49 protein-coding genes, 2 tRNA genes and 9 pseudogenes (1 of these 60 running past the window's edge) are annotated in these 55,759 nt (G+C 68.8%); 29 read left to right on the top strand and 31 right to left on the bottom strand.

All coding sequences use genetic code 11. From position 1 onward, the window contains the following. Both ACFVWD_RS18440 and ACFVWD_RS18435 read left to right on the top strand, forming a co-directional pair. Window positions 1-778 carry the 3' portion of a M6 family metalloprotease domain-containing protein gene (locus ACFVWD_RS18440; RefSeq protein WP_389597274.1) on the top strand. It extends 506 nt beyond the left edge of the window, so 778 of the gene's 1,284 nt are visible here — the last part of the coding sequence; its start codon lies off the left edge, out of view; its stop codon occupies window positions 776-778. Between the two features lie 194 nt (window positions 779-972). Beyond that, window positions 973-2,874 carry an IclR family transcriptional regulator C-terminal domain-containing protein gene (locus tag ACFVWD_RS18435; protein ID WP_389597272.1) on the top strand — a complete coding sequence of 634 codons (1,902 nt, stop codon included), beginning with the start codon at window positions 973-975 and terminating at the stop codon, window positions 2,872-2,874. 116 nt (window positions 2,875-2,990) lie between these two features. Here the strand turns inward: ACFVWD_RS18435 and ACFVWD_RS18430 are convergent, their stop codons facing one another. Beyond that, a complete protein-coding gene (locus ACFVWD_RS18430) occupies window positions 2,991-4,541 on the bottom strand; it encodes an MFS transporter (RefSeq protein WP_389597270.1) in 1,551 nt (516 codons plus the stop codon). Window positions 4,542-4,723: 182 nt separating this feature from the next. Between ACFVWD_RS18430 and ACFVWD_RS18425 the strand changes: the two genes are divergently transcribed. The 6 genes from ACFVWD_RS18425 to ACFVWD_RS18400 all read left to right on the top strand — a co-directional run bounded on the left by ACFVWD_RS18425 (window position 4,724) and on the right by ACFVWD_RS18400 (window position 10,528). Continuing rightward, entirely contained in the window at window positions 4,724-5,473 is a 750-nt protein-coding gene (locus ACFVWD_RS18425) for a TetR/AcrR family transcriptional regulator (protein WP_389597268.1), read from the top strand. A 68-nt stretch (window positions 5,474-5,541) separates the two neighbouring features. Continuing rightward, a tRNA-Arg gene (locus tag ACFVWD_RS18420) sits at window positions 5,542-5,617 on the top strand. 477 nt (window positions 5,618-6,094) lie between these two features. Then, a complete protein-coding gene (locus ACFVWD_RS18415; RefSeq protein WP_389597266.1) occupies window positions 6,095-6,862 on the top strand; it encodes a transposase in 768 nt (255 codons plus the stop codon). Between the two features lie 395 nt (window positions 6,863-7,257). Then, the gene (locus ACFVWD_RS18410) at window positions 7,258-7,614 is read left to right on the top strand and encodes a carboxymuconolactone decarboxylase (RefSeq protein ID WP_389597264.1); all 357 of its coding nucleotides are present in this window, start codon (window positions 7,258-7,260) and stop codon (window positions 7,612-7,614) included. Between the two features lie 127 nt (window positions 7,615-7,741). After that, window positions 7,742-9,520: a SulP family inorganic anion transporter gene (locus ACFVWD_RS18405; RefSeq protein WP_389597263.1), complete on the top strand. Its 1,779-nt coding sequence runs from the start codon at window positions 7,742-7,744 to the stop codon at window positions 9,518-9,520. Window positions 9,521-9,964: 444 nt separating this feature from the next. After that, complete coding sequence (locus tag ACFVWD_RS18400; protein WP_389597261.1) at window positions 9,965-10,528, top strand: fasciclin domain-containing protein; 564 nt, start codon at window positions 9,965-9,967, stop codon at window positions 10,526-10,528. A 112-nt stretch (window positions 10,529-10,640) separates the two neighbouring features. On the opposite strand, the gene ACFVWD_RS18395 is transcribed toward ACFVWD_RS18400, so the two are convergent. The 3 genes from ACFVWD_RS18395 to ACFVWD_RS18385 all read right to left on the bottom strand — a co-directional run bounded on the left by ACFVWD_RS18395 (window position 10,641) and on the right by ACFVWD_RS18385 (window position 12,745). Next, on the bottom strand, window positions 10,641-10,991 hold the full coding sequence (locus ACFVWD_RS18395; RefSeq protein ID WP_389597260.1) for a hypothetical protein: 351 nt from the start codon (window positions 10,989-10,991) through the stop codon (window positions 10,641-10,643). 696 nt (window positions 10,992-11,687) lie between these two features. Then, window positions 11,688-12,146, bottom strand: a complete 459-nt coding sequence (locus ACFVWD_RS18390) for a hypothetical protein (RefSeq protein WP_389597258.1) — start codon at window positions 12,144-12,146, stop codon at window positions 11,688-11,690. Between the two features lie 425 nt (window positions 12,147-12,571). Continuing rightward, entirely contained in the window at window positions 12,572-12,745 is a 174-nt protein-coding gene (locus ACFVWD_RS18385; protein WP_389597256.1) for a hypothetical protein, read from the bottom strand. 218 nt (window positions 12,746-12,963) lie between these two features. Between ACFVWD_RS18385 and ACFVWD_RS18380 the strand changes: the two genes are divergently transcribed. Continuing rightward, complete coding sequence (locus tag ACFVWD_RS18380; RefSeq protein ID WP_389597254.1) at window positions 12,964-14,430, top strand: helix-turn-helix domain-containing protein; 1,467 nt, start codon at window positions 12,964-12,966, stop codon at window positions 14,428-14,430. Between the two features lie 285 nt (window positions 14,431-14,715). Here the strand turns inward: ACFVWD_RS18380 and ACFVWD_RS18375 are convergent, their stop codons facing one another. The 5 genes and pseudogenes from ACFVWD_RS18375 to ACFVWD_RS18355 form a co-directional block, all read right to left on the bottom strand. Then, window positions 14,716-14,865, bottom strand: coding sequence for an integrase (locus ACFVWD_RS18375; protein ID WP_389597252.1), 150 nt, complete (start codon window positions 14,863-14,865; stop codon window positions 14,716-14,718). Between the two features lie 2 nt (window positions 14,866-14,867). Beyond that, window positions 14,868-15,041: pseudogene (locus ACFVWD_RS18370) on the bottom strand (helix-turn-helix domain-containing protein); the annotation flags it as partial. A gap of 265 nt (window positions 15,042-15,306) precedes the next feature. Then, window positions 15,307-16,185, bottom strand: coding sequence for a serine hydrolase domain-containing protein (locus ACFVWD_RS18365; protein ID WP_389597250.1), 879 nt, complete (start codon window positions 16,183-16,185; stop codon window positions 15,307-15,309). 428 nt (window positions 16,186-16,613) lie between these two features. Further along, window positions 16,614-17,150, bottom strand: coding sequence for a hypothetical protein (locus tag ACFVWD_RS18360; protein ID WP_389597249.1), 537 nt, complete (start codon window positions 17,148-17,150; stop codon window positions 16,614-16,616). A 150-nt stretch (window positions 17,151-17,300) separates the two neighbouring features. Continuing rightward, window positions 17,301-17,483, bottom strand: a complete 183-nt coding sequence (locus tag ACFVWD_RS18355) for a hypothetical protein (protein WP_389597309.1) — start codon at window positions 17,481-17,483, stop codon at window positions 17,301-17,303. Between ACFVWD_RS18355 and ACFVWD_RS18350 the strand changes: the two genes are divergently transcribed. After that, window positions 17,482-17,706, top strand: a complete 225-nt coding sequence (locus tag ACFVWD_RS18350) for a hypothetical protein (protein WP_389597307.1) — start codon at window positions 17,482-17,484, stop codon at window positions 17,704-17,706. The genes ACFVWD_RS18355 and ACFVWD_RS18350 overlap by 2 nt on opposite strands. Window positions 17,707-17,858: 152 nt before the next feature. Here the strand turns inward: ACFVWD_RS18350 and ACFVWD_RS18345 are convergent, their stop codons facing one another. Continuing rightward, on the bottom strand, window positions 17,859-18,002 hold the full coding sequence (locus tag ACFVWD_RS18345; protein WP_389597305.1) for a hypothetical protein: 144 nt from the start codon (window positions 18,000-18,002) through the stop codon (window positions 17,859-17,861). A gap of 148 nt (window positions 18,003-18,150) precedes the next feature. After that, window positions 18,151-18,291, bottom strand: a pseudogene (locus ACFVWD_RS18340) (site-specific integrase); the annotation flags it as partial. Between the two features lie 471 nt (window positions 18,292-18,762). Here ACFVWD_RS18340 and ACFVWD_RS18335 point away from each other — a divergent pair. The 3 genes from ACFVWD_RS18335 (at window position 18,763) to ACFVWD_RS18325 (ending at window position 20,766) form a co-directional block, all read left to right on the top strand. Beyond that, window positions 18,763-19,002: a hypothetical protein gene (locus ACFVWD_RS18335; RefSeq protein WP_389597248.1), complete on the top strand. Its 240-nt coding sequence runs from the start codon at window positions 18,763-18,765 to the stop codon at window positions 19,000-19,002. Further along, entirely contained in the window at window positions 18,999-20,192 is a 1,194-nt protein-coding gene (locus ACFVWD_RS18330; protein ID WP_389597247.1) for a DMT family transporter, read from the top strand. The genes ACFVWD_RS18335 and ACFVWD_RS18330 overlap by 4 nt, the downstream gene beginning before the upstream one ends. Before the next feature lie 328 nt (window positions 20,193-20,520). Next, window positions 20,521-20,766, top strand: a complete 246-nt coding sequence (locus ACFVWD_RS18325) for a hypothetical protein (protein ID WP_389597246.1) — start codon at window positions 20,521-20,523, stop codon at window positions 20,764-20,766. A 1,229-nt stretch (window positions 20,767-21,995) separates the two neighbouring features. Here the strand turns inward: ACFVWD_RS18325 and ACFVWD_RS18320 are convergent. From ACFVWD_RS18320 to ACFVWD_RS18300, 5 genes are all read right to left on the bottom strand, one after another. Continuing rightward, window positions 21,996-22,250: a hypothetical protein gene (locus ACFVWD_RS18320; protein WP_389597244.1), complete on the bottom strand. Its 255-nt coding sequence runs from the start codon at window positions 22,248-22,250 to the stop codon at window positions 21,996-21,998. Beyond that, window positions 22,216-23,388: a trypco2 family protein gene (locus ACFVWD_RS18315; RefSeq protein ID WP_389597242.1), complete on the bottom strand. Its 1,173-nt coding sequence runs from the start codon at window positions 23,386-23,388 to the stop codon at window positions 22,216-22,218. Before ACFVWD_RS18315 ends, ACFVWD_RS18320 begins: the two co-directional genes overlap by 35 nt. Beyond that, window positions 23,340-23,474, bottom strand: a complete 135-nt coding sequence (locus ACFVWD_RS18310; protein ID WP_389597241.1) for a hypothetical protein — start codon at window positions 23,472-23,474, stop codon at window positions 23,340-23,342. The genes ACFVWD_RS18315 and ACFVWD_RS18310 overlap by 49 nt, the downstream gene beginning before the upstream one ends. 791 nt (window positions 23,475-24,265) lie before the next feature. Next, window positions 24,266-24,970 carry a response regulator gene (locus ACFVWD_RS18305; protein ID WP_389597239.1) on the bottom strand — a complete coding sequence of 235 codons (705 nt, stop codon included), beginning with the start codon at window positions 24,968-24,970 and terminating at the stop codon, window positions 24,266-24,268. Window position 24,971: 1 nt separating this feature from the next. Continuing rightward, window positions 24,972-27,032 (bottom strand): sensor histidine kinase, encoded by a 2,061-nt coding sequence (locus tag ACFVWD_RS18300; protein ID WP_389597237.1) that lies wholly within the window; start codon window positions 27,030-27,032, stop codon window positions 24,972-24,974. A 264-nt stretch (window positions 27,033-27,296) separates the two neighbouring features. On the opposite strand from ACFVWD_RS18300, the gene ACFVWD_RS18295 reads away from it, so the two are divergent. Together ACFVWD_RS18295 and ACFVWD_RS18290 are read left to right on the top strand one after the other, a co-directional pair. Next, a tRNA-Ser gene (locus ACFVWD_RS18295) sits at window positions 27,297-27,363 on the top strand. A gap of 116 nt (window positions 27,364-27,479) precedes the next feature. Then, window positions 27,480-28,037, top strand: a pseudogene (locus ACFVWD_RS18290) (MFS transporter); the annotation flags it as partial. 72 nt (window positions 28,038-28,109) lie between these two features. Here the strand turns inward: ACFVWD_RS18290 and ACFVWD_RS18285 are convergent. The 6 genes and pseudogenes from ACFVWD_RS18285 to ACFVWD_RS18260 form a co-directional block, all read right to left on the bottom strand. Next, the gene (locus ACFVWD_RS18285; RefSeq protein WP_389597236.1) at window positions 28,110-29,105 is read right to left on the bottom strand and encodes an acyl-CoA desaturase; all 996 of its coding nucleotides are present in this window, start codon (window positions 29,103-29,105) and stop codon (window positions 28,110-28,112) included. Between the two features lie 607 nt (window positions 29,106-29,712). Next, window positions 29,713-30,312 carry an SMI1/KNR4 family protein gene (locus ACFVWD_RS18280; RefSeq protein ID WP_389597235.1) on the bottom strand — a complete coding sequence of 200 codons (600 nt, stop codon included), beginning with the start codon at window positions 30,310-30,312 and terminating at the stop codon, window positions 29,713-29,715. 62 nt (window positions 30,313-30,374) lie between these two features. Continuing rightward, window positions 30,375-31,134: pseudogene (locus tag ACFVWD_RS18275) on the bottom strand (IS5 family transposase). A gap of 410 nt (window positions 31,135-31,544) precedes the next feature. Next, window positions 31,545-32,264, bottom strand: coding sequence for a hypothetical protein (locus ACFVWD_RS18270; RefSeq protein WP_389597233.1), 720 nt, complete (start codon window positions 32,262-32,264; stop codon window positions 31,545-31,547). A 346-nt stretch (window positions 32,265-32,610) separates the two neighbouring features. Further along, the gene (locus ACFVWD_RS18265; protein ID WP_389597231.1) at window positions 32,611-33,639 is read right to left on the bottom strand and encodes a peptidase; all 1,029 of its coding nucleotides are present in this window, start codon (window positions 33,637-33,639) and stop codon (window positions 32,611-32,613) included. A 4-nt stretch (window positions 33,640-33,643) separates the two neighbouring features. Further along, on the bottom strand, window positions 33,644-34,159 hold the full coding sequence (locus tag ACFVWD_RS18260; protein ID WP_389597229.1) for a hypothetical protein: 516 nt from the start codon (window positions 34,157-34,159) through the stop codon (window positions 33,644-33,646). Between the two features lie 454 nt (window positions 34,160-34,613). On the opposite strand from ACFVWD_RS18260, the pseudogene ACFVWD_RS18255 reads away from it, so the two are divergent. Further along, window positions 34,614-34,982: pseudogene (locus ACFVWD_RS18255) on the top strand (hypothetical protein); the annotation flags it as partial. A 13-nt stretch (window positions 34,983-34,995) separates the two neighbouring features. Here ACFVWD_RS18255 and ACFVWD_RS18250 read toward each other — a convergent pair. Beyond that, window positions 34,996-35,307 (bottom strand): annotated as a pseudogene (locus ACFVWD_RS18250) (hypothetical protein); the annotation flags it as partial. A 249-nt stretch (window positions 35,308-35,556) separates the two neighbouring features. On the opposite strand from ACFVWD_RS18250, the gene ACFVWD_RS18245 reads away from it, so the two are divergent. Both ACFVWD_RS18245 and ACFVWD_RS18240 read left to right on the top strand, forming a co-directional pair. After that, entirely contained in the window at window positions 35,557-37,740 is a 2,184-nt protein-coding gene (locus tag ACFVWD_RS18245; RefSeq protein ID WP_389597228.1) for an FUSC family protein, read from the top strand. A 249-nt stretch (window positions 37,741-37,989) separates the two neighbouring features. Continuing rightward, a complete protein-coding gene (locus tag ACFVWD_RS18240; RefSeq protein WP_389597226.1) occupies window positions 37,990-38,571 on the top strand; it encodes a hypothetical protein in 582 nt (193 codons plus the stop codon). A gap of 327 nt (window positions 38,572-38,898) precedes the next feature. Here the strand turns inward: ACFVWD_RS18240 and ACFVWD_RS18235 are convergent, their stop codons facing one another. From ACFVWD_RS18235 to ACFVWD_RS18225, 3 genes are all read right to left on the bottom strand, one after another. After that, on the bottom strand, window positions 38,899-39,123 hold the full coding sequence (locus tag ACFVWD_RS18235; protein ID WP_389597224.1) for a hypothetical protein: 225 nt from the start codon (window positions 39,121-39,123) through the stop codon (window positions 38,899-38,901). A 92-nt stretch (window positions 39,124-39,215) separates the two neighbouring features. Continuing rightward, complete coding sequence (locus ACFVWD_RS18230; RefSeq protein WP_101404512.1) at window positions 39,216-39,518, bottom strand: putative quinol monooxygenase; 303 nt, start codon at window positions 39,516-39,518, stop codon at window positions 39,216-39,218. A gap of 332 nt (window positions 39,519-39,850) precedes the next feature. Beyond that, a complete protein-coding gene (locus tag ACFVWD_RS18225; RefSeq protein WP_389597222.1) occupies window positions 39,851-40,813 on the bottom strand; it encodes a carbohydrate kinase in 963 nt (320 codons plus the stop codon). Window positions 40,814-41,061: 248 nt separating this feature from the next. On the opposite strand from ACFVWD_RS18225, the gene ACFVWD_RS18220 reads away from it, so the two are divergent. The 4 genes from ACFVWD_RS18220 (at window position 41,062) to ACFVWD_RS18205 (ending at window position 45,133) form a co-directional block, all read left to right on the top strand. After that, entirely contained in the window at window positions 41,062-42,078 is a 1,017-nt protein-coding gene (locus ACFVWD_RS18220; protein ID WP_389597221.1) for a sugar ABC transporter substrate-binding protein, read from the top strand. Between the two features lie 128 nt (window positions 42,079-42,206). After that, entirely contained in the window at window positions 42,207-43,202 is a 996-nt protein-coding gene (locus ACFVWD_RS18215) for an ABC transporter permease (protein ID WP_389597219.1), read from the top strand. Further along, complete coding sequence (locus tag ACFVWD_RS18210) at window positions 43,199-44,035, top strand: ATP-binding cassette domain-containing protein (protein ID WP_389597217.1); 837 nt, start codon at window positions 43,199-43,201, stop codon at window positions 44,033-44,035. Before ACFVWD_RS18215 ends, ACFVWD_RS18210 begins: the two co-directional genes overlap by 4 nt. 75 nt (window positions 44,036-44,110) lie before the next feature. Next, the gene (locus ACFVWD_RS18205) at window positions 44,111-45,133 is read left to right on the top strand and encodes a LacI family DNA-binding transcriptional regulator (RefSeq protein ID WP_389597215.1); all 1,023 of its coding nucleotides are present in this window, start codon (window positions 44,111-44,113) and stop codon (window positions 45,131-45,133) included. Window positions 45,134-45,193: 60 nt separating this feature from the next. On the opposite strand, the pseudogene ACFVWD_RS18200 reads toward ACFVWD_RS18205, so the two are convergent. Both ACFVWD_RS18200 and ACFVWD_RS18195 read right to left on the bottom strand, forming a co-directional pair. After that, window positions 45,194-45,405: pseudogene (locus ACFVWD_RS18200) on the bottom strand (tyrosine-type recombinase/integrase); the annotation flags it as partial. Between the two features lie 134 nt (window positions 45,406-45,539). Next, window positions 45,540-45,881 (bottom strand): hypothetical protein, encoded by a 342-nt coding sequence (locus ACFVWD_RS18195; protein WP_389597214.1) that lies wholly within the window; start codon window positions 45,879-45,881, stop codon window positions 45,540-45,542. A 568-nt stretch (window positions 45,882-46,449) separates the two neighbouring features. On the opposite strand from ACFVWD_RS18195, the gene ACFVWD_RS18190 reads away from it, so the two are divergent. After that, window positions 46,450-46,905, top strand: coding sequence for a DUF485 domain-containing protein (locus ACFVWD_RS18190; RefSeq protein WP_389597212.1), 456 nt, complete (start codon window positions 46,450-46,452; stop codon window positions 46,903-46,905). A gap of 26 nt (window positions 46,906-46,931) precedes the next feature. Then, window positions 46,932-48,506 carry a cation acetate symporter gene (locus tag ACFVWD_RS18185; protein ID WP_389597211.1) on the top strand — a complete coding sequence of 525 codons (1,575 nt, stop codon included), beginning with the start codon at window positions 46,932-46,934 and terminating at the stop codon, window positions 48,504-48,506. A 143-nt stretch (window positions 48,507-48,649) separates the two neighbouring features. Here ACFVWD_RS18185 and ACFVWD_RS18180 read toward each other — a convergent pair. After that, window positions 48,650-48,976, bottom strand: a pseudogene (locus ACFVWD_RS18180) (hypothetical protein); the annotation flags it as partial. Between the two features lie 228 nt (window positions 48,977-49,204). Continuing rightward, window positions 49,205-49,480, bottom strand: a pseudogene (locus tag ACFVWD_RS18175) (hypothetical protein); the annotation flags it as partial. Between the two features lie 243 nt (window positions 49,481-49,723). On the opposite strand from ACFVWD_RS18175, the gene ACFVWD_RS18170 reads away from it, so the two are divergent. Beyond that, the gene (locus ACFVWD_RS18170) at window positions 49,724-51,151 is read left to right on the top strand and encodes a VCBS repeat-containing protein (protein ID WP_389597210.1); all 1,428 of its coding nucleotides are present in this window, start codon (window positions 49,724-49,726) and stop codon (window positions 51,149-51,151) included. Window positions 51,152-51,681: 530 nt separating this feature from the next. Here the strand turns inward: ACFVWD_RS18170 and ACFVWD_RS18165 are convergent. Beyond that, a complete protein-coding gene (locus ACFVWD_RS18165; protein ID WP_389597208.1) occupies window positions 51,682-52,374 on the bottom strand; it encodes a LuxR C-terminal-related transcriptional regulator in 693 nt (230 codons plus the stop codon). Window positions 52,375-52,524: 150 nt separating this feature from the next. On the opposite strand from ACFVWD_RS18165, the gene ACFVWD_RS18160 reads away from it, so the two are divergent. From ACFVWD_RS18160 to ACFVWD_RS18145, 4 genes are all read left to right on the top strand, one after another. After that, the gene (locus tag ACFVWD_RS18160; protein WP_389597206.1) at window positions 52,525-53,658 is read left to right on the top strand and encodes a sensor histidine kinase; all 1,134 of its coding nucleotides are present in this window, start codon (window positions 52,525-52,527) and stop codon (window positions 53,656-53,658) included. A gap of 148 nt (window positions 53,659-53,806) precedes the next feature. After that, window positions 53,807-54,730, top strand: a complete 924-nt coding sequence (locus ACFVWD_RS18155; RefSeq protein WP_389597204.1) for an ABC transporter ATP-binding protein — start codon at window positions 53,807-53,809, stop codon at window positions 54,728-54,730. Then, window positions 54,723-55,475: an ABC transporter permease gene (locus tag ACFVWD_RS18150; RefSeq protein ID WP_389597202.1), complete on the top strand. Its 753-nt coding sequence runs from the start codon at window positions 54,723-54,725 to the stop codon at window positions 55,473-55,475. The genes ACFVWD_RS18155 and ACFVWD_RS18150 overlap by 8 nt, the downstream gene beginning before the upstream one ends. 116 nt (window positions 55,476-55,591) lie before the next feature. Next, window positions 55,592-55,720 carry an aborycin family tricyclic lasso peptide gene (locus ACFVWD_RS18145; protein ID WP_103079660.1) on the top strand — a complete coding sequence of 43 codons (129 nt, stop codon included), beginning with the start codon at window positions 55,592-55,594 and terminating at the stop codon, window positions 55,718-55,720. Window positions 55,721-55,759 lie beyond the last annotated feature (39 nt).

Below are 55,759 nucleotides of genomic sequence, written 5' to 3'. Positions count from 1 at the left end.
CACGGCCGACCCCGAGGTGGACTTCCGCTCGTACGACCTCCTGAACGTGCTGATGACGCCGAACGCCGGGCCCTCCGCCCTGGACACCGTCCTGTCCGTCACCTTCGCCGGCAACACCGAGGCACCCATCGCCGACGGCGTCCCCGTCTCCAACGCGTCCTTCGTCTACAGCCGCCAGGACGACGGCTCCGGCTCCTACGCCGAGACCGGCTACCGGGTACTCCCCCACGAGAACGGCCACACCTTCGGCCTGCCCGACCTCTACACCCCGGAGGGCGGAGGCGCGGTCGGCCACTGGGACATCATGAGCGAGGACTGGGGAGCCGACAACGACCTCCTCGGCTGGCACAAGTGGAAGCTGGGCTGGCTCGACGATTCGCAGGTCAGATGCGCCGCGTCGCCCGGGACGACGGAGTACACCCTCACCCCGCTGTCCCGGCCCGGTGGCGAGAAGCTGGTGTTCGTACCCACCAGTACCAAGACCGGGTACGCCTTCGAACTGCGTACCCACGACGGCAACGACGCCGCCGTCTGCCGCCCCGGCATCCTCATCTACAAGGTCGACGCGGGCGTGGACACCGGAAACGGCCCCATCACCGTCTACGACTCCAAGCGCCACAGCGGCGGCTGCACCCGCAGCCCCAACGTCCACGCGGAACTCTCCGACGCCCCCTTCGCCCCCGGCGAGTCCTTCAAGGACCCCAAGACCGGCATCACGATCTCGGTCACGGCGACGGATCCGAACGGCGACTACCGGGTGTCCGTCACACGCCACTGACCGGTCTCTCCCCCGCCCCCGACCGGCCTTTCCCCCGTCCCCGAACGGTCTCTCCCCCGCCCCCGACCGGTCTCTCCCCCGCCGCTCCCGGCCTCCGACCTGCTGACCTGGCCGTGCAAGGACTACGGTGTCTGTTCTGAGTCTCTTCGGAGATCCGCGACTGCGTCTCTTCAGAGATCCACAACGGAGAGCCCATGCCATCGAACGTCGCACCGGCCCCCGGGGCCGGCACCAGCAGCGCCGCGGGCGCCGAGGCCGCGGTGCCCGCCGAGGCCGTCACCCCCCTCATCCGCGGTATCGCCGTACTGCGGCGGCTGACCGACGCCGGCGGGGTGTCCAGCCTCAGCGGTCTGGAGCGGTCCACCGGGCTCGCGCGCTCCACCGTCGACCGGATCACCGCGACCCTGGCGCGCCGGGGGTACGTACGCCTGGACGGCCGCGACGCCGTCCTGGCCCCCCGTCTGATGGAACTCGGCAACGCCTATCTGGCCGCCCTGCGCCTGCCGCGCCTCCTCGACGCGCACGCCGACGCCCTCGCCGACGAACTCGACGAGTCCGTCTCGCTCGCGGTCGGCGACCAGGACGGCATCCGCTTCATCCACCAGGCGACCCGGCGCCGCGCCATGTCGCTGAGCTTCCGCATCGGCGACCTGCTGCCCGCCGAACGCACCGCTCCCGGCCCGCTGTTCGCCACCGAGTGGGGCGAACGGGAGTGGGCGCGGTGGCACAAGCGGCGCGCGGCCGACCCGGAGGACCGGGGGTTTCCGGCGGTCCCGGCGCGCAGTCGGCCGATCGAGTACGGCGAGGACGACCGGAACGACGAGAAGGACAGGAGCGGCGCGAACCGCACGAACGGCAAAAACGGCAGAGACCTTGTGGACGGGAAGGACCTTGCGGGCGGGAAGGAACTCAGGGTCGGCAAGGACCTCACAGTCGGCAAGGGCCGCACGGCGGGCAGACCGGAGGAGCCGGACGCCGGCCGAAGCGCACGTCGACTCCCCGCCCTCGGCGACGACTTCGAGCAGCGTACGGCCGAGGCGCGGGAGGCCGGCTGGGCGCTGGACGACCAGTTGATCGAACCGGGCCTGGTCGCCCTCTCCCTGCCCGTACGGGAGGCGGGCCGCGTCGTCTGTGTGGTGAGCGTGGTCAGCCACACCAGCCGGCACACCGCGGCCGATCTGCGCGACACCGTGCTGCCCCGGCTGCGGGAGGCCGTCGCCGCGATGGAACGGGAACTGCGCGAGGCACAGCACGCCGAATCCGACGCGCCCCGCCCCACCGCCGCCCCCTCCGGCCTCGCCGTCTGGACCGGCGCCTCCAAGCAGGAACTGGGCCGGGAGTTCATCGAGTCGCTGGCCCGGGGCCTCACCGTCATCACCGCCTTCGGCGAGGGCCGCGCCGAACTGAACCTCACCGAGGTCGCCCAGGCCACCGGGCTCGCCCGGGCTACCGCCCGCCGCGCCCTGATCACCCTGGAACACCTCGGATACGTCACCGCGCACGACCGCGTCTTCCGCCTCACCCCCCGCGTGCTGGGCCTCGGCTTCCCTCCCCTGTCGCGGACCTCGCTCGCCGAGATCGCCGCCCCGCACCTCAACGAACTCTCGCAGCGGCTGCACGACTCGGTGTCGCTGGCGATCCTGACCGGCGACGAGATCCAGTACACGGGCCGCGTCTCCACCAGCCGCGTCATGAGCGTCCACATCACCATCGGCACCCGCCTGCCCGCGTACCCCACCGCGCTGGGCCGGGTGATGCTGGCGGACCTGCCCGAGCCGCCGCTCACCGAACTGCTCCCGTTGACCCCCCGCACGATCACGGACCCCGCTCGGCTGAAGGCCGTCCTGGACCGCGTACGGGAAGAGGGGTACGCCCTGGTCGACGAGGAGTTGGAGCTGGGGCTGCGCTCGGTCGCGGTGCCGGTGCGCGAGCGCGGTGGGCGGGTCGTGGCCGCCGTCAATGTCGCGATGCACAGCAGCCGCCGTACGCCCGAGGAGTGTGTCGCCGAGGTGCTGCCGGAGTTGCGGGCCACGGTGGGGCGGATCGAGGAGGACCTGTGGGTGGCGGGACGGTTTCGCCGGGTACCGCGGACGTGACGCGTCGGCGCGTACCCCTTCTGACGACCGTTTGAGCACGTGAACGCCCGTGTCCGGGCCGCGGGGAGGCGGTCCGGACACGGCGGGAGCATGTGCAGGGCGAATGACCCTGGGCGTCAGTGGGTGACCCCCGCGAGCCCGGTCTCCGCGGCCTCGGACCCACCCTCGTCCGACACGGCCTCGCACGCACCCTCGACCGGGGCTCCGGTGGGCCTGCCGTCCCGCATCAGGAAGACGGCGAGGACGGCCGCGACCAGGACTCCCGCCCCGCCCGCCAGGAAGCTCGCCGACATCGCGCTGGTGAAGGCGTCGTGGGCGGAGGCGAGGAGGGACTTGTCGCCGGTGCGGGCGGCGACGGCGAGGGCATCGCCGATCGAGTGGCGGGCGGCGTCCGGGGCGGCGGCGGGCATGTGGCCGGTGAAGGTGCTGGAGAGGACCGCGCCGAGGACGGCGACACCGAGCGCGGCGCCGGCCTGCTGAACGGTGTCGTTGAGCGCGGAGCCCACACCGGCGTGCTCGTCCGGGATCGCGCCCATCATGGCCGCCATCGCCGCGGGCATCGTCAGCCCGCCACCGGCGCCCATGAGGCACATGGCACCGGCGAGCACTCCCCACCCGCTCTCCGGGTTCAGCGTGGACAGCAGCCCGAACCCGGAGGCGATGACGAGGAGTCCGAAGACCGCCATGGCGCGGTTGCCGGTCTTCGGCAGCAGGGCGGCGCCGACGCTGTTGAAGGCGAGGGTCGCGAGGGCCAGCGGGGTGAAGGCGAGACCGGTCTGGGTGGCGGAGTAGCCGAGGACGAACTGCAGGTACTGGGTCAGCACCAGCATCAGGCCGCCCTGGGCCAGGGTCAGCAGCACGAGGGAGAAGCTGGCGCCGGTGAAGACCCGGTTGCGGTAGAGCGAGACCGGGATCATCGGCGAGGAGCAGCGGCTCTCCCACACCCCGAACCCGACCAGCCCGAGCACCGCGACGCCGAGCGAGAACTGCGTGCCCTGCTGACCCAGCCCGCCCTTGGGAAACTCGATGATCGTCCAGATGAGCGCGGTCATGCCGACCATCGACAGCACCATGCCGATCGGGTCGGCCTTGCGCCAGGGCCCCTTGGACTCGGGCATGAGGACCAGCGCGGCGATGATCGCGAGACCGGCGATGGGAATGTTGAGGAGGAAGACGACCCCCCACCAGAAGTGGGCCAGCAGCGCGCCGCCGACGACCGGACCACCGACGAGCCCGACCATGGCGACGGCGCTCCAGGCGGCGATGGCCTTGGGCCGCTCGGCGTCGTCGAACACGGTGATCAGGATCGACAGCGTGCTGGGCATGATCAGCGCGCCCCCGACGCCCATCAGCACCCGCCCCAGGATCAGCGCCCCGGGCGTGGCGGCCTCCATGGCGACCACCGAGGCCGCCCCGAAGAGCGCGAGCCCAATGACCATCACCTTCCGCCGCCCGAACTTGTCGGAGAGGCTGCCCGCGGTCAGCAGCAGCCCGGCGAAGACCAGCATGTACGAGTCGAGGATCCACTGAAGGTCCTGGGCACTGGCCTTGAGGTCCTCGGCGATCGTCGGGATCGCCACGGTGAGAACCATGTTGTCGACGACCAGCACCAGGGTGCTGAGGCACAACACGATCAGGATGAGCCAGCGGCGCGGATGACGGTTCATCTCTCTACCTCTTTACCTCTCGAACGGCGGGCTGAGCCGCACACACCGTGCGCTCCGTGGAACACCGTACGACTATGCGCACACTGTACGCAAGAGAGAACGACGTACGAGAACATCGCCACCCGTACGCACCCCGCGCATGCTGTGCGCTACGGTGGCCGGACCGGGAGAGAGGAAGCCGAATGTCCCCCCAGAAGCAGGCCGAAGCGGAGCCGCCGCCGCCCGTCCAGTCGGTGTGGACCCGCCCCCGGGCCGGCCGCGAACAGCCGGCGCTGAGCCGGGACCAGATCGTCGCCGAGGCGCTACGCCTGCTCGACTCCGACGGCATCGACGCCCTGAGCATGCGCAAGCTCGGCACCCGCCTCGGCGCCGGAGCAACCTCGCTCTACCGGCACGTGGCCAACAAGGACGAGCTCATCGAGCTGGCCATCGACGAGATCTACGGCGAAATCGAAATCCCCCGGTCCACCGACCCCTCGACCTGGCGCACGGACGCGACCCTCTGCGCCCAGAGCCTGCGCGCGACGATGCTGCGCCACCCGTGGATCGCCTCGGTGCTCGGCGAGATGGGCATGTCGTACCTCGGCCCGAACGCGATGCGCCTGGCCGAGTTCCTGCTCGCCCTCTTCACCCGCGCGGGCCTGCCCACGACCGAGGCCGACCAGGCCGCCTCGACCCTCGTCGCCTACGTCACCGGCATGGCCACCAGCGAGGCCGCCTACCTCAACGTCCTCGCCCGCAGCGGCCACACCGAACAGCAGTACGTGGAGAGCCTCTGGCCCACCGCCGAACAGGCCGCCGAGTCCTACCCCCACCTCCGCGAGGGCTACGCCGAACAACGCGGCAAGGATCCCCGCACCGCCCGCGACGAGAATTTCCAGTACGGCCTCGACCGCGTCCTGGACGGCCTGGAAACCCGAATCGCCCACTGACCGAACGCCAGAACCCCCACCCCACCGAATCCGCTAGGCTAGTCGCCGGGTCTCACCGAGATCCCCCCGCCTTCGTAGCTCAGGGGATAGAGCACCGCTCTCCTAAAGCGGGTGTCGCAGGTTCGAATCCTGCCGGGGGCACCATGCCTGACCAGGCACGATGCATCAGAAAGGCCCCTCGGAAGTGATCTCCGAGGGGCCTTTTGGCCTTGCATGGGAACGAATGGGAACGCGCCGTCAGGCAAGCGTCCTCGTCCTCCGTGGAAACGACGCCTTCGTCTTCCGAAGGGCTGTCCCGTAATCGGGGCGCCTGTCTCGACGTAGGGTCTGGGAGACGGTGCGCTCAGTGCCGTTGGCTCGGCCACCAGGGAGTGCGTCGTTGGACCGGAACCCCACCTGTTGCTTCTGCTACCTGATCATCGATCTTGATCAGGACCTGGGGGCGACCGAGCTCAGACTTGGTGCGGTTGACCCGGCGCGGGGCGGTGATGTGCGGCAATGGGCCTACTCACACTCAAACTGTCTGCGCGAGCGCATCCACGCGAGTATCGACCTCTGGTGGGAGTTGTGAGGCCAAAGGGCGGTCCCTGGACGGGCGATCTCGGATGAAATGATCTTGCGGTGTCTGGTGTGATCACGGCGTCGGAGCCCTCTTGGATAGTCCCGTTCACCGGGCTGAGCCCGCGCTGCTTCGGGAAGTTGGTGACCGCGCTGCGCCGCGAGGGTGCGGACGCCGTGCGCAAGGGGCGGCCGTGGGGGCTGCCCCTTGAGGACCGGGTGCTGCTCGTCGCGGCGTACTGGCGGACGAACTTGACCATGCGCCAAATTGCTCCGCTGTTCGGTGTCTCGAAGTCGGCTGCCGATCGGATCATCGACCAGCTCGGCCCACTCCTCGCACTCCAGCCCAGACGCCGATTCGCGAAAGACACAGTGCTCATCGTGGACGGCACACTTGTCCCCACCCGCGACCACACGATCGCCGAACAGTCCAAGAACTACCGGTACTCCACCAACCACCAAGTCGTCATCGACGCCGACACCCGCCTGGTCGTCGTGGTCGGCAAACCGCTACCGGGCAACCGCAACGACTGCAAGGCCTGGGAGGAATCCGGTGCCAAGGCCGCCGTCGGAAAGACCATGACGATCGCCGACGGCGGCTATCCCGGCACCGGGCTCGTGATGCCGCACCGCCGCAGGGCCGGCGAGGAACTCCCCGACTGGAAGCAGGAACACAACCGCTCGCACAAGAGGGTCCGCGCCCGCGTCGAGCACACCTTCGCCCGCATGAAGGCGTGGAAGATCCTGCGCGACTGCCGTCTCAAAGGCGACGGCGTCCACCAAGCCATGCTCGGTATCGCCCGCCTCCACAATCTCGTCCTTGCCGGGTAGGACCGCGCGCCGCACGCCGACCGGCCCCGTCCACGCCGACTCAAAAATCATTTACGGGACAGCCCTGAGAGAGGAAACGCTGGAAGTCTCCTCCGGTTCCTGGATGCCGTCCCACGTCTGCTTACCTAACACCGACGGCGCCCCAGATGCACCGGATGTCACCGTGACTCTCCTGTTCACTTCCATAGACGCTTCCGCGATCGGCTAGGAAGACGTGGGGCGCAGGCCTGTCATCAGCGCGAAGTCGGCATTTCCGGTCCGGATGTTCGGCTCGGCGCGCGGCACCAGTCGGGGCTGCCTACGCTTGAGGGGCAAACTGCCCGGCGCGCAGGGGGATTCCCGCGATTAGCGGGTTTCGCGTCCGGCTTCCCACAGCACTGGAAGGCGGTCCGGATATGGCCACTGCGTCTGAGACTCCTGTCCTCGACACGATCACTGCTATGACCATTGACTCCATCGAACATTGCCACATGGACAAGCGGTCGCTGATCCAAGCCCGCATTGCCGCACTCGTGGCCATGGACGCACCGGCAATCTCCTATCTGGCCCACATCGACCCTGCGGTCAAGGCCGACTTCACTGTCGAGCAGCTGCAGGATCTTCTCGTTGCGATCGCCCCCGTCGTGGGGACGGCACGCGTCATGTCGGCGGCAGCCCACATCGCCCAGGCGTTCGGTGTCGCCATCGCACTTGCGGATGCCGAGGCCGAGGCCATAGCCGAGGCAGAAGCCCAGAGCCGCAGCAATCCCTGAATGGAGCGTCCGCCATCAACGCCAGGCAGTCCGGCCAGGTCCCGCTGCGCGCCCTGGGGCTTCTGTTCGTCCAGGAGCCGGGCAAGCTCGCGGCCCACCCGCCGAAGGGCGCGGGCAGGCCTGCGTGATGGCCCGCCGCAGCGGCCACGGGATCGGGTTCCGGCTGCGTGCCGTTCCCGGCGTCCGCACCGTTGCGTCCTACCAGCGCGCATGGCTGGCCAAGGACGTGGTCGCAGGCATCGTGCTCACCACCCTGCTGGTGCCGCAGGGTATGGCGTACGCCGAGCTGGCGGGCCTGCCGTCCATCACCGGCCTGTACACGACCATCCTCTGCCTGCTCGGCTACGCGGTGTGCGGACCGTCCCGGATCCTGGTCCTGGGCCCTGACTCCTCGCTCGGGCCGATGATCGCCGCCACCGTGCTGCCCCTGGTGGCCTCGGACGGGGACCCCGACCGGGCCGTGGCACTGGCCTCGATGCTCGCGATCATGGTGGCAGGGATCATGATCCTGGCCTCGGTGGCGAAACTCGGCTTCATCGCCGACCTGATCTCCAAGCCGACGATGATCGGCTACATGAACGGCCTTGCGCTCACGATCTTCATCGGGCAGTTGCCCAAACTGCTCGGGTTCAAGGTCGAGGCCGACAACCTGGTCGGCGAGTGCGTCGGTCTGGTGCAGAAAATCGCCGACGGGGCGATGGTACCGGCCTCGGCAGCGATCGGAGTCGGCGGCATCGCTCTGATTCTGGTGCTGCAGCGCACGGTGCCGAAGATCCCCGCAGTGCTGGTGATGGTGGTCCTGGCGATCGCCTCGGTCGCCGTGTTCGGCTTGGGCGAGCACGGCGTCAGCCTGGTCGGCGAGCTTCCCCAGGGCTTCCCACCGTTCACGGTCCCCGACGTCCGTGCGTCCGACCTGGCCCCGCTGTTCGGCGGTGCGTTGGGCATCGCCCTCGTGTCGCTGGCCGACACGATCTCCAACGCGTCCGCCTTCGCGGCCCGCACCGGGCAGGAGGTGCGCGGCAACCAGGAGATGGCGGGGGTGGGAGCCGCGAATCTGGCCGCCGGTCTCTTTCAGGGCTTCCCCGTCAGCACCAGCGGCTCCCGGACGGCCGTGGCGGAGCGGGCCGGGGCGAGGAGCCAGCTCACCGGCGTCGTCGGAGCGGCGCTGATCGTCCTCATGCTCCTGCTCGCCCCGGGGATGTTCCGCAATCTCCCCCAGCCCGCCCTCGCCGCCGTCGTCATCACCGCCTCGTTGTCCCTGGCCGACGTAGCGGGAAGCGTACGGCTGTGGCGGCAGCGCCGGACCGAGTTCCTGCTGTCGGCCGCCGCCTTCCTCGGGGTGGCCCTGCTCGGCGTCCTGCAGGGCATCGCCATCGCCGTCGCCCTGTCCGTGCTCAACGTTTTCCGGCGGGCCTGGTGGCCATACGACACCGCGCTCGGGAAAGTCGACGGGCTGGAGGGATACCACGACGTACGGTCCTACCCGCAGGCCCAGCGACTGCCCGGACTCGTGATCTACCGGTTCGACGCGCCGCTGTTCTTCGCCAACGCCAAGACCTTTCGCGACGAGGTGCGGCGGCTGGCCGCCACCGAGTCACGGCCCGAGTGGATCGTCATCGCCGCCGAGCCGATGACCGACGTGGACACCACCGCCGCCGACATGCTGGAGGAGCTGGACGAGGCCCTCAACGCCGAACAGGTCCACCTGGTCTTCGCCGAGCTCAAGGATCCCGTGCGGCGCAAGATCGAGCGTTATGAGCTGACCCGCACCATCGACCCAGGCCACTTCTTCCCCACCGTGGAGGCCGCCGTCGCCGCGTTCCGCCTGCGCACCGGAGCAGAGTGGACGCGGCCGGGGACGGAGCAGCCCGGGACGCAGCCCCCACCGACGGAGGGCAAGCAGTGAGGGGGCGGATCACGAGGCACCCGTCCCAGCCGCCCGACCCGTCCTCAGGACCAGGCGCCCTTCACGTTCCCGCGCTAGTCCGCGAATCGCACCCATGTCGCCGCCCACGATCGGGGCGTCGGAGGCTTCGCAGTAGAAATACAGCCGGAGCTGGCCGGCCACCGCGTTGCCCACCCTCACCGGGGCTGAAGCGCCTGAAGGCGTCATTGCGGCGAGCCCGGACAGGCCGAGTTCCAGCAGGGCGGGGCGTTCACCGCGTCCAGGCTTCGAGATGCGGTCACCGGCACCTGCTGGATACGCTCGCTGAGTGGCCGGGTGATGATGGCCCAAGGCCGTGGCGCAGCAGCCGCCCCACCCCGACGGCGGAAACGAAAACTTCCGCAATCCAAACCTCTGCAGTGTTCACGCCTCCACGGGAGGAAGGTTGCGATGAGGTTCACCCGCATGCGTACAGCAAAGGCCACCACGGCAGCCCTGGTCACCATCCCGCTCGTGCTCGGAGGTCTGGCGTCGCCGAGCCACGCACAGGATGCGTCTCCCAGCCCGTCGGGGACGTTCGGTCCCGGCTGTTCGGCGCTCTCCCAGAAGGTCAGCACGGTCAAAGACAAGGTCGTAGAGGCTGCGGCCGCATATCCACAGCTCAGCCAGCTGGTCTCAGCCGCGGTCAGAGCAAAGCTGACCGGCACCCTCGACGGGAAACCCGATCTCACCATCTTCGCTCCCAACGACCAAGCCTTCCAGAAGGTGACCGTGTCGCAGCTCGCCTCGCTCCTCAGCAATCAGGGGCAGCTGAAGAAGGTGCTGACCTACCACGTCGTGGACCAGCAGATCACCCCGGACGAACTCCCCAACGGCTCCTTCACGACGGTGGAAGGCAGCAAACTGACCACGTCGGGCTCGGGCACCGACTTCAAGGTCAACGGCAAGGCGAACATCGTCTGCGGCAACATCAAGGCCGCGAACGCCACCATCTACGTCATCGACGCGGTTCTCCAGCCCCCGTCCTGACTCATGGCTCTCGTTCCCGGCGCGGGGCGACCCGTGCGGACTCGGGAACGAAAGTTCCCTCGCGCAGCTTCCGGCCCGTGGCCGCACTTGTGTGCGTCGCCGTGTGCGCCCATCAGCACGTCTCGTCGAGCGTGAGGGACGCCGTACCGTCGGCCTCCGGAAGGTGCAGTCGGTGACCGCGTGTGGGCAGTTGCTCCTTGCCGGATGGCTCTCCGGCTGCGTCGGCCGGACAACCGGAGGAGGATGGCGTCGGGCGGACCATCAGGCCCGGAGTACCGGGGATCTGCCGTCTGCGCTGCTGAGCGAAGTGATGCCGACGGAAGGCTCCGGCGATGAGCGGCGAAGGATGGGCCGGCGTGGCGGTGGCGGGTGTCACGGCCGCATACGCCCTGGGCTCGCGGCGGCTGGCGTCGTCACCGGTGTCGTCGGCGATGTAGTGGGCGTCCGCGGCTACGTCGGCCAACCCGAGATCCTCCGGAACATCCTCTAATACGGACCGGCCCCGCAGACCAGCCCGAGCAGCTAGCCTGTGCCCACCGGCCATCTACAGCCCGCGCAGACGATGCGATGGCCCCCGACCTCAAGTGGCAGGGGCGGGGCCCTTGTCGCCCCCAAGGGGTCTGCGGTGCTCACCGCTTCGGCGACCCCAGCTGGCCTCAGCCGACTCCCCCGCGCCCGTTCCCAACGTTCTCCGAGGGCCCCTCATGGGAACGTCATGGGAACGTCATGGGAACGGAAGGCCGTGTAAAGGCAGGGAAAGATCGGACAGGGACGGAAGACCGCACCATGCCGACCAGCAGGAACAGCGAAGCCAGGGAAAGGTCATCACAGACAGGGAAGACAATAGGCTCTCTCCTAAAGCGGGTGTCGCAGGTTCGAATCCTGCCGGGGGCACCAGGGAAGAGGCCACCTACGGATCTCCGTAGGTGGCCTTTTGACCAGTCGGCCGTGACCGTCGAGTCGGTGAAGTCGGCGGAGGGGATCTGATGGTGCGGCTGTACTAGTCCCCGGGGCGGCGGGCGCGGGCCACCTCGGTCCGGGGTTCCCGGTGGGCCGGACCGAGGTGTCAGGCCTGCTGGAACGGCGGCTGCACGAGAGCGACTTGGCCTTCGGGCTACGACCGTTCCAGATCCTCACGCGGAGCCTGCGCCCGGAGTGACTACTTGCGTCCCACGCCCTTGTCGCCGATGTGGAAGATCCTGTGGCTGTCGCGGGCCATGTCGACGACAAGCTTGGTGGTGGTGTTGCCCCAGGTGAGGGTGACGACGGCCTCCGTGTAAGTGCGGGTGGTGCCGTTGTCGGTGACCTTCCAGGCGAGCGGGACGTTCTGGGCGCGCAGGACACCGTCGGCGTGCTCCCTCTTTTCCCAGGCCGCCAGCTCCTTCTGGAAGGCGGGGGTGAGGTAGTGGCTGCGCAGGGCCTGTCCGAGGTGGCCGCGGTCCTCGCCGAGCACCGCGTCGCTGTAGGCGCCGTAGAAGTCGGCGATGCGGGTGATGTTGTCGGACGGCTTGCCGCTGACGCTGCGCGGGGCGCCGGCGGATGCCTGGGCGGTGGCGCCGAGGCCGAGAGCGATGGCGAGAACGCCGGCGGTCAGGACGGTGCGGGTCTTGCTGCTCATGTGTGTTCCCTGCTTTTCGAGTCGTGACGAATCGCGCCGAATGGCGCTGTCGGTGGGCGATGGGCCGCCCTCCCCACCCCCGTGGCGGAGGGCGGCCCCGGTCATGCGGTCAGTGGAGCTTGTTCACGGCCGTGACGGTCCTGCCGGCCCAGCCGACGGAGAGCAGACGCAGAACAGACGGATGTCAGAGGCGCCCCAGGAGATCACCGTGTGCAGGCCGTGGACTTGGGTGCTCACCTCAACAGGCAGCGTGCTGTAGTCCTTCAGCGCGGCCTCGGTCTCCGGGCCGGCCTTCTCGATGGATGCCGCACAGGACTTGATGTTCTTGGTCAGCCGCGAGCCGAGCCGTCGGCGCCCAGCTTCATGCTCGGACAGCGGTCCTGTTCCACCGCCTCCGGTACGCCTCCGGCGACCTTGCCGGTCGTTCAGGACGAGCTCGGGTGCGGCGGGAGATCGGCCGCCGCGAGGAAACCGGGCGCCTTGGCCGAGGCGTTCGCCGGTGTGACGAGCGTCGCGCCGGGGGCGGGGCCCGTGACGGTGAACGTGAGGCCTGTGACGGTGAGCGCGAGGAGCGTGCCTGCTCGGGTGCGCTTGGGCATGGGTGTCCCCCGTGGATGAGTGGATGGTGTCGGCTGTCGCCCGCCGCCGGCTGGTCGGTCCGGCCCTGGTCGGTGCGACACCAAGAGCATCGGCCGTCACGGCGGCCCGGCGCAACGCCGGACGCCCGTCCGGCGACGGTGGAACCATCCCAGCCCATCTGACGTGCAGGTATAAGGACCGCCTGGGATACGGGGATACGTGAGAGGACGGGGGCACGGTGTCGACCGGGGACGACGTCGAGCAATTCGCGGCGCTGCTGCGCCGGCTGAAGGACCGCACGGACCGGAGCTACGGCTCCCTGGCCCGGCGCCTCAACATGAACACCTCCACGCTGCACCGCTACTGCGCGGGCGAGGCGGTTTCGCAGGACTATGCCCCGGTGGAGCGCTTGGCCGCCTTCTGCGGAGCGACACCGGAGGAACGCCTCGAACTGCACCGCCTGTGGCTGCTCGCGGTGACGGCACGACAGCGGTCGAGGACGAGTGAGAGGGCGGCAGAGCCGGCAACGGCCGAGGAGGCAGCGGAGCCGACGAACGCCGAGGGGGTGCCGGAGCCGGCAGGTGGCCGCCGGGCTTCGGGTCCCGACAGCCGGACGGCGCTGGGCGCGGGCGGCAGCACGGACGACATCGGTGGTGACGGGGACGGCACGAGCGGTGCACCACGGCGACTCGACGCGAGCGCATCCGACGCGGGCGCATCCGACGCCGGGCCGCCCGCTTCCGACGCTCCCGGACCAGGCAGTCCCGAGCCGACGGTCCAGTGGGATGCGGCCCGCTCGACCGGACGGCCCTGGTACCGCCGTGGCCGCACCGCCGTCGGCGCCGCCACGGCGACCGTGCTGCTGGTGACGCTGGGCAGTCTGTCGGCGCTGTCGGCCGACCGGTCTCACGACAACTCGGCCAAGGCCACCGGTCGGTCCGGTACGACAGAAACCGGCACGTCACACCACCCCTCGGCCACTGCAACCAGCCCCTCCCACAGCCCTGCGTCGGCCTCGCCTTCAGCAGGAGCACGGGCTACGGGGAGTCCCGAGGCAAAGGGCGGACCGTCGGCGGGCACGAAGAGCGACGCCCCCACGCCGACCGGTGTGCCGCTCGCCTGGACCGTCGACTCTCAGATCTGGGACGGAGGTTGCGGGTACGACTACGTCATCGACAAGGAGCCGACCCAGGTGCCCCCGCCGCCGGTGGAGCAGAACGCCGGAGTGTGGGCGGCGACGCAGGGGGCGGCGCCGGGGCGGCAGACGATGGTGCAGATCTCGGTGCAGGGGAAGTCGTCCACGGCCGTGGTCCTGGAGGCGCTCCGGGTCCGTATCGTCAGCCGCGGAACCCCGGTCACCGGCAACGCGTACGCCATGGGCCAGGGCTGCGGCGGCGGCCTGACGCCCCGTGACTTCTCCGTGAACCTGGACATCAACCGCCCGATCCCTCACGCCCGCGCCGTGCAGTTCCCCTACCGCGTCTCCGCCGAGGACCCGGAGGTGCTGCTGGTCACCGCGACGACCGAGACCTACGACTGCAAGTGGTACCTGGAACTCGACTGGTCCTCCCAGGGCCGCACCGGCACGGTCCGCATCGACGACCACGGCCGCCCGTTCCGCACCAGCAGCATCAAGGGCCTGTCCCATTACTGGTACGGCACGAACGGACACGGTGTGCGTCAGTGGGTGCCCACCGACTCTTGACGTACGCCACACGGCCAGCGACGCCCCGGCCTGCCCTGAGTCCCGCCGGCCCCACTGACATCGAGCGCTGACACCAACGGCCATAAACAGCCGCCGCTGTCAGCGGATACCCACGACCCCAGTGCAGAAAGGAAGGCCTCACCTTGCCAGGGATGGATCGAACTCCTAAAGCGGGTGTCGCAGGTTCGAATCCTGCCGGGGGCACCGAGAGAAGGACCAGCTCAGGAGGATTTGCCTCCCAGGCTGGCCCTTCACCGTTTCAGGCGCCGTGCCACACGCGTGCCACTACGTCCGTGCGGAGCCCTTGTCGACGTTGTCCGAGGGGTCTCCCCGGCCGTCGCGGATCATCGCGCCGAGGCGGTCAGCGATGGCCCGATCACGGTCGCCGGTCATGTGCTGATAGACCAGCGCGGCCCGCGAGCTGCTGTGGCCCATCCGCGGTCGGCAAGGCCTGCCTCGCCCTCGGCTCGCCAGCGGCGGACCCACTTGTGGGCCGTTGCTCTCGAGACGCCCATTTCGGCCGCCACATGAGCGACCGGGCGGCCGGAGCAGACACGTTCGACCAGCAGCCGCCTGCCGTGAACGGTCAGCCGGGCATTACGGTGGGACACGAAGACCTCCGTGCGGTGTGTTCCCAGACAGCTCCACCACACCGGAGGTCTTCCCCATGATCAAGCACCGGCGAGTGTCAACAACGCTCGTGATCAATACACCTAGCCCGCGTCCAGGTCGACGTCTTCCCAGTGGAGCCCAAGCGCCCCCCTCGGCGGAGCGAACGTCAGGGCCACGACCCATCGGGCGCTGTTGCGGAGCTTGGCAGCCTCAACGAACCGCTCCTCCTCAAGCCAAATGCGTCAGGTCGTGATCCAGAGTGGCTCACCTCTGGTGGGAGGGGACATCGACGAAACGTCTGAATGTCTCCAGGGCCAGCCGGTCCGTCGCGGCGCTCCGGCCGGACAGACGATGGACGAGGACCCAGCCCTGCGGTGCGGCGCCCGCGAAGACCGAGGCGCCACCCGTTGCGCCGTTGTGCCACAGCAGGCGTCCCGCTTTCTGCCAGGCCGGTGCAGGCTCGCCGAGCCTGCGGTCGACCAGCAGGCCGGTGACGAGGCGGGCGGTGGCTTCGGGCGTGGCCCACAGGCCGCCGGCGGGCAGGATCGCGCCAGTCATGGTCCAGAGCCGCTTCGGTCGTCCGAATAGCCCCCGGCGGCACAGCCGTCTGCCGGGCGGCGGGCCGGCGGCGACGTCGGTGACGCCCAGGGGGTCGAGGACATGCCGGTGCAGGAGTTCCTCGTACGGAGTGCGGGTGGCCGCGACCAGGGCAGCGCCCAGCAGGGCGTATCCGAGGTTGGAGTATTCCTCGGTGGAGCCTGCGGGAGCCGTGACCAGGGTGTCCAGCTGCCGTACGACCGCGTCCAGGGCCTGGGTGTCGAAGGCCGCGTAGGGGTCGCGGCCGCCGATTTCAGGGGGCAGCCGTGGCAGACCCGAGGTGTGCTCGGCGAGGTGGCGCAGGGTGATGCCGGTGCCCCCGGGCGCGGGCAGGAACGACTCCAGCGGGTCGTCGAGGCTCAGAACACCGCGGCCGGTCAAGGCGGTCAGGACGGTTGCAGTGAGCGTTTTGGTCAGGGACCCGATCTGCACGAACAGGTCCAGGCTGTGGCCGTTGTGTACCCGTGGCGGCTCGAAGCTGCTGAGTATGCAGGTGGGAACTCGGATCATGTTGGCCTTCAGTCGTGCGTCCGGGGCAGCGCGCATGCCGCCGTGCCTCCAGGCATGCGGTGCCGGTGGATGGCTACCTGGCGATAGACGAGTCGAGCGGCCTGCCTGATGACGGGCGCGCGCAGGAGCAGCGCCGTGGCTCGGTATCGGAAACGGGGTGACGACGCGAGGTAGGCACCAAGCGCCTGCGCTCCGGAATCGCCCACGTGGGCCCCGCGGAAGACGAGGACTTCTCGGTCGAGGCGTTCCCGGTGCGGCCGGGTGACGTGGCCCGCATCCGTGGCCTGGCATGGCGTTGCAGACGGGTGATGGTCGCCTGGCAGAAACCGCAGTCGCCGTCGAAGGCGAGCGTGGGCGCGTCGGGACCGAGGGCTGCCGAGAGGTCTGTGCGCACGGTCTTGTCCTCCTGTGCAGGGTTCGTGGGCCAGGGCCGGGGCAGGCATGAGCCACCCCTGAAGAGCCGGTCAGGCGCGTGTGAGCCAGAGTTCAAGCACGGCCTCCCGCTCGCGCGACCGTAGGATCTTGGTCGGCCGGGTCTGTTCCCACCATTCGGTCATGACGGCGGGCGTGGCGGTGCCCTGGGTGAAGTCGCTGAGCAACCGCCGTGAGAGAGCGACCTCGCGCGGGGAGTAGGCGACGGAGGCGCTGGAGTAGACCGGCGTCCGGTAGGTGCCGTCGGGCGCGATGACGGAGACGGTCATCTCGGTCGGGCTGCTCGGCACCCAGGCGTCCAAAGCTGCTGCGACGAAGCTCGCGGCGTGGGTCGCCCAGCGTTGCGGAGCGGAGCGGGTCGGGACTTCGGTGATCTCCAGGCCGGCGAGGTCGGACCATGTCCACTCCCGTGGGTGCGGACCGATGACGCGGGGCCCCGCTGTCGTGAGCACCATGTTGGGGGCCGGTGCTGTTGCCGGGGCTCCCACGTACACGCCGTCCGCCGAGACCCAGAACAGTCCCACCGTGGCGCCGTCCTCGGCGGGGTGAAGAGGCGGGGTTTCTTCCATGTCCTGTCGGTCTCCTTGGTCGACCCGGTGAAACTGAGAGCTTGCCTGGCACCCGACGCTGATGCGCCGTTTTTTCGGCCAAGGGCGCAGGGAAGGCTGTGCGGACCCCTCTGTGCAGATGCCCGGGGCCCCTCTGTTGTACGGACTCCCTTATACGGACTCCTCAGTGAGCGCTCCTTCGCGGGCGTGCTCGGTGCGCTGCTGCGTCTTCCGGGCCCACCGGCTCAGCCGTACGGCCAGCTCGCGCGCCATGGAGACGACCTTGCCGAGTTCCTTGTCGAGGAAGACGAGGCCACAGGCGATCATCGTCAAGGCGAAGCCGGTCAGACCCATGCACACCGCGATAGCGAGGTGGAAGCTGATCGAGGATGAGCTGGCCCGACGCCGGCACGAGAAGCTGGTCGACCAGCGTGAGTCGCTGATGCGGACCACGCTCTGGCCCGAGTACCAGGGCTACTACGGGCAGCTGAACCTGAGCGGCGATGGCCTTACGGACATGGGCGAGCTCAAGGACGTCCGGCGTGCCGCTCGTGAGGCAGGGCGTCGTCTCGGCTGAAAGACAACCACCCATCTCGTCGGCAGCCGACTCTTCGTACTCGACGAGCGGGATGTGCCGGAGGAGATCGAGCAGCCGGCCTGGGATGCAGCCGCTGCTGCGATTGACCAGGCTTGGGAGGAAGGCCACCGACCGGCGGCTGACCTGATCCATTAGACACACATCCGGTAGGCGCCTGCCGCGTTGGCCAACGCCTCGACCTGCGTGTCGTCGAGGTAGACGTGGCCGGTCGGGGCCGCCTTCGGGAGGGGCACACCGGCAGCCGGATTGACCTCCAGGCGAAGGGACTTGACCACGTAGCCGAGGACCTGGCCGAGGATGACGTACGCCTTGCGGACCGAGCGTGGGGCTGAGCTTCCGGCCGCCCGTCGCCTGGCCGGACAGCATGTCGGCGAGCCACTCGGAGACGTCTTCGAAACGGATGCGGTCCAGGGGCGTGGTGCCCCACCTCGGGATCACGTGGGCGTCGAGAACACCGCGGTATCGGTTGCGAGTTGATCGCTTGAGGTGGATCTGGGCGGCCAGCCAGGAGTCCGCCACCTCCGCGAACTTCACGCGCGCCGCGGCCGGGTCGCGACCCCACATCCGCCGGCTGCAACCGCGACCGCCGCATCTTGGGGAACTCCCCCAACCGCGGCTCCTTGTTCATGCGCCGAGTATCGAGCACCCGGATGCCAGGCAGCCTGCCCCTGGCAAGGGCAGGCTGCAAGGGCCCGGCGCCAGCACACTCGGAGCCACGAGCAGGACGCAGGGTCGGCCCTCCCCGGCACTTCACTCTCCTTGCCGCGCCCCTGCCGCCTGCGGCCCGCCTGAACGACAAGGACACGTCGGCGCCGGCCGGTCTCGCCTCCGCCGTCGAAGCCCTGAGCCGCCGCCCCCACTTCCCACAGCACAGAAACCGCGTACCAAGTGATCAATTTTGGCCATACAACCGACGTCCCATTCGCCGCGTTCGACAAAGACGGTCTGCCCCCACACCTGCACATACTCGTGCGCGATGCCGTTCACTTGCCGGACGCTGGTAAGACAACCACCGACGGCACGTCGATATCCGCGATGTCCGCAGCCCTGTGGCAGTTCGTGCGAGTTCGCCACGGAACGCGGCTGGGCCCGCACGGCATGGACGTCTTCGATCGCGGCCGCGGCGGGAGGGACGGGGCGGAGTACCGCCACGCGAACGCCCATGTGCCGCCGCCGCGTTCCCCGCACGACGACGACGGTAGCCCGGCATCCGCCGCCGCCCGGTCGACCGCGGACGGCACACAACGGACGGCGGACGGCGGTACGAACGCGTGAAGTCCAAGCTCGATCCGCTGTCCATGGCGGCGATGGCAGTCACCGTGGTCTCCGTCTCCGCCACCGCCCCGCTCACCGCCGCCGCCTCCGCCTCGCCGCTCGCCATGGCCTTCTGGCGCAACTGCCTGGGCTTCGCCGTACTCGGGCCTCTCCTGGTGTTATTGCGCCGGCGTGAGGTGGTGCGCGTCGCACGGGGCGAGCGCGGCGTCCTGCGCCGGGAGCAGTGGCGGCCCCTGGTCTTCGGCTTTCTCGCGGCCACGGCGCTGGCCCTCCACTTCGCGGCCTTCATGACGAGCACCCGGCTGACCTCGGTCGCCATGTCCACGGCGCTCGTCGCCACCCAGCCCGTCTGGCAGGCTCTCATCGCCGCGGGGCAGGGCGTCCGGTCGTCCCGCCGGACGTGGGTGGGTCTCGCGCTGTCCGTGGTGGGAGCGGCAGCGGCGGGCGGTCTCGACATCAGGTCCGGCGGTACGGCGCTGCTGGGGGACCTGCTCGCCCTCGTCGGGGCCGTCGCCCAGGCCGGGTACACCGCGCTGAGTGAACGGTCGCGCGCGGATGTGAGCACACCGCTGTATTCGACGTTCACTTCGCTGGTCTGCGGTCTGGAACTCCTCGCCGTCTGCCGGTTGGCCCACATCCCGCTGACGGGCTTCGACAGATCCACGCAACTGTCGCTGCTCGGGCTGCTCATCCTTCCCCAGATCCTGGGGCTCGGCTCACTGAACTTCGCCCTCGGCAGGACATCGGCGACGACAATGAGCGTCCTGCTCCTGCTGGAGACCCCCGTGGCGGCGCTCGCCGCGTGGTGGTTCCTGGGACAGGGCATCAAGCCCGCGACCGTGCCCGGGCTCCTGTTGATCATCGTCGGCGTCACGGTCGTGGTGACGAGCGGCGGCGTGGAACAAGCCACGGCACAGCAGGGCAGACACCGCAGTACAGGAACACCGCCGTACCCGGCCTATGCCCCGTACACACCCCAGCCCCCGTACACACCCCAGCCCACCCCGCAGCACCTGACGTTCCCGCACTCCGCCAAACGGGACCCCAGAGTGAACTGGGCAAGGTACACCGGGAACGAGAGCCCAACGGTCACCCTCACCTATCACGGTGCGGGGGCGTACGACACCTTGTTCTTACGCATGCCGCACGCGGCGGAAGAGGAGCCGGGCCGGGACAAAGACGACAGGTAGGAAGCGGCCCTGCCGGCACTGACAGCGGCGGGGCAAAGCCGCCAACGCCCGCGGCGCCGCCCGGCTCGGGCAGACCGCACCGCTGGGTGAGCCGTCGCATCCTTGTCGGCGGGGGACGGGTCGGCTGAGTCCTGGGCCGTCTCCGGGCCGTCCGAGGCACAGACGAATCGGTTTCGGCCGGAACGGAGACCACCACGATCCCGAACGGCATCACTCCAGGTCAGGGCAGACAGAAGGATGCCGGTGAGTTCGCAGGAGAGGGTGGCGGCGAGGTGCCGCCGTCCTCTCCGCGAAGGAGACTGACCGCGTTCGTACCAACGTCATGTGGATGGTCGCCCAGACGCTGGGGTTCTCGGACCCCAACTTCGACGTCTACGAGTTCGCCGAAGCCTGCGGTGTGAACACGCTCACCCAGCGGGGCGCGAAGGACGGCGGGATCGCAGCGGGCTTTCGCACATGGCACGGCCAGCACGCGCGTCCCGGCACGTGGACGTTCGATCCCCTGGTTGAGGCCATCACCACGGACACAAGCGATCGCTACCACAGAGCTGCACTCGTCTCACCTCGCTCCTAAAGTGGTGGTCCCGTCCAGGCACCCTCTCTACCCTGTCCGCATGTGCCGATACGCGACCCGCTACAAACCGCACTTCGTGTGTCTTGCGTGCCGGTCGTCGTTCAAGCAGAGCCCGCTGTCGCCGCGGGCGCATCCGTGCCCGCGCTGCCGTACCCCGATGATCAATGCTGGGTTCGACCTTGCTGTCCCTCGCCGTAGAGACAAGAGCGCTTGGGAGGCACTTGAGGCCACGCTGCGTGCCAGCCTCACCTTCCACTCGTGCGGTTGCGGCGGCCCCGGCTACCGACCGCGCTCGACCGCAGAGGTCCGGGAGCGACGCCGGGCGGCGAGGCAGCTGGGGCTGCTGGAGCAGACGACGCTGGAGCGCTACGACCCTTGGGAAGAACTAGCGCGGTGAGGTGGTGCGCGTACAGCAGCGAAAAACAGTAACCCCAGCAACCAGCAGCGCCCAGCGGTGGCCCTCATAGCCATCGTGGTAGCCCCTATGACCTTCAATGACCGATCTCTGTAGAGCTACGGATCAGAAGGTCTAGCCGTCACGGCCGTTGGCCCGCCTGCGACCAGAACCGGGGGCCAGGTGGGCGCCAGCAGTCACCGATGCCGCCCGTTACTTCCCTTCGTCGACGCCGGGACCGATCATGAGGTTCATGGTGTCAAGCATCGTCGTTCAGTACACCGATCTCCTACGGACCAGCGAGTACGACCTCTGGCGCAGGTTGCGAGAGCTGTTGAAGGGCCAGGGGCTCGACCCAGACCGGACGGTTGTCGTCGATCTCCTGCAAGAGGGCCCAGAGCGCGGTGCTTCACGGCTGGACCGATATCACTGACCGCTGGCGGACCGGATCGCGGGCTGCTCTCACTGCGGGCGCCTTCGCATGGATGGCCCAGCTCGAAGGACGAGGTTGATCTCAGCGCGAGCGGAGAGGTTGGCCCCCGCTGTGTGTCCAACTGCGTGACAACTCCGACGAACAGCGGCGGACGAGCTCGGACGCCCATGGACGATCGCCGCAGGTGAGGGGCCACACCAACCCAAGGCAGCGGCCCCCGCTCAGTTGCTTCGGGACGAAGAGGTCATCGCGCAGGGTTCGGCCACGGAGCTTCCGCCGTCGGGACTTGCTCTGGTGGACGGCTCACTCTTCATCTGCCGTCCGTGGGCCTCGTTTTCACCCTTTGCCGAGAATCGCCCGCGCGGAGGGCCCCACCCGCGATCGGGGCCCTCTCGTGGCCGATTACACCTCGTTGAAGCCACGCGACGCGTCGTAGATGTCAGCCTCGATGACGACCACGAAGAAGCTCGTCACGACGTAGTGGACCATTACGCGGTCTTCCCAGGCCGCGCGCGTCACAGTGTCGGTTCTGTAGGCAAGGTGACTGTCGGCGCCTTCAGGCTCAGCTGCGATCCTGTCGACGAGCCGCAGGAACTTTTCCCGATCTGCCATCGGCATGTAGTCACGGAACCGCACAACCTGCTCGGTGAACTGCACGCGTCTCTTCATCGAGGCAGGATTCTATGGACACGGCGCAGGCCCCTGCGGGGAATATCGGTCGGGGGCTACTCGCCTGCCGGCGGCTGAGGCGACAGCCTTTTGCCGGGTGCCGGAGACGAGGCCGGATTGTCCATCCCCAGGATGGTGCGGCAGTCGCCGCACGTGTGTACTCGATGCCGCCGTTGCCGAGCTTCTTCGTGGCCGTAGGGTGCCCTGGCACGCGCGCGCCCGAGCCGTCGGCGCACCCGCCAGCATGGCTGACTGTCATGAGCTGAGGCTCAAGCGTTCCAAGGTCCAGCCTCCTCACTGGCTGCTCAACGAAGGAGCCGTGCCAGTGGCGTGCCAGATCGCGCGGGGAACCACGGGGAACAGCGGGCACTGGCCCCGGGTGTGACCGGGGCTCCCACGCCACTCCACCGCAGGTCAGTGCAGCAACCGCCCCCAGAAGACCCAAGCTTCCCAAGCTGAGGGCTCCGGCACTGTCGTTACGGTCCGGCCGGCGCGGCTTGCTCTGGTCGACCGCACCGGCAACGTGGCTGAGGCCGGTGGGGGTGCAGCGAGGCACACGCGCGCCTGATCGGTCGGCGTCCTCACCGTGGTGGCTGACTGTCGTCGACTGAGGCCCAGCCGAACCCGCAGGCGTCGTCGTCCTACAGAAGCGTCCAGTCCACCCGCCCCGCCCCACCGTCGAGATACGCGTGCGGAGACCCGATGCCCGACGGCAGCCCATTCCGGTGCCCGGTGCCCAAGCCGCCCTGCGCCAGCCCGAACCGGCGTGCCGCCACCCGGTACTGCGCGGGCGTCCAGCGGTGGGGCCGGCGTCGCGGCCACGTCCTCCAGCCACAGCGCGACGCTGCGCTCGCTCCGGTCGACTCGGGCCAGCAACTCCGGCAGCCTGATCCCGGCTGCGCGCGGCACGCCTGCGGCGGTTCTTCTCCACGTCGCTGACGTCGAGGTCGCCACCGCCGGGCAGGTGCGGGGCCAGCTTCACGGTCACCGTGTGGGTGGCCCTGGTGCCGCTCTCCTTCTTCCCGGTCAGGCTGATCACGCTCCACCGCAGTCCGCCGTCGACTCCCTTGGTGCCGGTCAGTTCCAGACCGAGTTCCAGCGTGATCTCCCCCAGTGCGAATAGCACTCCCCGGCGCCCGCGGAGCCAGCGATCCGGTCCTGTGCCTCGGCGATCTGGTCCCGCAGCAGGGCGATCGCGTCCGCCAGATCCATCCACCCCTGATCCGCACCGCTTGTGTTGCCCACCGCAATCCCCCTCTTCTTCACCTCCGCCTGGTGCCGTACGGCAGCAGACATATCCGGCTACACCAATCCTCCTGGAATGAACCAGCGGAAACCATCCCGAGGTCGTCGTATCTTCCGAGAACCTGACGCACCCTGGCCCGGCGACGGCACGGATCGGGGGGAGCGGTTGTTCCTACACGTCCCCCTCCGTGTCTGCGTCGGACCCGTTGCGCGAGGTTCATGTTCTGCCGGCTTGGCCGGACGCTGGCGAGTTCCCGCGGGCCGCGCCTGACTGGTTCGCCCTGGACCGGACCGCTGGCCAGACAACGGCCCTGTACATGGCCTGCGAGAAGGACGGGTCTGCTCAGCCGACCCGACCGGCTGGCTGGAACGTCCGTCCTTGTCGCCGCGGCCGATGTCCCGGTCCGCAATGTGAAGGCGAACAAGCCCCACGGGGCTCCCTATGTTGTCTAGGCCCACCGTCAAGCATCACCTGGGACCAGAACGTCAGGCATCACCTGGGATCCGACACGGACCTGTAGGACGCAAAATAGTGGGTTTCGCGCTGACTTGCACTTCTTTCTCTCCGACATCCCCGTGCCGGGAGACGCGTTGAGCGAAGGCGAACTCTTCGCCGAGAACGGCGGCAAGCGGAGGGGGCCGACCGTCCCGCATTGCGACTTACTGCGGTCGTCGCTGCTGTTGCCGTCGCTGCGGCCGACCTATACCCGTAGGGTCCAGGGCGGGTGATCACTCTCACCGCCCGTCCGTTGGCAGATTCAAGTTCCCAGTCCGGCGGCGCGGGCCATGGCGATGAGTTCTTTGCGATCCGAGGCCGACAGTTTCTCTCTGGCCTGCAGGATCCTGTTCGCCACCGTCTTCTTCGCGATGCCCAGAACGGTGGCGATCTCCTGGTTGGACGGTTCGTCCGGACTTGCAACGAGGTTCACCACCTCGCGCTCCGCAGGCGTGAGGAGGGGAAGCGCCGACTCGCGGTGCGCGGTGTAGGCGGTGCTGAACAGCCGACGTAAGCGCTCGTTGTCGGAAGTGAAGACCGACGCGCCGGACGCGACGACGAGGATAATGAGGGCGAGCCGGTCCTCGTCTCTGTCGGCCTTGCGCAGGTATCCGCAGGCCCCAGCGCGCATGGCGGCCACGACCAGCGGGTCGCCGTCCCACTCAGAATGAACGAGCACCCTGATCGTCGGCTGTGTCCGCATGATCTGCCGGGTGGCGGTGATACCCGCGGTCTCCGTGACCGGCCCGGTGCCGGATTCCGGCATCCTCACATCCATGACCACGACGTCGGGGTGGAACTCCTGGCATCGCTGGACCGCTTCTTGGCCGTTGCACGCGACCGCGACCACCTGGATACGCGGATGGGCATCCAGGAGCATCCGCAAGGCGAAACGTGCGAAGGGCTGGTCGTCGGCGACGAGAACGCGTACGACCCGCTCGTCGGCGCCGTTCTGGTCGGATGCCATCTCAGGCTCCCTCAGACGGGGCGGTCTCCACCGTGATACCCGGCAGCACGCGAGGCAGGCGGGTGACGACCTGTGTTCCGCCCTGCCCCATCGTCCGCACCTGGCAGTCACCGCCGACCTCTGCGGCGCGCTCCCTCATGGATCCCAACCCGACACCGGTGCGCAGCGGCTCGGGCAGCCCCCTGCCGTTGTCCGTGATGGTCATGGTCAGCATCTCGCTGTCCGCCTCCAGCCGTACGCTGCAGCGATCACCCCTGGCGTGGTGCAGAGCATTGGTGAGAGCCTCGACCATGATCCAATACAGCGCCTCCTCCGAGGCGGCGAGCATTTCAGGAAGTTCGTCAGGCAGATCCACGTCGACGGGCAGCGGGAACCGTTCGCGGTAGGCCCGTACGGCACCGATGAGGCCGACCTCGTCGACAGGCGAACGCAGTCCCTGTGAGATCCGACGGACCGTCTCGACCCCTTCGTGCGTACGGCTGAGCCCGGCAGCCAGCAGGGCATCGGTCTTCTCCGGGTCGGCCGGCAGCCATTTGCGGGCCGCTTGCAGACCCCATACCACCTCACTCAGAACCGAGTTGACGCTGTCGTGCAGCTCTCGCCCGAGCCTGCGCCGCTCCTCCGCCCGAGCCGCGGTCAACTGCCGCCCGGCTCGCAGCAGGTTCAACGTCAGCCGCACCCCGGCAGCCGCCTGGGCGGTGTGACGGGCCACGTCTGCCAGCAGTCGCAGGTCCGCCGCAGAGAAGGATTCACCCGGTGAGCGTGCTCCGAGCAGCAGAGCGCCGACCTCCTCGTTGTGGTGGATGAGCGCGAGCCTCAAGACGTCTGGCACGGGTGCCCCGAAGCGGGCCGTCAGTGGCAACGAGCCGTCGGAGTGCGCACCGTACAGCTCGACGGCGACGTACGGCAGTCGCAATGTCTCCCCGACCGTGGCCGCCACTTGGGGAAGCACCTGTTGGGGATCGGTTGCCGCTGACAGTCGTCGGCCGAGTGCCACAAGCACCGCGTAAGGGTCGTCACGCAGCCCGTAGACCAGTCGGTTCACGGCACGCTGCAGGATGCCCTGCACCGGGTGCACAAGAGAAGCCACGACTGCAGTAGCCAGCAGCGAGACCGTCGGGGAGAAAGAGCTCTGCATCACCAGCTCGAAGACCGCCACCGTCGCCGTGTACAGGCCGACGAGAACCCCCGTCAGCACCCCATACAGCAGGGCACGGCTCAAGAGCCGGTCGATGTCGAACAGCCGATAGCGGACGATCGCGATCATTACCCCGGTGCTGAAGACCACCGTGGTCGCACTCATGAGCAGTGATTCGGCCACCCCTGAGCACGGGATGCTCACCACCACGAGAGCCACACTCACGACCACGGCGAGCACCACCCACTTCAACTGCTGACGCCCGACGCGGTCACTGATCCGGAAGCGATGCACCAGCGAGACCACCGCGAGCAGGAACGGCAGGAGATTGAAGACGATGCCGACTTGGTTGATGACGTCGCGCAGGAACGCGAACGCCGGCACACCGACCGGGTTGTCCAACGACGGGAAGTAGTCGTAACCCATCGGCCCGGGCAGGAAGGCTCCCAACAGCAGGTTGAACACCACGGCACCCCCCGTGTACCAGGCGGCCCACCGCCAGCGCGGGGACGGGAGACGGCCGTCGGGGAACAACAGGAGGAGGAAGAAGACGGGGAAGATGAAGAGCACGAACGCCCAGCTCGACACCCACGCCGCCGGCACACCTCCCGGCACACCACGGCTGATCGCGTAAGTACCGTAGGCGTGTGCCAGGTTGTCGACGGACATCCCCGCCGACGCCAGTAGCAACAGCCAGCCCGCGGGGTTGCGCGGACGCCGCACCGCCAACACCAGCCCCGGCGTGGCAAACAGCAAGACCGGCACCGGCTCGATTAGGGCCAGAGTCCAGGGGTGCCAGTCGGGGCGCGGCGCCGAACGGCTCATGGCCACGTAGGCGATCGTCAGGCCGGACAGCACAATGAGCACGGCACCTGCCGCCCATGCGAGCGCCGCCGTCGACCGCCGGTTCGCTTCCTCGGGCAACCCGCGTGTTCCATGACGAGACAGAGTCGTCGATGTCCTCTCGCTCATGTCCACCCTCCCCAGGCGAATACGTTGAGTAGAAGAACCATCGACCGACAGTGATCTCGGGGGTAAGGGAACCGAGTCCCTGGCATCAGGGAACGGTGGTCGAGCCAGTGCCTTCGCAACCACCGTGTGGCCATGACCGCAGCCATGAATCACAGGCGAAACCTGCACTCCCAGGAGTTAGTGATGGCATTCTGGAGAAGAAAGAAGCAGGTAGGAGCCGTGGGCCACGGATTCAGCTGCTCTCCTAAAGCGGGTGTCGCAGGCTCGAATCCTGCCGGGGGCACAAGCGTGACCAGGCGAAACGCCTCGGGCCGGGACGGTCCGGGGCGTTTTGACGGCAAAGGCCCTCAGGCGGCAAGCAGGCGAGCGCTACGCGATGCGGGTTGGCTGACGCCCGAATCTTCGGTCACCTTCCGCGCCGCCTCCGGCGCGTACCTGAAGGCGCTGTGCCAGCCGATGACCTGCTCGTCGCCAACGCCCGATTCGAGTCCACGGCCTGGACGACCACGATCATCAGACCACTGCTGGGCGGCACGGCGATCGGCCTCCTCGGTCCGGTGCTGGCCGACGCGGTCAGCTACCTCCTCTCGGTCCTGGGCATCCGCGCCACGGGCAGACACCAGCTGCTACCCGCCGTCGTAAGGCCGCGCTCATGCGGGCCGGGGACTTGCTCGACGGTTGGCTGTACCTCCTCGCCCCGACGCGGCGCTGCGTCCGCTGCTCTTCAGGACCGCCCTGTTCCACGCCCTGGTGATGGCCGCCGAGTCACCGCTGGCCGTCCTTGTGCTGGGCCGAGTCGGGTTCGCACCGTGGCAGTACGGCCTCGCCTTCGCCGCGCCCTCGACCGGCGGGCTGGTCCTGGCCGGGGCACGGCGCGCGCTCTGGCCCGTCGGACTGGCCTTCCTGGAGCCGGGCACCAGAGGGGTGCCGCCGGTGATGGGCATTGAGTTCGGTCTCACTTTGCCCGCGGAGTCTCCACCCCGTCCAGGTATCCGGCGGTTCCCGCGGCGACGCGTTGTCCGAGCGTCGTCAGCCCGCGGACCCGTGCGGGGCACCCGGGTTGGGCAGCAGTCGAGCGCTGAGACGGTCCGAGCTCGGCCAACGCACGTCGTGGGCCCAGCGAAGCTTCTCGAACACCCAGATAAGGCGGGCCGCCGGGTCGAGCTGGCCCGGCAGCACGCCGTGGCGCGCGCCCGTGGGATCAGCGTGATGTGAGTTGTGCCAGCTCTCACCGAAGGACAGCAGCGCAAGTGGCCAGAAGTTGGTGGCCTTGTCCCGGCTGGCGAAGGGGCGCCTGCCCGTCACGTGGCAGATCGAGTTCACCGACCAGGTGACATGGTGCAGCAGCGCCATCCGGATCACGCCGGCCCAGAAGAACCCGGTCAGCGCACCCGTCCAGGTACCGGTGACGAACCCGCCGACCAACCCCGGGGCCAGGAGCGAGACGGCGGTCAGCGGTCCGAAGAGTTGACCGATGAGCCGCAGATCAGGATCGGCGCCGATGTCGGGAGCAAACCTGGCCCGGTTGCTCAGTTCACGCTTCAGCATCCACCCGATGTGCGCGTGGAGAAGTCCCTTGAGTAGCGCGCGTGTGTCGGTGCCATAGCGCCACGGCGAGTGCGGGTCGCCCTCGCGGTCGGCGAAAGCGTGGTGGCGCCGGTGGTTGGCCACCCACTGGACCGGCGAGCCCTCGATCCCCAGCGAACCCGCGACGGCCAGGGCGATCCGCAGGCCCCGCCGTGCCTTGAACGAGCGGTGCGTGAAGAGACGGTGATAGCCGACCGTGAGGCCGGCCAGGGAAACGAGGTAGGAAACCACGGCCATGCCGAGGTCCAGCGCGGACAAGCCCCATCCCCACACGAACGGCACCACGGCGATCAGGGAGATCGGCGGGGCGACGACGAAGATCCACATCGCCACCCCCGCCGCGGCCGTCTGGGGGGCGTCGAGCAGCGGCTTGACCCCGGCATCGGCTTGATGTTCGGCAGTGGTGTGTTCGATACGGTCGACGTCACTCGGGTTCATCGGTTCCTCACCATCGCTCAGCCTTTCGGAGCCGGTGCCGGACCGACCCGGATCACGCGCCTGTGTGATTTCGAGCGCGTTCAGCGGTCCGCGGCTCACGATCGCACTGGGCGGCATCCGCGCAGGCCGTCGCCGATGTCCAGGGCATGAACGTCGCGGAACTGGATCTCCGTGGGCTTCTGGCAGGTGTCTTGGCCTCGTAGGGGGTGGGACAGATGAGGCCGACAGGTGCCGCGGGCGAGGGTGACCTCGCGGCCAAGCGCCTTGAGCTGGCGGACCAGTTCGCGGGTGCTGAGATCTACCGACACGGTCTGGGGCACGGGAATGAGCACAGAGCGAACGTGATGCGGCGACGATGACGGCAGTGAGAGCGCCTGGCCCGGTCTGGTCTCTGGTCTGGTCTGGTCCGTGGAACGGATGCAGCACACATCAGAATGGGAAACCCCACGAACTCGCGAGAACTACGGAGAGGCTTTCTCCAGGCCAGACGCACTGCGACCAACGCTTGCCCAGGTCACAGCCCCGAACCGAGAAAACTCCTAAATGGTCGTCTCGTTTGGCTCTCCAGGCGACGTGGGGGTGTCCGTGACTGTTGTGGTAGGAAGGGTTACATGCCGCGCTCCGGCCCGCTCCAGGGCTCCGGCCGTTCGCCGGCGGCCATCGGAAGTCGGCGCAGTTGCACCGGGCCGGGATAGAAGGCTGAGGTGTTGGGGCCAGCCATGTCTTCGCCGATGAGATAGCGGCAGAGCCATTCGGCGAAGCTCATCTCGTACTGCGCCCAGCCGCCTTCCCCGTCTTCGACCAGGATCCCGGAGAGCATGCCGTCCGCAGCCGTGAGGAACAGTGTCTCGCCTCGGTCGGTGCTGGCGATAGGCCACAGTCCGTTGCTGGTACCGAAGCTCAACTCCGTGAGTCCGAACAGCAAGCGAGGATCCTCATCCGCGTCAAGGTCGTCCCAGGGAACCTCGGACCAGGCACGGGCCGTGTCCTGAATCCAGTCGCCCAGATTCCAGCGTCCGGTCGCGGGGTGGTGCAAGGACAAGTGGCAGTTGAGCTCGATGGGGGCGTACGCGTCCACGAGGGTCTGGTAGTCGTTCGGCAGCCGGATGCCGAGCTCTGCGTGGAGGCGGTTCCAGGCCGAGGGGTCCGCGTAGCGGTTCTGGGCCTGGCCGAGCATCGCCATGACTGCGGGCAGGTAGTCGATCATGGCGCTCCTCGCTGCCGGGTCGTCTTTGCAGCAGGATCATCCCAGCTCGGAGGTCTCACTGGTCAGGCTGTCAGCCTGCGATAACAGATCAGAGCAGCGGCGATGCCAGCGAATGCCAGGAAGTGTTCGGCCTTGCGCTCGTAGCGACGATGCAGGCGGCGGCACCCGGACAGCCATGCCACGGTGCGCTCCACGGTCCAACGGTGCTTACCAAGGCGCTGGGAGGATTCGATGCCCCGGCGCGCGATGCGCGGCGTGATGTTGCGGGAGCGGAGCCATGTGCGTAGCCGGTCGAAGTCGTAGCCCTTGTCGCCGTGCAGCTTGGTCGGTCGACGGCGGCGCGGGCCGCGGCGGGAGCGGATGGGTGGGATGCCGCGCACCAAGGGCTCCAGCCCTTGGCTGTCGTGGGTGTTCGCAGCCGAGATCCCGATGGAGAGGGGCAGACCGGTCCGCTCGGTGATCAAGTGGATCTTTGATCCCTTCTTACCGCGATCTACGGGATTCGGACCCGTCAGATCCGCCCTTTGAGGGCTCTCATGTTCACCGAGTCGATCGCGCACCGCGACCAGTCCAGTCCGCCACGTGCGCCGAGCTCGTCCAAGACCAGGCGGTGCAGCTTGCCCCACACTCGAGCTCGGCTCCCTCTGTGAAACGGCGGTGCGCGGTCGCACCAGACGGTCCGAAGCCCGGTGGCACTTGCCGCCACGTGCAACCGGTCTTGGCCACGAACACGATGGCAGCCAACACTTGTCGGTCCCCGTAACGACGTCGCCCTCCGCCTTGCGGTCGTACCGGTGCAGCCGGAACCACCCGCTGGAACAACTCCTACAACTCGTCCGGTACCAGCTGCTCCACCATGGCCCTCACGGCGGTCAGCCTAGTTTTCAAGCCAGTTGAGACGACCTCTAAAGCGAGGCGTTGCCCGCCCGGCAGCCACGAGGTGTCACGGTCTGGCACTCGAACATCCCGGGAACCAACCGCTTCCTCGGAACGCCCTTAGCAACGGATTTAGCCAGCCACTTTGGCGCGAGCCTCGAAGATCATGGCCCCAACGTCGTGCTAACGGGCAGGTCCACAGACTGCCCGACGCGCCGGAAGCTTACGGGGCCATGATCACTCGTGCCAAAGCAGCTCCCGGCCAAAGTCGCTCCGCCGACCGCGACGTTACCGACCAGGCAGTGTGGCTCATGGACCTGCACGCCTTCCGCTACGCCCACGCGGGCTGAGTGTTGTCAGTGGTCGTGGCGATCGCAGTGGTCATGACGCCCGTCGTGGCCGTCGTACCCGTCGCCGTCGTGCCCGTGGTGCTCGTGGTGCTCGATCGTGGTGGTGTCGGTGGCGGTGTGAGTGGTGGTGTCACCGCCTCCGGTGACGGTAGCGGTGTTGGTGACCCGTGCACGGGCGTTGCAGGAGACGTCGACCTTCAGGGTGACGTGCGGGTAGCTGTGCCCGGCAGGCAAGACGTCGCTGCGGGTACAGGTGAGGGTGGCCAGAGTGCAGTGCCATCCCCTGCCGGTGATCCTGTCGGCCCGAAGACCTGCGGGGAGGATGTCGTGCACGGTGACCGTGGTGCCATTGGTCGGGCCGGCTGCGGTGACGTTACCCACAGTGATGGTGTAAACGCCGTCCTCGCCCCGGGTGAAGGTGTCCGCGTGACTCTTGGCGATGGTCAGGGAGGGTTGGCCGACTGGGATGACCGTAAATGTGAGGCCGGTGCTGTCGGTGCTGTCGGTGCCGCTGGGGTCAGTGGTGGCGGTGCCACTGGGTTCGGTGAGGCCGGTAGTGGTGAAGGTGTCGTTCACCGGCACCGCCCCGTCGTTGGCCTGGGCGACGTACGCGCGCCGAACCGTGGCGGTCGAGGCTGTGGCCAGGACGATCGCCAGAACGGCCAGCCCGACCATCACGACCGCCCCCGTCTTGCGGGGCCACACCCTCAGCCACAGTCGAAACATGCCGCCCGTACCTCCCGTGCCGCGGCTTGCTTCAGCCCGCCCTCTCCCATGCCTGAACACCGACATCTGCGCTTCCAAACCGTCGACAACAAGCCGTAGTTACTCATCGTGACATGAATATCACTTTACGCATCCGCGAGTGGGCTCGCGGATACGACACGACGGTGATCGCGGCGCGCACACGGGACTCGACAAACACAGCGGGTGGGCGAGTGGTGCACCGAGATCAGAGCGCCAGCGAGGATGGCGCCGCGCAAAAGGAGCGGTGACGCGCTCGATGACGACCGTCATGCGTCGCCCACGGAGCAGATCAGCCGACTGCGGGGGCGGGGCTCGGTCGGAGTGGTCACCGGCGGCGCCGGAGGAACTTGGGGAGCAGAAGGCACAGAGCGGTGAGGACGAGGGCTGAAAGCCCGGCGACCACGGGGGTGGGGAAGTGCCCTTGCTGGGCGACCGACGCGGCGACCGCTCCGGCGCTACCGAGAGTCGTCGGGAAGGTGATGGTGGCGCGCGTGGTGTGCTCGACCAGGCCGCTTTTGAGCGTGAGCCCCACGGTCCACGGGCCGTCCGGCAGCCGTGTGTCCAGCGGGACGACCGCCTCCGCAAGGTCGCCCGGAGCCAGTGTGGTGCCCGTCTTGGCCGAGAACGGTCCAGCGCGCAGTCCGCCCGGCCCGTCGAAGAGGGAGAGTGCCCCGCTGATGTCCAGGGCACGGCCCCCCGTGTTGTGGATCCGGGCGCGAACCTCCCCCCGCCCGTCGCGGGCTCGGGTCGGATAGAGCCGCTCGATCTTGAAGTCCGAAGGTGGCTCACCACCGGGACCGACGTCGATGTACATGCGGACGCCCACCCGGCCCAGCATCGCCACATTGTGCGAGCGGTCCGTGGGGGTGCCCGTCTGCGCCCAGATGACGCCGTATCGCTCCCCGGCGGCGGCGTCCCTGGGCACCCGGATGGTGGTGCGTACTCGCGCCGTTTCGGAGGCCGCCAGCTCAAGGTCCGCCGTATCGAGCGACGTCCAGCCGGTCAGCTCGTTGGAGGTGCGCTCCGGCGCGAAGGTGAACTCACCCTTCGCGATGGTGGCCGCCGCGGCGTAGACGTTGACGTGCATCGGTGTGGGCGACTCGTTGGTGACCTCCACCCGCCGCTCGATGGTCGAGCCGGGCGCGACGTGGTCGACGATGTAGGCCTGCGCCCTGGGATCGACACGGCGGCTTTCCGGAGCGTCGAGCAACTTGATACTGATGATCCTGCCCGCAGCCGGGTCCTGGGGGGAGGACACCCCGGGCGCCCCGTGCCCCGCCGCCGGCATCACCCCGGCCGCCTGTACGAAGGCCAGCACCAGCAGCAGAACCCAGTACCGGCGCGCACCCTTCATTCCGTCAGGCAACGGATTGGGTCAGCGTTCCGGTGTAAGCCCCGCCGACGGCGCCGGCGGGCACGCTGACGGTGACTGTCGGGTTCCAGGTCGCGGTGTTGTCTCCGACACCGGCGCTCCCGGTGACTACTGTCTGCGCGGAGTTGCTCAGCGTCACGGGCGTTCCGGTGGTGGTAATGGTACCGGTCGTCGTGATCGACCCGGGATCGTAGTCGGCGCTGGTGGCGCGGATGGTCGACCCACTGCTCGTGAAGTCCGTCTCCGCCGCGGTCACCGTCCAGGAGGCCGAGAGGAGGGCGCGATCGTCGGTGACGGTCACGGGACCGATCGGCGCGCTGATCCGGGTGCCGGGCGCTCCCGAGCCGAGGTTGGCGCTGGCCGGTACCGACAGCGTCAATGCGCCGGACGTGACGGTGTACGTGACTGTGGTGCTGGGGTCGGCCGCCGCGACGGCGAGGCCCGGCTGGACCAGGACGAGAGCAGCGGCTGCGGCCGCGACAGATAGGCTTCGTGCGCGCACGGTAACTCCCGAAGTAGCCGCCCGCCAGCGGACATCCTGGCTGGCAGCGGACATGTTGGTTGACGTGACGCAGAAAATCGGGCGCGGCCTGTTCACACAAGCCGACGCGCGCCGCACTCCACCACACGAATGACCATATTTCAGCCGGAGCGAGGTGACCTGCGGCGTTAAACGCCAAGCTGAGCGACTGACGGGCTGTGACGTGCCGATGGCAGCGAGGCGGCCGCAGCCCCGCACGTGGGCACGCCTCTGCCTCGCAGCGCTCGTAGCCCCACGGCACAGGCATGGAGTCATAGGCAGGCCGCTGCGCCCAGCCGGGCCGCTACTGGCTGAGGGACGAGACCGAACACGAACGAGCCCTCGCCCACCTGACCACGGGCACGGCCTACCAACTCACCCTGCACGACGAGAACACGCGCTACGTCCTCGTGGCCTACCCGCCGGGAGCGCCCTCGTGAACGGATACACCCGCGGCTTCTGGTGCGAATGCTGGACCGAAGACCTCACCGAGACGCGACAGCCGACCCTCCGCGGCTCCTTCGACGCCCACTCGGCCGGACAGGCGGACCGCTGGATGGCGATCGCGCTCCGCACCATCACGCCAGCACTGGACTTCAGGGCTTCCGACGAGGCCTGGGAGTGGCTGTACGAGGGCCGCATCAAGACGAGAAGAGCTCTCCTGTGCTCGGAACCCTGCACAGTCACGATCAACCAGGGCGACACACACATCACTTGGACAGCCCGACCAGCGCTCTTCCTACCCCTGGCACACCGGCGAAGCCTTGAACTTCCCTCCTGCGCGTACGACTTCAAGCCCCACACCAGGCTGTCGAGTCTCAGGCGATGCTTGACGGGGCGACGTCGGGTGATGCTTGACGTCTGCCCCAGACGATCTTCCGACGGTTGTGTTCGCCGGACTTGCGGACGACCACCTCTTTCCTGGTCACCCGGGGGACGGTGGTGATCAGGTCGGTTCCGAGGAAGACCCGGATGGTGTCCTCGGCCAGGTGGACGGTGACGACCTGACGGGCATAGGACCGGCCGAGCTGGATGCGCTGTCCGGCGACCATGAAGCCGCCGACGCTGCTGACGGTCCGCTCGGCGATCTGCTCGCCGGGCGATGGCAGCTGCGGGGTCGGCCCAGCTGCGCCGACCGCATGCCGGCCCGGCGGGCGGAGGGCACCGTCCGGTTCCGGCTGCCCGAACCAAGGGCGCCATGCCCGGGCCTCGTCCTCCTGCTGCCGGACGCGCACAAGGACCTGCGCAGCGAGAAGTATCCGGTCCTGGCCCCTCTCGCCTGACCGGCCCCGGGTGCGGTGGCCGGGCGTAACCGCCCGCCCTACCGTGAACAGGGGGAGTGGGCGTGTCTCTGTACCGAATCGACGAGGAGGCCACGGGTGCCCCTTCGCGGTGGGCTGGAATGGCTGCGGGCCCGTGATCCGGGCCTGCGGGCGGTGCGGCGTTCGGCGCGGGTGACGCTCGTGGCGTGCACGGGGTTCTACGCGGCGCGCTACGGCCTGGGGAACGATGTCGCGGCGATCTACGCGCTGTTCGGCGCGATCGCCACCGGCGGGATGTCCTTCGTCCCGGGCACGCCGCGTGAGCGCGCCCGCACGCTGCTGGCGGTGCTGCCGGTCGCTGCCGCGCTGGTCACCCTGGGCACCGTGCTCGGGGTGCACTCGTGGACGGCGGCCCTCGGGATGTTCGGGGTGGGCTTCCTGGTCTCGTACGCGGGGGTGGGCGCGCCCCGACTGGGCGGGCTGGCAGGCGGCCTCCAGGCGCTCTACATCCTGGCGTGCTTTCCGCCGTACGCCCCCGCGACGCTGGGGGCGCGCCTGGCCGGGCTGGCGACCGGGATGGTGCTGATGGCTGCGGCGGAGATGTGGCTGATGCCGGCTCCCCCGCCGGGGCGTTACGCGGACCGGCTGGCGCGCGCCGCGGCGCTGGCGTCCAGCACGCTTCAGGCACTCGCGACGGAGCCGCGGTCACCACCGTTCGACGGCCCGGAGCGGCTGATGACGGCGGCGCAGGAGCTGCGGATGAGCCGGGTGCCGGACGACGAGCGCCCGACGTCGGCGTCGGCGCGGCACCGGGCGCTGCGCCAGGGCGCCACCTACATGCGTCATCTGCTGGGCCAGACCCGGCAGTTGGAACAGGACGCCCACGACACCCCCGGCACCCGTGACCCCGCGGCGTCCCGGCTGCTGCAAGCGTCGGCCACCGCATGCCACGGCGTCGCACTCGGGCTGTCCGGCCGGGGCCCGGCGCCTTCCGACGCCCCGTACACCGCCGCCGCGTCGGACTTCGAGGCCCAGATGTGGCGCCCGAACAGCGCGGCTGTGGTGCGCGGCGGCGCGATTGCCCTGGACATCGCGTACACCGGGACCTTCCTGATCACGGCAGTGCGCATCGCGCTCGGCGCGCCCGTGCCCGCGGACGCGACGCCACCCGCGGAGCGGCCGGGCCCGTTCTGGTATGCAGGCCGGCCTACGCTCTCGCTCTACGCGCGCTGCCTGCAGGCCCATCTCACGCCCCGGTCGGTGTACTTCCAGAACGCCGTCCGGATCGCGCTGGCCCTGTCCGCCGCCCGGCTGATCGTGGGCGGGCTCGACCTGGGCCACGGCATCTGGGCGCTGCTGGCCACTATCACCGTGATGGGGACCAGCGCCACGGGCACCCGTACGGCGCTCTGGCCGGCGTTCGGCGGCACGCTCGCGGGCGCCGCCGTGGTAACTGCGATGCTGTACTTCGTCGCCGACCACGTGGTGGTGTACGCGGTCGTGTTGCCGCCTCTGTACCTCCTGGCGTTCTCCGCGGGGCCCGTGCTCGGCATGGGCTGGAACCAGGCGTTCTCCACGATCGCCGCAGCCGCCGCCTTTGCCCAGCTCGGTCCCGCCAAGCCGGGGCTGGCCGCCGTCCGGTTCACGGATGTCGTCATCGGTGGCGTCACCGGAGCCGTGGTCGGGCTGCTGGCCTGGCCGCAAGGCGGTGCCGGGGAACTTCGGCGGGCCTGCTCACGTCTGCTGGACCAGAGCACCCGGGCCGTCACCGAGATCATCGACACCATCGCCGGGGACGGGACGGCCGGCGACGCGCTGGCCCGGGCCCGCCTCGCCCAGGTGATCGCGGAGGCGAGCTACGCGCAGTACGCCACCGAGCGCGGCGACCCGGACCCGGCGCACCCCGCCGACGAGGACTGGATGGCCATCCTGCTGGCCGGGAACCGGGTGATCACCATGGGGCAGAGCCTGCTCGACCACTGCCCTCCAAGCGTGCTGGCGGCCTGGCCGCTCAGCGCCGCGCACCTGCGCGACGCCGCCCACCGTCTCCGGCTGACTGCGCTGCCGCTGATGTACGACCTGCGCTCAAGAAAGCCTCGCCCCACGCCCGCCGAGCCCCCCGACCCGAACGCGCCGACCGACCGCACCGTCATCGCCGATGTGCTCGCCGCCTCGGGCGGCCAGACGCCCGACCCGCAGCTGTACTACGCCGTCGACGCCGCCATCTGGCTGACAAGCCTGCAGGGGGTGATCACGGCGATCCGCCCGGCCGCGGATGGCCGCACAGCTGTGCCAGGTTGACCACCGCGAGGATCGTGGCGACTGGGGGGAACGGCGACGGGGCCTTCACCCCTGACCCAGATACCTGGTCAGGGGCCGTTCATCTGCGGTGGGTGCGGGATTTGAACCCACGGTGACATCGCTGCCACGACGGTTTTCAAGCTCGTTCACGGGTTGTGCGCGGTCGGCGCCGGCCTCTCGGCTTCCCAAGCTGAGGGCACGGCGAAATCCCGCTGCTTGGGCGTCCTCAGGTGTCCTACCGTTCCGCGTATGACTCCGATAAGCCCCGAGAATCCGCTGACCTCAGAGGACGCCCAGGCGTTGCTCGCCATGCTCCCCACCCGAGTCGAGATCAAGCGAGGCATGAGTGAGCGTGAACTCAACCAGGTCGAGGAGCGCTGGGGGTTCCGCTTCGCTCCAGAGCACCGGACGCTGTTGGGTGCAGGACTGCCGACGGGCGGCCGTAGCTGGCCCGACTGGCGGGACGGCGACGCGGAGGAGTTGGCGGAGCGGCTGGCTTGGCCGATCGACGGTGTGTTGTTCGACGTGGAACACAGCGGCTTCTGGCATCCGGAGTGGGATCCGCGGCCGGCGGGCACTCAGGACGCCTTGGAGGTGGCTCGCATCTACTTGGCCAAGGTCCCGGTGATGGTGCCGATCTACTCGCATCGGTGTCTGCTGGCGGATCCGAACCGTACGGGCACGCCCGTGCTGTCGATGTACCAGACGGACATCATTTACTACGGCACCGATCTGGTCGACTACTTCCACCACGAGTTCGGTCGCCCGGTGTCCACACCGGAAGACCACCAGTACGCCGCGATCCCGTTTTGGTCCTACTTCCTGGACTGAACGGCTCCCAAGCAGGACCGGCCTTGCGCCCGAGGGAGTCCGCGGCGCACAGGATGACATCCACGGCTGACATCAACGACGCCGGACAGGGGCGTACGTCAGCGACTCTGTCCGGCCGTCACACCAGCCGACGACGGACGCCAGACCGGGCTCGGACCGAACTCCTGAAGCGGGTGTCGCAGGCTCGAATCCTGCCGGGGGCACAGCGAGAAGGGCCAGCTCAGGAGGATTTACCTCCCAGGCTGGCCCTTCACCGTTTCCGGCGCCGTGCCACCCGACGAGGAGGACGTGCGATGGGCCTGCACCGTGGTTCGTCAACGTGAGCCTCTACGCGACGACGGTCCCGCTGACCGAGCGCAAGCGGGTCGCCTTCGCTGGTCTCCCCAGCATCGAGCGGATGCGCATCTTCGCCGCCGCGATCAGCCGACCGCAGGCCCTGTCCTGCTCTGCCGCGCCGGCCAGGCGCGGCAGAGCACGGCTGACCAGCAGAGCAGAGCGCGGCGGGCCGTTCCGCCACAACTGCTCCGGCACCTCCACGACCCGGTGGTACATGCACGCGTACAAACCCCGTCGACCCGGAGCTGGAGCAGCAGTTCGATCTTTCTGCGCTCCAGCTCCGGGGCGCCGCCTGTGTTCAGCGCCCGTTACGGATGCGTGGCCAGCGGATCGAGGAACGTCAGCACGGAGGCGTCCTCCTCGATCAGCGGGGTGAGGGCGGCGTTGAACGGGGCACCGTACGGGGCGTCCAGGTGTGTCTTGAAGGCGTCCTCGTCCCGGTAGACCTCGAAGATCCAGTATCCGCGCGGGTTTGCCGCCTTGGTGTAGACGTCGAAGGCCAGGTTGCCTTCCTCTTCCCGCACCTTCAGGGCGTAGTCCCGAATCAGGCGGGCGACCTCGTCCTCCGCTCCCTCTCGGGCGGTGAACTCGGCGAGCAGGGTCTTCTTCACGGTTTCGTGTCCTTGTCAGTGAGCGAAGTCGAGGTGCCAGGCGACGGCCTTGTCCAGATTCACCGAGCCGATCCCTCGCATGCGGGCATGCCGGGTTACGCGTACAGGGCTCAGGATGTCTCCTTGTCCCCCGGCTATCCGCGCAGCGGTGACTGCGGCCCCGGCGCGGACGGACCGAAAGCCCCGGGCCGAGGCCGGCGTCCACGCCGCCGACCAGGGGTGTCATCGTCGACTTGTGTCATCGATGACATCGAGTGTCCGATTATGAAGCGCGATCCGGCCAGTGCGTCAACGGTTCGGGCGCGATTGCTCCGGTGCGGACCGACAGACCATCAGGCGTCGCCGACGGTCGCGAACCGCGCCAACTGGTTCGGCCACGGCGGGTTGGGGCCGGCAACCGCGCAGGTCAGGGCCGCGACCTGCGCGGCGAACAGGCAGGCTGCCTCGACATCGCCGAGACGCAGGTCCGTCAGCCTGCCGCCGAGGAGTCCGTGGGTGCCGAGGTGGTGCAGCAGTCCCGCGGTGAAAGCGTCACCTGCACCGACCGTGTCGACAACCGGCGTCGCCACCGCGGGCACCTGCACCCGCTCCCCGTCGAGTGAGGCCAGGGCGCCGTCGGCACCGCGCGTGATCACGACGAGCCGCGCACCGGCGGCATGCCAGATGTCGCACGCCTGCTCGGGCGGCGTTCCGGGCAGGAGGAGTTCCAGGTCGTCCTCGCTCAGCCGCAGTACATCCGCGAGGGCACACCAGTGCGCCAGCCGGGCGCGGTAGACCTCGGGGTGCACCAGGAGCGGGCGGACGTTGGGGTCGATGCTGATCGTGGCCCGAGGCGCGGTGGCAGCCAGGAAGTCCTCCAGCACGGCCGCTCCGGGCTCCTTGACCAGGGCCAGCGAGCCGGTGTGCACACAGGCGGTGTCGGCCAGGTCAACGCCGACCAGCTCCGCACCGGTCCACTGCCAGTCGGCAGTGGCCTGCGCATGGAAGGAGAACGCAGCCTGGCCCTCGGCGTCCAGTTCGGCAACGGCCAGCGTGCTGGGCTCGGCGGCCGCGACGGCGTACGACAGGTCCACGCCGGACGCCTCGAGATGGGCGCGGAACAGGCGGCCGAACACATCGCCGGACAGGCGTGCCAGGAAGCGGGCCGGGGTACCCAGCCTGGCCAGGGCCACCGCCGTGTTCGCAGGTCCGCCACCGGGCAGCACCCGCAGGGCGAGCTCGTACGGGACGCTTGCGGGTTCGGTGAAGGCGTCCGCGACGCACTCCCCCAGGACGGTGATCTGGCGCGGGCTCATGGGCTGCTCTTCTCTCGGGATGTGCGGACAGAAACAAGCACGTCCCGGGCAGCCGGTGAACGGCTTTCGGGCGGGCGACGGCCGCGGGCGTTGCCGATTTGTGACGGGTGCAAGGCATTGACGTTGCCGGGGAACGGAGTCCATCATCCTCGCCAAGCAGTGTCAACGATGACATAAGTCAACGATGACACCGAGGGACGGCATGCCCCGATGCCGGCCGTTCGCCCGCAATCCCGCAGGAGTCGTTCATGTCACGCATCTCTCGTCTGCCCTCCCCCTTGCTCAGAGCCGCTGCCTGCACGGGTGTCGCAGCCCTCGCCCTGACCGCCTGTGGATCCGGATCGGGATCGGGCACCGCGAGCACCGGATCGGGCAGCGTCAAGGTCGGTCTGATCACCAAGACCGACACCAACCCGTTCTTCGTGAAGATGAAGGAGGGCGCGGAGAAGGCCGCCAAGGAGAACGGCGCCCAACTGTCCACCGCGGCAGGCAAGTTCGACGGGGACAACGCAGGTCAGGTCACGGCCATCGAGAACATGGTCGCCGCCGGCGTGAAGGGCATCCTGATCACCCCGAGCGACTCCAAGGCGATCGTGCCCGCGATCCAGAAAGCCCGCGCCAAGGGTGTTCTGGTCATCGCGCTGGACACGCCGACCGAGCCGGAGAGCGCGGTCGACGCCCTCTTCGCCACCGACAACCTCAAGGCCGGCCAGCTGATCGGCGAGTACGCCAAGGCCGCCATGAAGGGCAAGACGGCGAAGATAGCCGCCCTCGACCTCGCGCCGGGTGTCTCCGTCGGCGTCCAACGGCACAACGGTTTCCTGAAGGGCTTCGGCGCCACCGACAAGGACGTCGTGTGCGCCCAGGACACGGGTGGCGACCAGGCCAAGGGCCAGACCGCGATGGAGAACTGCCTGCAGAAGGCGCCCGGCATCAACGTCGTCTACACCATCAACGAACCGGCGGCCCTGGGTGCGTACACCGCGCTGAAGGCCAAGGGCCGGGAGAAGGACGTCCTGATCGTCTCTGTCGACGGCGGCTGCACCGGCACCCAGGCCGTCAAGGACGGCAAGATCGCCGCGACTTCGCAGCAGTACCCGCTGAAGATGGCCGCCGAGGGCGTCAAGGCCGTCGTGACGTACGCCAAGGACGGCAAGAAGGCGTCCGGTTACACCGACACCGGCGTCACGCTGATCACCGACAAGGCGCAGGGCGGGGTCACGTCGAAGGACACCGCCTACGGCCTGGACAACTGCTGGGGCTGAGCCGCTCACCCGCCCCTGGCCGCCATTTCCAAACCCCTCAGCGGGGCGGCCGGCCCCACCTCCCCGACCGGGGACGGCCGCCCCCTTGTCCTCCCACCGGGACTTCTGTCTTCCGACAAGGACTTCGCATGACAGCCACGACCACGCCGTACGCCGAGCTCAAAGCGCCGACCACGGCCCGCAGACTGCTCACGGCGCCGACCACCGGACCCCTGGTCGCCCTCCTTCTCGCCTGCGCCTTCTTCGCCTTCTCGACCGACCAGTTCCTCACCGGCGGCAACTTCTCGCTGATCGTGCAGCAGGTGATGGTCGTCGGCACCCTCGCCATCGGACAGACCCTGATCATCCTCACCGCGGGCATCGACCTGTCGTGCGGCGCGGTGATGGCGTTCGGCAGCATCGTGATCGCCAAGATGGCCGCCGAGGGCTCCCTCCCGCCGCTCGTCGCCATCGCGCTGGGCCTGGCGGTCTGCGGCGGGTTCGGTCTGCTCAACGGGTTGCTGGTGCAGAAGATCCCGCTGCCGCCGTTCATCGTCACCCTCGGCATGCTCAACGTGGCGTTCGCGCTGACCCACATCTACTCCGAGGAGCAGACGGTCACCAACCTGCCCGGCCCGCTGACGGCCCTCGGGGAGACCTTCCCGCTCGGCCACACCGACATCACCTACGGCTCCCTGGTCACCATCGCCCTGTTCCTCCTGCTCGCCTACGCGCTGAGCAGCACCGGCTGGGGCCGGCACGTCTACGCCCTGGGCAACAGCGCCGAGGCCGCCCGGCTGAACGGCATCCGCACCTCCCGCCTGACCATCGGCATCTACACCGTGGCGGGTCTCCTCTACGGCATCGCCGCCCTGCTGCTCATCTCCCGCACCGGAGTCGGCGACCCGCAGGCGGGGCAGACCGACAACCTCGACAGCATCACCGCCGTGGTCCTCGGCGGGACCAGCCTCTTCGGCGGACGCGGTTCGGTCCTGGGCACCTTCATCGGCGTCCTCATCGTCGGCGTGTTCCGCAACGGTCTCCAGCTGATGGGCGTCGCCTCCATCTACCAGACCCTGATCACCGGCGTCCTGGTGATCCTCGCGGTGACCGTCGACCAGCTCTCCCGGAAGAAGGCCCGATGACCGCCACCTCCTCCCCCACGCCCGTGCTGCAGGCCCGCGGCCTGGTCAAGCGGTACGGCCAGGTCACCGCCATCGACGGCGCCGACTTCGACCTGCTGCCCGGCGAGGTCCTCGCCGTCATCGGCGACAACGGAGCCGGCAAGACCAGCCTGATCAAGGCCCTCACCGGCGCGGTGCCCCCCGACGCGGGCGAGATACGACTCAACGGCGAGCCCATCACCTTCTCCGGCCCGCAGAGCGCACGCGCCCACGGCATCGAGACGGTCTATCAGGACCTCGCCGTGGCCGCCTCCATGGACATCGCCTCGAACATGTTCCTCGGGCGCGAGCTGCGCCGCCCCGGCGTACTCGGCAGTGTCTTCCGCATGCTGGACAAGAAGCGGATGCGGCAGGAGGCCGCCGAGCACATGGCCGACCTGAAGATCGGCCTGCGCTCGCTGACGCAGTCGGTGGAGACGCTCTCCGGCGGACAGCGGCAGGCCGTCGCGGTCGCCCGTTCCGTCGCCTGGGCCCGCAGTGTCGTCGTCATGGACGAACCCACCGCCGCCCTCGGCGTCAAGGAGTCCGGCCAGGTCCTCGACCTCATCCGCCGGGTCCGCGACAAGGGCATGCCGGTCGTCCTGATCAGCCACAACATGCCGCACGTCTTCGAGATCGCCGACCGGATCCACGTCCACCGCCTCGGCCGGCGCGCCGCCGTGATCAAGCCCTCCGACTACTCCATGGCCGAGGTCGTCGCCATCATGACCGGCGCTCTCACCGTCGACGAGGCCGGAGATACTGTCGTAGCGGATTCCAAGGCCGCGAAGGCCGCCGGAGTCCAGGCCACCTGACAGCACAACCCAGCTCTCGCAGTTTCCGGCCGAGGCCGCGGCCGGAACCGAGAGCCCTCAGGAGACGGTTTCTCCATGGCAGCGAACCGCCGCCCCACCCTGGCCGACGTCGCCCGCGAAGTCGGCGTCAGCGCCAAGACGGTCTCCCGAGTCCTCAACGAGGACGGACCCGCTTCCGCGCAGACCAGGGAACAGGTGCTGGCCGCAGTGGCCAAGCTCGGCTTCCAGCCGAACCTGATGGCCCGCAACATCCGCGTCGGCGGCCCGGACACCACCATCGGCCTGGTCATTCCCGACCTCGCCAACCCCTTCTTCGGAGCCGTGGCCCGCGCCATCGAGGACACCGTCCGCGACCGCGGACTGACCCTGCTCATGGGCTCCTCCGCGGACGACCCCGATCGCGAACGCGCCCTGACGGACAAGTTCCTCGCCCGGCGGGTCAGCATCCTGATCGTCGTTCCGTCCGTCGGCGCCGACCACTCCCATCTCAAGTCCCACCGCACGGCGGGACTGCCCGTCGTCTTCCTCGACCGCCCCGGAGCCGGCCTCGCCACGGACAGCATCGTCAGCTCCAACCGCGCCGGAGCCCACGACGGCGTCGCCCACCTCATCGCCCACGGCCACCGGCGCATCAGCTTCGTCGGCGACCTGCCCCCGAAGCTGTACACCCGCCGTGAACGTCTGGCCGGCTACCGCTCCGCGCTGCAGGAAGCCGACATCCCCTACGACCGCTCACTCGTCACCAACGCCCACGACCAGCAGGGCGCCGAGGCCGCGACCGCCCAACTCCTCGGCCTGGCCGATCCCCCCACCGCCCTGTTCGCCGGCAACAACATCATGGCGCTGGGCATCGTCGCCGAACTGGCCCGCAGCAAGCGCAAGGATGTCGCCGTCGTCGCCTTCGACGACGTATCGCTGGCCGAGGCACTCGAACCGGCCCTGACCGTCGTCGCCCAGGACGCGGAAGAACTCGGCAGAACAGCGGCGACCATGGCGCTGGCACGACTCGACGGCGACCGCTCCCGCGCCCGCACCATCACCGTTCCCACACGACTGATCGTCCGAGGCTCGGGGGAGCAACCCGTGCCCAAGCCATAGGCGGCTTACCCTGTCGGACGACCAGCCTTTGACATCCACAGCTGACATCAACGAGCACGGTCACTGACGACCGGGACGCCTCCTGAGCAGCCGATCCATGTGACTCATGGCCTCGCGCTGCGTGTCCTGCACCACGTGCGTGCGGACGCCCATGGTGATGCTGATCTGACTGTGCCCGAGGATCTCCATCACGACGCGGAGCGAGACTCCGGCCGCTGTAAGCAGGGTCGCCTTGCCGTGCCGTGCCGGGCGTCGTGCAGCCGGACGACTCGGATGCGCTCCACCTGGACGCCATGAACCACGCCTGCTCGACGGTGTGTGGGTCGACGGCGTACGGGATGGGAGCTGCGGAGAGTGGTGGGTTGTTGGGGGGTGCTGTGCTGCGGCGGAGGATGAAGTGCTGGGTTCACCGGCCGCCCCTGGTCTCGATATGGACCCTCGTCAGCGCAAACAGGATCAGGAGGTCGAGTGTCATCGCAGGGATGGCCCACAACGGGTAGTACGGAACGAACATGAACTGGGTGATCAGGCTGACCCCTGCCACCGCTACACCGGCCCCGCGCCCCCAGCTCTTGTCTGTCAGGACTCCCAGGCCGGTGATGACAAGTGCCACTCCGATCACAAGGTGAATCCAGCCCCAAGCGGTCAGGTCGAACCGGTAGGCGTACCGGGACGCGGAGAACAGGGTGTCCTGTGCGATGCCGGACGCGCCCATAAGAATGCTGAGGGGCCCGCTGAGCAGCATCATGATCCCGGCGAACGATGAGGCGTCATTGATCGTTTCGCCGCTGCCGGGCTTTCCGGGGCCTCTCCGTGTCCTGTCCGGCACCGTTGTCATGGCAGCACCCTTCCTCTACAGCGCGGTCACCGACGCACACTGCCCGTGCGAGGCCAGCCACGCTCCCGCTGACAGCATCACCGCAATCCTTCGGCACCGCGACTGCAACCCTCGTCGCCATCACGGCACTGCCGGAGGTGCCGCGAAGGGTGCCGCCGGCTCCGCCTGGCCCAGCACTGGCCCTGGACCCAGCTGATCACCACCGCGTTCGCGCGACTCCAGGCACTTCCGAATCCCGCCTGAGCAGCCGAAACGGCCCACTGGATGAACCAACGGGCCTTCACGAAACATCGAGGCCAGTGGCCCATGATTCCCCGGCGCCGAACAGAAGTAGTTGATACAGCCATCGATCTGCTGCATACCAACTGTTCAGTTTGGCCAGAGTCTGGCGCAGGTCCATACCTATGGGTAGCGTGCGCTCACCCCCCGCTTCCCTTCGGTCCCGTATGGGTCCATGAGTCGCATGAGGAGAAACGGGATGCCAGATCCGTTCCCGTATCCGGAGTACCCGCCGCACCGGCCAGGAGCGCCGTACCGCCCCGCGCCTCATTTCTCCTCTTCCGATGCCATCTACGCGTGGCAGCAGCATCAGGAGTTCGACAGTGGGACGACGTCGCCTCATACGGGGCTCGGTCACCACAGCGACCTACGTGTGTTGCGCCACGCCTACCGCACCCAGCGGCGCGTGGCGACGTTCACGGCGCTCGGATACTTCACGCTCTTTCTTGTGCTGTCCGCGTTCGCACCGTCGTTGATGACGGGCACTGTCTCAGGCGGCCTGTCCACGGGGCTGCTTCTCGGGCTGCTCCAGGTACCCGTCACCTGTCTGTCGGTTGGGCTGTACGAGCACGCCGCGCGCCGCAGGGTCGACCCGATCGCGGACCGCATTCGCAAGCACGCCGAGCTGGACGTGAAGCGGGGAGTGGCTCAGTGAGCGGTTTCAGCAGTTCCACGCAAGCAATGTCTTTGGTGGCATTCACGACGGTCGCTACGATCATCCTGCTGCTGTGCGTGATGACAGGACCTGACGGTGACGACCTCGACGAGTTCTACACCGGGTACGGGGCGCTGTCGCCGATGCGCAACGGCCTTGCCATCGCTGGGGATTACATTTCCGCGGCGACGGTCCTGTCCACGGGTGGGGTGATCGCGCTCGACGGGTACGACGGCGTCGTCCTGGCACTGAGCATAGCCCTCTCCCTCATGCTGCTGATGTTCCTGCTGGCCGAACCGTTGCGCAACGCGGGCCGGTTCACCATGGGCGACGTGCTTGCGCGGCGGATGCCCGGCCGCAAGGTGCGCATCGCCGCGTGTGTGGCGACGATCGCGGCCCTGCTGCCGATGATGCTCATCCAGCTCGCCGGCACCGGTGATCTGCTGGCTTTCATCCTTGGCTTTTCCAGTGACTCGCTGAAGACTGGATGCATCGTCGGGATCGGCGCACTGATGATCACTTACGCGGTGATCGGCGGTATGAAGGGCACAGCCCTCATCCAGGTCTTGAAGATCGTGATGCTGTTCGGCTCCGGCGCGGTCGTGGCCGCGCTGATTCTGCGGCAGTTCGACTGGGACCTGGGCAAGCTGTTCTCCGCCGCGGCAGCGCACAGCGGCGTGGGGTCGGCCTTCCTCCGCTCCGGTCTCCAGTTCGCCGGTGGCCCCAGCCCCCGGCTCGACATGATCAGCTCGGAGCTCACCGTCATCCTCGGCGGCGCCTGCCTGCCGCACGTCACCATGCGCATGTACACCGCGACCAGTGCCCGTCAGGTGCGCCGGTCCATGTCCTGGGCTGTGTCGTGCGTCGCACTGTTCATGCTGATCTGCATGGTCGTCAGCATCGGGGCAACGGCGCTGATCGGGCGCACGACGATCGCCGGTGCCGACCCGACGGGCAGGACCGCATATCTGCTGGGCTCACGGGCCGCGCTCGGAACGAGTGTTTCGACGTCCGAAACGTTCCTGTTCACCATGGTCACAACGGCGCTTTTCCTCACCCTGCTCGCATCGGTCGCCAGCATGATCCTGGCCTGTGCCAACACCCTCGCGCACGACCTGCTCGCGCACCGTGATACGACTCCCCGCCGCGAGATGACCATCGCCCGGGTCTCCGCCCTGGCGGTGGGCGCCCCCACCATCCTGCTGGCCACCCTCGTCCAGCACCACAATCTGCAGCCGTTGGCTCTGCTGTCGGCCTCCATCGGTGCATCCGCACTCGCACCGGCACTGGTCTACAGCCTCTTCTGGCGCCGCTACACCCGCACGGGTCTGCTGTGGACCCTGATCGGCGGCACACTCGCCACCCTCGTCCTCATGACCGGCACCAACCTCGTCTCCGGTTCCCCCTTCTCCGCCTTCCCGCACTCCGACTTCAACTGGTTCCCGTTCACCACCACCGGCCTTGTCTCCATACCCCTGGGCTTCGCTCTCGGCTGGACAGGGACAAAGATCTCCGGGCGGCAAAAGGCGGAGGAACAGCGCCAGCAGTACGAGGCGGTCGAAGCATGGATTCTGGCGGGGGCGGCGAGACGAGGAAGCTGAATTGCGCCGAAAGCACCGCCCGGGCGGCCTGGGCACCGGCCAGGCCCCCGCACGTCAGCCTCGGAGTAGGCCCCAGATGCCCTCAGCTTCCCAAGCTGAGGGCATTGGGCTTCGACGTGACCGTTCAGATCGAACATCAGCCACTCCAGCCAGGCCGCTGTCACGCCCAAGGAGCCGACCCACTCGTGCATGGCCCCTACATAGGCGGCATACCGAGCTGGCCAACGACGGGTGCTCGCTGCTTCCTTGCTGGACCAGCCGAGCGCGTTGACGGAGCGGAAGACGCGATCATCCAGGATCAAGGCACGCTCGCACTCGGCATCCCGGTCGTCGACAGTGGCAAACCACTTGGTGGAGAACGACCGCCTCACCCCGCGCAAGGTGAACTCGGCGTACGCCCGGGTCAGCTCGTCGACACTGACAGCGCAACCGCTCCACCATGTCTCCCTGGGATGCCATGGGAATAGCATGCCGTCCCCGGTCACCGCGGATAGCGGTACAGCAGCAACCTCAGCAGCCGCCACCACCCTCCAGTCACCTCGCCGGGCCGCACCACGACCGGTATGACCGTCGGCGACCGACATGCATCAGCGACCCTGTTCGGCCGCCGCACCAGTCGACGGCCGCAGATGGAGCAGGCACGGATCGAACTCTAAAGCGGGTGTCGCAGGTTCGAATCCTGCCGGGGGCACAACGCATTACGGCGCTGACCTGGGGTTTATCCCATAGGGAGGCGTTCTATTCGGTCTCGGACTCCTCGTCCGGGGCCGTTTGCGTGAGCGGTGCGTGAGCGGTGCGTGAGCGGACGGGTCGCCAGGCCCCGATATTTCCCGCGACGGATCAGCCCCGTCCACCACGGTCTCTCCCGCCTCGCCGGAACAGATGTCCGCCTCGGGGAGCAGGCTTGTGCAAGTGTCCGAGGTGATGGTGATCGAGGAGTGGCCGAGCATCTCCCGGATGTCCTTCAGGTCGGCGCCGGCCGCGTGAGCGAGGGTCGCGGCACCGTGGCGGAGGTCGTGGGCGAACCGGGAAGCGCTGTTCCTTTGCGAGGATCAGCGCCCGCTCGTTCCACTCATCGGCGGCCGCGCAGTCGGTGGGTTCGCGGGCGACTTCGGCACCGGCACGGACCGCCCAGGGTGAGGCACTTCGTGGGCTCCTCGTACGATGCCCTGACTGCGGCGCATGCCAGGTGCGTCGAGGGGGAGGGGATCCAGCTCATGGTGAACAGACATGGCCTGCACGGCGGTTGGAGAACCGGAGCGCTTCTGGTCGCCGTCGTCATGGGCGCTCCGCTGCTGTCGGCCACGCCCGCGGCGGCCGTGCACGGGGCGGTGCCCGGCGACTTCAACGGCGACGGGTACCGCGACGCCGTGCTGCCCGCGCCGGGGGCGAACGTGGCCGGCAAGCGGGGAGCCGGTGCCGTGGTCGTGCTCTACGGATCGAAGTCGGGGCTGTCGACGTCCCGGCGGGCGACCATCACGCAGAACACCGCGGGGGTGCCGGGTACGGCCGAGCCGGACGACGGCTTCGGTGGCGCCACCGCGACGGCGGACCTGAACCGGGACGGCTATGCGGACCTGGTGGTCTCCGCCCCGTACGAGGACACCGCGCAGGGCGAGGACGCGGGCACGGTGACGGTTCTGTGGGGCAGCAAGAAGGGGCTGACATCCGGCACCGACCTGCCGGCGACCACACCCGGCAGGTACTACGGCCTCGACGTCGCGGCGCTCAGCACCGGCCCCGGTACGAAGACCGAGGTGCTCGTCGCCGGGTACGAGGGGTCGATGCGCTTCAGGGGGCCCTTCAGCCGCCGCGGCACCTACGGCCAGGCCGTGGAGAACCGGGACACCGCTTCCGTAGGCAGCGTCGCGCTGGGCGATTTCGGCCACGACGGCTTCCCGGACGAGGTGGCCGTCACCGTCCGGCTGAGCGGGCTGAGCGGCGGCGAGGTGTATGTCGACCCTGTCTACGGCGGCGCGCAGCAGATGGGCAACGGCCTGATCGCGGCCACCGGGGACATCAACGGCGACGGATACGCCGATCTCGTGGTCGGAGACCCGGACGAGCCGGACAACGCCGGAGCCGACGGTGCGTCCGGGGGCCGGGTGCTCCTCTGGTACGGCTCGGCGCACGGCATCGCGCGGGACGTGAAACCGGTGCAGCTGACCCAGAACACCTCCGGTGTTCCCGGTGCGAGCGAGACGGGGGACGACTTCGGCGGTGCCCTCGCGGTGGCGGACCTGAATCGTGACGGGCTGGCGGACATCGTGGTCGGCTCGCCGCTGGAGGACACGGGCAAGAGGAACGCCGGGCAGGTGACGGTCATCCCCGGCCGCCGCACCGGTGCCCTGGGCGGCGGCGCCTACGCCTTCACCCAGGACACCGCCGGCATCCCCGGAGCAGGCGAGGCCGAGGACTCATTCGGCACCACCGTGGCCGTCGGCGACATCAACAAGGACGGCAAACCGGAACTCTTCATCAGCGCCGCAGAGGAGAACAACGCCACCGGCGCCGTCTGGGTCCTCCCGGGCGGCACCAACGGCCCCACCGGCAAGGGCAGCAGCGTGATCACCGCCCCGTCCGTCGGCTTCCCGCAGAAGGACAGCACCCTCCTCGGCGGCAACGGACTCCTCGGAGTCATCTGAACGGGACGAGTCGGCCACCCGCCCCTTGCGCACTGGCCCGCACCGCGTGTCCTTGCGGTGCCGTGCCGGAGGTCCGCGGCTCCGGGCAGGTTGCGCCGGGGTCCCGTGCCCTCCAGTCGGTCCGTCCGCAGGCTGGGTCCCGCCTGCGGTCGGAGAACGGGTACTGAGACGAATCCGGAACCTGCTGGTCAGGGCGATGCTCTATGACACGAGCTGCGAGAACCTACAAATGAAGCCGGTCGACCGCCGGGCGCCCTGACCAAGGAGGACCAAGTTTGTCGAGGCGGCCGCTCACTGAGTGGTCCGGCCGCTCCCGGCCCCTGGCCCGCGCCGACTCGATTCGGTGACACGGGACGTTCCCCCGAGGGAACGCGCGTCTGTTCCTGGGAGGAACGTCCGCCCTGTTCCCGGAGGGAACAGCGGTGCTGCGCCTGCGCTCCCAGCGTGTTCACCCTAAGGACCCCGAGGACCTGGGCGGGGTCGGCTGAGGCTACAACGGCTCACGGGCGCGCGAAACTCTCCTGGCGTTGTCAGGCGTGTTGGGGCAGTACGGTGTCGGGCTGGTCGCCGAAACCGGCGTCGCGTGCGCGCAGTACGGCGGCGGCCCGGTCGTGCACCTCCAGTTTGGTGAAGATGCGGGAGACGTAGTTGCGTACGGTCTTCTCTGCGAGAAAGAGGCGCCGGGCGATCTGGCGGTTGTTCATGCCGTCGGCGAGCAGTTCCAGTATCTCCGTCTCCCTGCTGGTCAGTTGGGAGAACTCGGGCGGCTCGGGGAGTCTTTGTATGGTGGCGAAGAACCTGCTGAAGCGAGCCGCGATCGTCGGGCTGAACGCGGCGCCCCCGCGGGCCACGATGTGCAGGGACTGAAACAGTTCCTCCGGGGACGCGATCCGCGCGAGATACCCGTTCACACCGAGGCGGAGGGCGGAGACGATCACGTCGTCGTAGTCGTTCTGCGACACCACGACGATCTGTGGCCGTGACTTCTCCTGGCGGTACAGGGAGACGATCCACGCAACGTTCCTGCAGATGGCGCGTTTTGACGGCGGCTCACCGATGATCACGACGTCCGGCCGGAGCGGGTTGTTCTCCAGACATCGAAGGCCGTGGGATTCATCGACCGCTGTGCCGATGAGGTTGACGCTGTCGTCCTGCTCGACGATCGCTTCAAGTCCGGCCAGGGACACCGGGTCCTCACTGAGAATGAAGAGATTGATCCGCATAGCTTTGCACCCCCGTGGTAAGCGTTGTACGCCTGCAAAGACGGTGCCACCCTAAGCAGACTAAACGGACGGACTACACCGACTTGAGCGGTCATGGTCCTGTTCCGGCCGCGTTGGACGTCCGGCTGATCAGACGCATAGGTTCGGAACATGGGAGATGTCTCGCGCCGACGCCTGATCCTCCTCGACGGGGCGGCGGCCCTCGGGTTCGCCCTGCTTCCGCAACTGACGCTGGTACGGCCCGACAGCGGCGGCGCGCCCGGTGGGCTCGCCGTATCGCTGCTCTCGCTCGCCACCGCGCTGCCGCTCGCTGTACGGCGGCTGTGGCCCGTCCCGGTGTTCGCGATCGTCCTCACCGCGTCCTGCGTGGCGCTGGCCGCCGGTCTCGGTCCTGCCGTCTTCCTCTCCGCGGCCTACGCCCTGTACCTGGTCGCGACGACACGGCGACGGCAGCTGGGGCGGTCGGCCGTGATCGTCGGCGGGGCGAGCACGGCGGGCGCGGCCCTGCTGACGGTGACGGGCGGGCAGCACTACACAGGCGGCACCCTGGCGGTGCAACTGCTGTTCGGGCTATTGGTGCTGGGGGCGACGTGGGCCGCGGGGACGGCCGTACGGGAGCGACGCGAGAGCCTGCGGCGGACCATCGTGCAGGCGGCCGAGCAGGCCAAGGTCGAAGAACGCATGAGGATCGCCCGGGACATCCACGACGTCGTCACCCACAGCGTGGGCCTGATCGCGATCAAGGCCGGGGTCGCCAACCACGTCATCGCCACCCACCCCGAGGAGGCCAGAGAAGCCCTCACCGTCATCGAGGACATCAGCCGCAGGGCGCTGCGCGACATGCGGGCCACCCTCAAGGTGCTGCGCCGAGAACACGTCGACCAGCAGCAGGACCTCCAGCCGGTCCCCGGACTGTCGGACCTGCCTTCCCTGGTCCATACGGCCGAGGCGGCGGGCGTCAGCGTCGACCTGCGCTCCGATTGCGCGGAGGAACCACCCGACGGGGTCGCGCTGACCGCGTTCCGGATCGTCCAGGAGGCGCTGACCAACGTCGTCAAACACGCTGCCCCGACCAGCTGCCTGGTCAGCGTCACCGCGCAGGACGGAGTGCTGACGATCGGCGTCACCGACGACGGCCCCGGACCCGGGCACCGGCCGACCGTTCCCGGCGGCGCCATGGGGCTCGTCGGGATGAGGGAACGGGCCGTCGCGCACGGCGGAACCCTCACCGCGGGCCCCCGCCCCGGCGCGGGCTTCCGGATCCTCGCGACACTGCCGTACTAGGTCCTGTCGCCAACCGCCATACGTCCCGCCCACCGCATATGGCTGAATCGGTCTCATACCCCGGTATGGGTCCGGTCCGCGAAACCGGCCCGCGCCGTCCCGACCCCGGTCCGATGTGTGGTGCGGCCGCCGCGGCCAGACTCGTCGCGTGATTGACGTCCAGAACCTGACCAAGCGGTACGGGCCGGCCACCGTCGTGGACGGCCTGACCTTCACGGTGCAGCCCGGAGCCGTCACCGGCTTCCTCGGCCCCAACGGCGCCGGGAAGTCGACCACCCTGCGGATGATGCTGGGCCTGACCCGCCCCGACACCGGAACCGCGCGGATCGACGGGCACGCCTACGGCGACCTGGCTTACCCCCTCCGCCACATCGGCGCCCTGCTGGAGACCTCGGCCCCGCACCGCGGCCTGACCGCGCGCGACCATCTGCGCTGGCTCGCCCAGAGCAACCGGATCGCCGGCGGCCGGGTCGCCGAGGTCCTGGAGGCGGTCGGGCTCGCCGACGCGGCCCGGCGCCGGACCGGCACCTTCTCCCTCGGTATGGGCCAGCGGCTGGGCCTGGCCGCCGCGCTCCTCGGCGACCCGCCCGTGCTGGTGCTCGACGAACCGGTCAACGGCCTGGACACCGAGGGCATCCGCTGGCTGCGCGACCTGCTGCGCTCGATGGCCGCCGAGGGCCGTACCGTCCTCATCTCCAGCCATCTGATGACCGAGATGGCCCTGGTCGCCGATCACCTGGTCGTCATCAGCCGGGGCCGGCTCCTCGCGGACACCGGGATGTCGGACTTCATCGAGCGCCACGGACGGTCGTACGTCCGCGTCCGCACCCCCGAACACGACCGGCTCGGCAGGGAGTTGGAAGGTGCCGGCGCCACCGTGACCCGTATCCCCGGCGGCGGCCTGGACGTCGTGGGCATGGCGGCCGCGGACGTCAGCCGGATCGCCGCGGCGGGCGGCTTCCCGCTCGACGAACTCGCCACCCACGCCGGGTCGTTGGAGGAGACCTTCCTCGACGTCATCGGAGAAGGCCACCACGCCCTGGGTGAGGAAGGCAGGAACACCCATGTCTGAGACCCTCGCGGCCGTCCGCGCCGAGACCACCAAGCTGCGCGGCATTCGCGGCACCCAGATCTCGCTGCTGCTGTTCGCCGCGGTCAGCGTTCTGATCGCCGCCCTCGACGGCTGGTCCGCGAAGAACGCACTGGAGTCCGACAACCCGAGCCTGCGTTCCGACTTCACCCCGGAGCAGGCCGGTCTCGACGGCATCCTCTACGGCCAGTTGGCGCTGATCGTGTTCGGCGTGCTCGTCGTCACCAGCGAGTACACGTCCGGCATGATCCGGGTCTCTCTGCTCGCCGTGCCCCGCCGCGGGCGGCTCTATGCGGCGAAGATGGGCGTCACCGCCCTGGCGGCGGTGGCCGTCTCCGCCCCCGTCACCCTCCTCGTCTACCTGGTCACACAGGCGGCTCTCGGGTCCCACGGTTCCTCGCTCGGCGCGAGCGGTGTCCCACGCGCCCTGGCCGGGGCGGTCGTCTATCTGACCCTGATGTGCCTGTTCGCGGCCGGTATCGCGGCGATCGCCCGCAACGCCGTCGTACCGCTGGCCGTCCTACTGCCGATGGTGCTCGCCGGGACGCACATCCTGTCCCTCATCGGGGCGACCAAGGAGATGGCACGGTACTTCCCCGACCAGGCGGGAAACGAACTGCTCACCGTCCGCTCCCCGCACACGGCCTTCGGCTTCACAGTGCTGCTCGCCTGGACCGTCGCCGCCCTCGGATGGGGCTGGGTGCGCCAGCGCCGTTGGGACAGCTGACGGGACCGGTATGGGACAACTGCCCCATGTGGGTGGGACAGTCCGCCCCGTAACTTCCGTGACAGATCACAGGCCGAACAAGGTCGGCCTGACCGATCCGCAACGGGAGGACGCCCATGTCCGCGATCTACGAGCCCCCCATGCTCCAGGAAGTCGGCGACTTCGAGGAGCTCACGAAGTGCCTCGGCGTCGGAAGCTGCAACGACTTCGCCGGCTGCGGTTACGCGATCGTCTGCTTCTGGTGATCACGTCCGGTGCCGGTGCGTTCACACGCACCCGCACCA

This window comes from Streptomyces sp. NPDC058086, from assembly GCF_042885015.1.
GTDB lineage: Bacteria > Actinomycetota > Actinomycetes > Streptomycetales > Streptomycetaceae > Streptomyces.
The sequence above is the reverse complement of the archived record's forward strand: the minus strand, read 5'-3'. Positions and strand labels throughout refer to the sequence as shown.

Excerpts from the sequence above, each read along its gene's own strand:
- ACFVWD_RS18435 (WP_389597272.1), top strand. The coding sequence starts at position 973 with ATGCCATCGAACGTCGCACCGGCCCCCGGGGCCGGCACCAGCAGCGCC.
- ACFVWD_RS18430 (WP_389597270.1), bottom strand. The coding sequence starts at position 4,541 with ATGAACCGTCATCCGCGCCGCTGGCTCATCCTGATCGTGTTGTGCCTC.
- ACFVWD_RS18425 (WP_389597268.1), top strand. The coding sequence starts at position 4,724 with ATGTCCCCCCAGAAGCAGGCCGAAGCGGAGCCGCCGCCGCCCGTCCAG.
- ACFVWD_RS18410 (WP_389597264.1), top strand. The coding sequence starts at position 7,258 with ATGGCCACTGCGTCTGAGACTCCTGTCCTCGACACGATCACTGCTATG.
- ACFVWD_RS18405 (WP_389597263.1), top strand. The coding sequence starts at position 7,742 with ATGGCCCGCCGCAGCGGCCACGGGATCGGGTTCCGGCTGCGTGCCGTT.
- ACFVWD_RS18400 (WP_389597261.1), top strand. The coding sequence starts at position 9,965 with ATGCGTACAGCAAAGGCCACCACGGCAGCCCTGGTCACCATCCCGCTC.
- ACFVWD_RS18390 (WP_389597258.1), bottom strand. The coding sequence starts at position 12,146 with ATGAGCAGCAAGACCCGCACCGTCCTGACCGCCGGCGTTCTCGCCATC.
- ACFVWD_RS18385 (WP_389597256.1), bottom strand. The coding sequence starts at position 12,745 with ATGCCCAAGCGCACCCGAGCAGGCACGCTCCTCGCGCTCACCGTCACA.
- ACFVWD_RS18375 (WP_389597252.1), bottom strand. The coding sequence starts at position 14,865 with ATGGGCCACAGCAGCTCGCGGGCCGCGCTGGTCTATCAGCACATGACC.
- ACFVWD_RS18365 (WP_389597250.1), bottom strand. The coding sequence starts at position 16,185 with ATGCGCGCTGCCCCGGACGCACGACTGAAGGCCAACATGATCCGAGTT.
- ACFVWD_RS18360 (WP_389597249.1), bottom strand. The coding sequence starts at position 17,150 with ATGGAAGAAACCCCGCCTCTTCACCCCGCCGAGGACGGCGCCACGGTG.
- ACFVWD_RS18350 (WP_389597307.1), top strand. The coding sequence starts at position 17,482 with ATGCACACCGCGATAGCGAGGTGGAAGCTGATCGAGGATGAGCTGGCC.
- ACFVWD_RS18355 (WP_389597309.1), bottom strand. The coding sequence starts at position 17,483 with ATGGGTCTGACCGGCTTCGCCTTGACGATGATCGCCTGTGGCCTCGTC.
- ACFVWD_RS18335 (WP_389597248.1), top strand. The coding sequence starts at position 18,763 with ATGTCCGCAGCCCTGTGGCAGTTCGTGCGAGTTCGCCACGGAACGCGG.
- ACFVWD_RS18325 (WP_389597246.1), top strand. The coding sequence starts at position 20,521 with ATGGTCGCCCAGACGCTGGGGTTCTCGGACCCCAACTTCGACGTCTAC.
- ACFVWD_RS18310 (WP_389597241.1), bottom strand. The coding sequence starts at position 23,474 with ATGGATCTGGCGGACGCGATCGCCCTGCTGCGGGACCAGATCGCCGAG.
- ACFVWD_RS18305 (WP_389597239.1), bottom strand. The coding sequence starts at position 24,970 with ATGGCATCCGACCAGAACGGCGCCGACGAGCGGGTCGTACGCGTTCTC.
- ACFVWD_RS18285 (WP_389597236.1), bottom strand. The coding sequence starts at position 29,105 with ATGAACCCGAGTGACGTCGACCGTATCGAACACACCACTGCCGAACAT.
- ACFVWD_RS18280 (WP_389597235.1), bottom strand. The coding sequence starts at position 30,312 with ATGATCGACTACCTGCCCGCAGTCATGGCGATGCTCGGCCAGGCCCAG.
- ACFVWD_RS18270 (WP_389597233.1), bottom strand. The coding sequence starts at position 32,264 with ATGTTTCGACTGTGGCTGAGGGTGTGGCCCCGCAAGACGGGGGCGGTC.
- ACFVWD_RS18265 (WP_389597231.1), bottom strand. The coding sequence starts at position 33,639 with ATGAAGGGTGCGCGCCGGTACTGGGTTCTGCTGCTGGTGCTGGCCTTC.
- ACFVWD_RS18240 (WP_389597226.1), top strand. The coding sequence starts at position 37,990 with ATGACTCCGATAAGCCCCGAGAATCCGCTGACCTCAGAGGACGCCCAG.
- ACFVWD_RS18235 (WP_389597224.1), bottom strand. The coding sequence starts at position 39,123 with ATGTACCACCGGGTCGTGGAGGTGCCGGAGCAGTTGTGGCGGAACGGC.
- ACFVWD_RS18225 (WP_389597222.1), bottom strand. The coding sequence starts at position 40,813 with ATGAGCCCGCGCCAGATCACCGTCCTGGGGGAGTGCGTCGCGGACGCC.
- ACFVWD_RS18220 (WP_389597221.1), top strand. The coding sequence starts at position 41,062 with ATGTCACGCATCTCTCGTCTGCCCTCCCCCTTGCTCAGAGCCGCTGCC.
- ACFVWD_RS18215 (WP_389597219.1), top strand. The coding sequence starts at position 42,207 with ATGACAGCCACGACCACGCCGTACGCCGAGCTCAAAGCGCCGACCACG.
- ACFVWD_RS18210 (WP_389597217.1), top strand. The coding sequence starts at position 43,199 with ATGACCGCCACCTCCTCCCCCACGCCCGTGCTGCAGGCCCGCGGCCTG.
- ACFVWD_RS18205 (WP_389597215.1), top strand. The coding sequence starts at position 44,111 with ATGGCAGCGAACCGCCGCCCCACCCTGGCCGACGTCGCCCGCGAAGTC.
- ACFVWD_RS18195 (WP_389597214.1), bottom strand. The coding sequence starts at position 45,881 with ATGATGCTGCTCAGCGGGCCCCTCAGCATTCTTATGGGCGCGTCCGGC.
- ACFVWD_RS18190 (WP_389597212.1), top strand. The coding sequence starts at position 46,450 with ATGCCAGATCCGTTCCCGTATCCGGAGTACCCGCCGCACCGGCCAGGA.
- ACFVWD_RS18185 (WP_389597211.1), top strand. The coding sequence starts at position 46,932 with ATGTCTTTGGTGGCATTCACGACGGTCGCTACGATCATCCTGCTGCTG.
- ACFVWD_RS18170 (WP_389597210.1), top strand. The coding sequence starts at position 49,724 with ATGGTGAACAGACATGGCCTGCACGGCGGTTGGAGAACCGGAGCGCTT.
- ACFVWD_RS18165 (WP_389597208.1), bottom strand. The coding sequence starts at position 52,374 with ATGCGGATCAATCTCTTCATTCTCAGTGAGGACCCGGTGTCCCTGGCC.
- ACFVWD_RS18160 (WP_389597206.1), top strand. The coding sequence starts at position 52,525 with ATGGGAGATGTCTCGCGCCGACGCCTGATCCTCCTCGACGGGGCGGCG.
- ACFVWD_RS18150 (WP_389597202.1), top strand. The coding sequence starts at position 54,723 with ATGTCTGAGACCCTCGCGGCCGTCCGCGCCGAGACCACCAAGCTGCGC.
- ACFVWD_RS18145 (WP_103079660.1), top strand. The coding sequence starts at position 55,592 with ATGTCCGCGATCTACGAGCCCCCCATGCTCCAGGAAGTCGGCGACTTC.